This is a genomic window from Paenibacillus wenxiniae (assembly GCF_039822605.1).
GTDB classification, from domain to species: Bacteria; Bacillota; Bacilli; order Paenibacillales; family Paenibacillaceae; genus Saccharibacillus; species Saccharibacillus wenxiniae.
In genome coordinates, this window is sequence record NZ_JBCGUH010000001.1 from 574210 (window position 1) to 631880 (window position 57671).

General features: G+C 45.6%; 37 protein-coding genes and 2 tRNA genes (1 of these 39 running past the window's edge). 5 read left to right on the plus strand and 34 right to left on the minus strand.

Annotated elements, in window-relative coordinates; translation table 11 throughout:
* Positions 1-633 precede the first annotated feature (633 nt).
* The 6 genes from AAHF22_RS02450 to AAHF22_RS02475 form a co-directional block, all read right to left on the minus strand.
* Positions 634-2796 (minus strand): ATP-dependent Clp protease ATP-binding subunit, encoded by a 2163-nt coding sequence (locus AAHF22_RS02450; protein WP_347323374.1) that lies wholly within the window; start codon positions 2794-2796, stop codon positions 634-636.
* A gap of 634 nt (positions 2797-3430) precedes the next feature.
* Entirely contained in the window at positions 3431-3796 is a 366-nt protein-coding gene (locus tag AAHF22_RS02455) for a hypothetical protein (RefSeq protein ID WP_347323375.1), read from the minus strand.
* Between the two features lie 689 nt (positions 3797-4485).
* Complete coding sequence (locus AAHF22_RS02460; RefSeq protein WP_347323376.1) at positions 4486-6264, minus strand: acid phosphatase; 1779 nt, start codon at positions 6262-6264, stop codon at positions 4486-4488.
* Between the two features lie 490 nt (positions 6265-6754).
* A complete protein-coding gene (locus AAHF22_RS02465; protein WP_347323377.1) occupies positions 6755-8656 on the minus strand; it encodes a beta-glucoside-specific PTS transporter subunit IIABC in 1902 nt (633 codons plus the stop codon).
* 123 nt (positions 8657-8779) lie between these two features.
* On the minus strand, positions 8780-9616 hold the full coding sequence (gene licT, locus AAHF22_RS02470) for a BglG family transcription antiterminator LicT (protein ID WP_347323378.1): 837 nt from the start codon (positions 9614-9616) through the stop codon (positions 8780-8782).
* Positions 9617-10543: 927 nt separating this feature from the next.
* Positions 10544-11353, minus strand: a complete 810-nt coding sequence (locus tag AAHF22_RS02475; RefSeq protein WP_347323379.1) for a copper amine oxidase N-terminal domain-containing protein — start codon at positions 11351-11353, stop codon at positions 10544-10546.
* A gap of 261 nt (positions 11354-11614) precedes the next feature.
* On the opposite strand from AAHF22_RS02475, the gene AAHF22_RS02480 reads away from it, so the two are divergent.
* Entirely contained in the window at positions 11615-13015 is a 1401-nt protein-coding gene (locus AAHF22_RS02480) for a hypothetical protein (protein WP_347323380.1), read from the plus strand.
* 466 nt (positions 13016-13481) lie between these two features.
* Here the strand turns inward: AAHF22_RS02480 and AAHF22_RS02485 are convergent, their stop codons facing one another.
* From AAHF22_RS02485 to AAHF22_RS02495, 3 genes are all read right to left on the minus strand, one after another.
* Complete coding sequence (locus AAHF22_RS02485; protein WP_347323381.1) at positions 13482-14003, minus strand: MarR family winged helix-turn-helix transcriptional regulator; 522 nt, start codon at positions 14001-14003, stop codon at positions 13482-13484.
* Between the two features lie 207 nt (positions 14004-14210).
* Entirely contained in the window at positions 14211-15020 is an 810-nt protein-coding gene (locus tag AAHF22_RS02490; protein ID WP_347323382.1) for an alpha/beta hydrolase, read from the minus strand.
* Between the two features lie 419 nt (positions 15021-15439).
* Positions 15440-15512, minus strand: a tRNA-Ala gene (locus AAHF22_RS02495).
* Positions 15513-16109: 597 nt separating this feature from the next.
* Here AAHF22_RS02495 and AAHF22_RS02500 point away from each other — a divergent pair.
* Positions 16110-17087: an ABC transporter substrate-binding protein gene (locus AAHF22_RS02500; protein WP_347323383.1), complete on the plus strand. Its 978-nt coding sequence runs from the start codon at positions 16110-16112 to the stop codon at positions 17085-17087.
* A gap of 553 nt (positions 17088-17640) precedes the next feature.
* Positions 17641-17727 (plus strand) — tRNA-Leu (locus tag AAHF22_RS02505).
* 735 nt (positions 17728-18462) lie between these two features.
* Here AAHF22_RS02505 and xynC read toward each other — a convergent pair.
* The 18 genes from xynC to AAHF22_RS02595 form a co-directional block, all read right to left on the minus strand.
* Positions 18463-19704 (minus strand): glucuronoarabinoxylan endo-1,4-beta-xylanase XynC, encoded by a 1242-nt coding sequence (gene xynC, locus AAHF22_RS02510; RefSeq protein ID WP_347323549.1) that lies wholly within the window; start codon positions 19702-19704, stop codon positions 18463-18465.
* 591 nt (positions 19705-20295) lie between these two features.
* Entirely contained in the window at positions 20296-20844 is a 549-nt protein-coding gene (nrdR, locus tag AAHF22_RS02515; protein WP_347323384.1) for a transcriptional regulator NrdR, read from the minus strand.
* A 146-nt stretch (positions 20845-20990) separates the two neighbouring features.
* Positions 20991-21566, minus strand: coding sequence for a lytic transglycosylase domain-containing protein (locus tag AAHF22_RS02520; protein ID WP_347323385.1), 576 nt, complete (start codon positions 21564-21566; stop codon positions 20991-20993).
* The gene (gene coaE, locus AAHF22_RS02525) at positions 21563-22159 is read right to left on the minus strand and encodes a dephospho-CoA kinase (RefSeq protein WP_347323386.1); all 597 of its coding nucleotides are present in this window, start codon (positions 22157-22159) and stop codon (positions 21563-21565) included. The genes AAHF22_RS02520 and coaE overlap by 4 nt, the downstream gene beginning before the upstream one ends.
* A 4-nt stretch (positions 22160-22163) precedes the next feature.
* A complete protein-coding gene (mutM, locus tag AAHF22_RS02530; RefSeq protein WP_347323387.1) occupies positions 22164-23015 on the minus strand; it encodes a DNA-formamidopyrimidine glycosylase in 852 nt (283 codons plus the stop codon).
* A 330-nt stretch (positions 23016-23345) separates the two neighbouring features.
* Positions 23346-26039, minus strand: a complete 2694-nt coding sequence (gene polA / locus AAHF22_RS02535) for a DNA polymerase I (RefSeq protein WP_347323388.1) — start codon at positions 26037-26039, stop codon at positions 23346-23348.
* Positions 26040-26460: 421 nt separating this feature from the next.
* On the minus strand, positions 26461-27120 hold the full coding sequence (gene phoU, locus AAHF22_RS02540; RefSeq protein ID WP_347323389.1) for a phosphate signaling complex protein PhoU: 660 nt from the start codon (positions 27118-27120) through the stop codon (positions 26461-26463).
* Between the two features lie 73 nt (positions 27121-27193).
* Positions 27194-27949 (minus strand): phosphate ABC transporter ATP-binding protein PstB, encoded by a 756-nt coding sequence (pstB, locus tag AAHF22_RS02545; RefSeq protein WP_371834000.1) that lies wholly within the window; start codon positions 27947-27949, stop codon positions 27194-27196.
* A gap of 159 nt (positions 27950-28108) precedes the next feature.
* A complete protein-coding gene (locus AAHF22_RS02550; protein ID WP_347323391.1) occupies positions 28109-30829 on the minus strand; it encodes a methyl-accepting chemotaxis protein in 2721 nt (906 codons plus the stop codon).
* 158 nt (positions 30830-30987) lie between these two features.
* Positions 30988-31719 carry a response regulator transcription factor gene (locus tag AAHF22_RS02555; RefSeq protein WP_347323392.1) on the minus strand — a complete coding sequence of 244 codons (732 nt, stop codon included), beginning with the start codon at positions 31717-31719 and terminating at the stop codon, positions 30988-30990.
* Positions 31720-31840: 121 nt separating this feature from the next.
* Positions 31841-33658: a two-component system histidine kinase PnpS gene (gene pnpS / locus AAHF22_RS02560; RefSeq protein ID WP_347323393.1), complete on the minus strand. Its 1818-nt coding sequence runs from the start codon at positions 33656-33658 to the stop codon at positions 31841-31843.
* Positions 33659-33667: 9 nt separating this feature from the next.
* On the minus strand, positions 33668-34663 hold the full coding sequence (locus tag AAHF22_RS02565; RefSeq protein WP_347323394.1) for a bile acid:sodium symporter family protein: 996 nt from the start codon (positions 34661-34663) through the stop codon (positions 33668-33670).
* A gap of 671 nt (positions 34664-35334) precedes the next feature.
* Positions 35335-36192, minus strand: coding sequence for an SDR family oxidoreductase (locus AAHF22_RS02570; protein WP_347323395.1), 858 nt, complete (start codon positions 36190-36192; stop codon positions 35335-35337).
* 380 nt (positions 36193-36572) lie between these two features.
* Complete coding sequence (locus AAHF22_RS02575) at positions 36573-36998, minus strand: hypothetical protein (RefSeq protein ID WP_347323396.1); 426 nt, start codon at positions 36996-36998, stop codon at positions 36573-36575.
* Positions 36999-37616: 618 nt separating this feature from the next.
* Positions 37617-38561: a malate dehydrogenase gene (gene mdh, locus AAHF22_RS02580; protein ID WP_347323397.1), complete on the minus strand. Its 945-nt coding sequence runs from the start codon at positions 38559-38561 to the stop codon at positions 37617-37619.
* 11 nt (positions 38562-38572) lie between these two features.
* Positions 38573-39868 carry an NADP-dependent isocitrate dehydrogenase gene (icd, locus tag AAHF22_RS02585; protein ID WP_347323398.1) on the minus strand — a complete coding sequence of 432 codons (1296 nt, stop codon included), beginning with the start codon at positions 39866-39868 and terminating at the stop codon, positions 38573-38575.
* Positions 39869-40251: 383 nt separating this feature from the next.
* On the minus strand, positions 40252-41364 hold the full coding sequence (citZ, locus tag AAHF22_RS02590) for a citrate synthase (RefSeq protein WP_347323399.1): 1113 nt from the start codon (positions 41362-41364) through the stop codon (positions 40252-40254).
* Between the two features lie 768 nt (positions 41365-42132).
* A complete protein-coding gene (locus tag AAHF22_RS02595; RefSeq protein WP_347323400.1) occupies positions 42133-43182 on the minus strand; it encodes a hypothetical protein in 1050 nt (349 codons plus the stop codon).
* A gap of 456 nt (positions 43183-43638) precedes the next feature.
* On the opposite strand from AAHF22_RS02595, the gene ytvI reads away from it, so the two are divergent.
* Complete coding sequence (gene ytvI, locus AAHF22_RS02600; RefSeq protein ID WP_347323401.1) at positions 43639-44754, plus strand: sporulation integral membrane protein YtvI; 1116 nt, start codon at positions 43639-43641, stop codon at positions 44752-44754.
* A gap of 467 nt (positions 44755-45221) precedes the next feature.
* On the opposite strand, the gene AAHF22_RS02605 is transcribed toward ytvI, so the two are convergent.
* From AAHF22_RS02605 to AAHF22_RS02630, 6 genes are all read right to left on the minus strand, one after another.
* Complete coding sequence (locus tag AAHF22_RS02605; RefSeq protein ID WP_347323402.1) at positions 45222-45614, minus strand: FxsA family protein; 393 nt, start codon at positions 45612-45614, stop codon at positions 45222-45224.
* Between the two features lie 16 nt (positions 45615-45630).
* Positions 45631-46149: an acyl-CoA thioesterase gene (locus AAHF22_RS02610; protein ID WP_347323403.1), complete on the minus strand. Its 519-nt coding sequence runs from the start codon at positions 46147-46149 to the stop codon at positions 45631-45633.
* Between the two features lie 1028 nt (positions 46150-47177).
* Entirely contained in the window at positions 47178-48602 is a 1425-nt protein-coding gene (pyk, locus tag AAHF22_RS02615) for a pyruvate kinase (RefSeq protein WP_347323404.1), read from the minus strand.
* 251 nt (positions 48603-48853) lie between these two features.
* Positions 48854-49960, minus strand: a complete 1107-nt coding sequence (locus tag AAHF22_RS02620; protein WP_347323405.1) for an acetyl-CoA carboxylase carboxyltransferase subunit alpha — start codon at positions 49958-49960, stop codon at positions 48854-48856.
* Positions 49961-50863, minus strand: a complete 903-nt coding sequence (gene accD, locus AAHF22_RS02625) for an acetyl-CoA carboxylase, carboxyltransferase subunit beta (protein ID WP_347323406.1) — start codon at positions 50861-50863, stop codon at positions 49961-49963.
* Between the two features lie 410 nt (positions 50864-51273).
* On the minus strand, positions 51274-55029 hold the full coding sequence (locus AAHF22_RS02630) for a DNA polymerase III subunit alpha (RefSeq protein WP_347323407.1): 3756 nt from the start codon (positions 55027-55029) through the stop codon (positions 51274-51276).
* Positions 55030-55287: 258 nt separating this feature from the next.
* On the opposite strand from AAHF22_RS02630, the gene AAHF22_RS02635 reads away from it, so the two are divergent.
* Positions 55288-57240 carry a methyl-accepting chemotaxis protein gene (locus tag AAHF22_RS02635; protein WP_347323408.1) on the plus strand — a complete coding sequence of 651 codons (1953 nt, stop codon included), beginning with the start codon at positions 55288-55290 and terminating at the stop codon, positions 57238-57240.
* A gap of 322 nt (positions 57241-57562) precedes the next feature.
* Here the strand turns inward: AAHF22_RS02635 and AAHF22_RS02640 are convergent, their stop codons facing one another.
* Positions 57563-57671: the 3' portion of a DRTGG domain-containing protein gene (locus AAHF22_RS02640; RefSeq protein ID WP_347323409.1), read on the minus strand. 1232 nt of this gene lie beyond the right edge of the window; the window shows 109 of its 1341 coding nt (coding positions 1233-1341); its start codon lies off the right edge, out of view; its stop codon occupies positions 57563-57565.

The window sequence follows — 57671 nt, forward strand, 5'->3', positions numbered from 1 at the left end:
AACACTAGAAGAGGTAAGATATTTTGCTTTGCAAAAATCACTTTCGATTGAACCTCGTGTTAGGAAATCACTAACACGGTAAGTCGTCCTCACCCCTTATTTCCTTCCCGCAGTGAAGTGCTTGTCGCATCATACGAATTTTCATACACACCCTGGATAATAGTATGTAGAATATATATTGAAATCTAACCAAAGTATACAAACACCATAAAAAAGCACCGCTCCGTATATCATGTATGTGAACAACAGCTGACTGCCTTCTGGCGTAACTGTTGTTGCACGCATCGATAACGAGCGGTGCTTTTTGTTTTTAGATAGATGTAGTTTAGCTGTATTGATGACTGTCATTGATCTTAACCATCGTTGTCGATGCTAACGATGATTGTAGATATTAACGATTATGATCGATGTTAATAAGTACAATCTATATTAATCTGTGCAAGCTGGCTTAATCTAACTAGAGAGCACAGAGTTTGCCTATATGAATAGGGAACAGACTCCAGACTATTTAACAACTCCATAGGAAAATTCAATCACTACTATATTCAAGTCATAAATATTCAAATCATAATACTTTGCACAATAATACGTTCCATCATGTCTATCGCTCGTGACTTCCAGCGTTGCTGCCTATTAACCGGCTTTGACCACTTGCAGTGCATCATCCTGTACTTCGACGCTAATCTGTTGCACATTTTCATCATCCAGCACCAGATCGGTAATGCCATCTTCTACATATTGCTGAATGACACGACGCAATGGGCGTGCGCCAAATGCAGGGTTATAACCGAGCTGGGACAGCTTTTTCTTTGCGTCATCGGATACGTGCAGTGTAATGCCCTGTTCGCTCAATGTCGCTTCAATATCATGTAACATATGATCAACGATCTGTACCAGATCATCTTCTTTAAGCGAAGCAAACGGAATGATTGCATCAAAGCGGTTCAGGAACTCTGGACGGAAGTACGCACCCAACGAATCGAGCAGCGAACGTGTCTGATCTGCTTTTGGTGCAGAGAAGCCGACCGTAATCTTTTTATCTACGATACCGGCATTCGAAGTCATAATAATTACCGTATCTTTGAAACTAACGGTACGACCCTGGCTATCTGTCAGGCGTCCATCATCAAGTACCTGTAAAAACATATGCTGTACATCAGGATGTGCCTTCTCAATCTCATCCAGCAAAATGATGCTGTACGGATTGCGACGTACACGCTCGGTCAATTGCCCTGCTTCTTCATGACCGACATAACCTGGTGGCGAACCGATCAGTTTGGAAACGGAATGTTTCTCCATATATTCACTCATGTCCAGACGAATCATTGCATCTTTTTGTCCGAATAACTCCTCTGCAAGTGATTTGGACAATTCGGTTTTACCTACCCCGGTTGGGCCGACAAACAGGAACGAAGCGATTGGTTTATTTTGCTGTTTCAATCCGGCACGACTACGACGAATCGCTTTAGCTACCTTTTCGACAGCTTCATGCTGACCGATCACTTTACCTTCCAGACGAGCAGCGAGATGTTTCATTTTGTTTTGCTCATCCTGTTGCAGCTTACCTACCGGAATACCGGTTTTGCGTTCAACGATGCTTTGAATATGCTCGGTACGTACTTCGGACGGGCTGCTAGCACTAATGCCTTTGCTCAAGCTTTCCAGCAAAATCGCTTCTTCATCGCGAAGTTCGGCAGCACGCTCATATTGCTCGGCTGCGGTAGCCTGTTCTTTTGCTAGACGCACCTGTTCCAGACGAGTACGAAGCCCGGTATCATCGTTAGCCGAAGCAGCTAGATTTAGCTTGGCACCTGCTTCATCAAGCAGATCGATTGCTTTATCCGGCAGGAAACGATCTTGAATATACCGATGAGATAGCTGTACGCAGGCAGCAATCGCCTCATCACTGTAACGTACACCGTGATACTCTTCATATTTGGGACGCAATCCATTCAAAATCGCTACGGTTTCTTCCACGGTTGGCTCATCGACGATGACTGGCTGAAAGCGGCGTTCCAGTGCAGCATCTTTTTCAATCTGACGGTATTCTTTCAATGTCGTCGCACCGATCACTTGCAGATCGCCACGTGCGAGTACTGGTTTGAGAATATTACCTGCATCCATCGAACCTTCAGCCGAGCCTGCACCGACAAGCAGATGAATCTCATCGATAAACAGCAGGATGTTATCACGCTGTTCTAATTCAGCGATCAGTTGTTTTACTTTTTCCTCAAACTGTCCGCGAATTCCCGTTCCGGCAACGAGTGAAGCGACATCAAGCGAATACACTTCTTTATTCAGCAACTTGGACGGTACGTTGCCTTCGATAATACGCAGTGCCAGTCCTTCTGCGATCGCTGTTTTACCAACGCCAGGTTCACCGATCAGCACCGGATTGTTTTTGTTACGACGATTGAGAATTTCGATCACACGTTCAATCTCTTCGTCACGTCCGATTACAGTATCGATGCGACCTTCACGGGCTGCATCATTCAAATTACGACCGAGCTGATCGAGAATACCACCACCGCCGCGACGTGTCTGGGTACGAGCACCAGCAGCTGGTTGACCTGCTGCACCATTGGAACGATTAGACTGAGATTGCATAAACCCTTTAAAAAATTCATCCAGTGGCGACATACCCTGACCGGATGATCCAAAGCCTGCATTAAAAGGTACACCGCTATTCATTTTGGCATAGCAGTCCTGACAAAGAAACATTTTCTCCGATTTATGATTAACGGTAAATTGAACACCTACCGTTGCTTCGTGTTGATTACAATGTTGACAACGCATGAGTCATTGCCCCTTTCAGAAATATTATTCGATACGGGTCCAAACATGGCTTAACGATCAGATAAGCATGCTGGCAAACGAATAAATAAACATATACCACTGTCCATTGTGCTTTCACGACTAGCTCTCGCTTACGTACTCAACTTCTCAAAGCCTGTACAAGCAGGATCAGCGGGCACAGCCCATTCATCACTGTGACTTTCTAATCTGTGTGTTCACGATCTCAGTGTTCATCGTAAGTAAGAACAATACATTACGAAATACACGCAATAATGTAAAAATAAAAATGTAAAAAATCGGTGAAAACGATAGGTTACATCAAAAAAAGTGTAATAGATCAGAAAAGGTCAGTTTGACATTTGATCAATTTCTTCTGACTTTGACTTTCTTTGACTATTATAACTCATCTATATATAAAGTCAATACATTACAGATAGTTTCTATAAATATTTTTGTATTCAACTTATTAATAGTAACAAAAAGCAGATGGATCTTTAACCCCTATCTGCCTTTATCCTTATACTTTTGTACCTGATTCGATTGTAAAATCTTCTATTACTACATGTATCATACGATTTATTACATGCATCAAACGATTTACTACATGCATCACACGATCGATCCCATTCGTCTTCTACTGAAATTGTTCACTCATATCTTCCCAGTTCGTCAAATCCGGCAAACGCTGCTCTCCCCAATAATTTAAAAATAGCCGCAAAATCTCATCATGATCTGCGGTAAACAGGCGATAATGTTTGAACTGTTTCTTGCTCAGCTGTAAACGAATTTCTACTACCATGGGTCCCTGCTCTGCTGGTGGTTCCAGAGACGCTGCCTGCAAATATATACTATTTTCTAACGGAACCGAAGGCTCCAGCACTACAAAATCATACAGCTCCAGTTCACCGATTAACTCTCGAAATAATGAAGCGTTCAGACTTTCATTGAAATATGTCGTATTGCCACTAATTAGCTTGTATTGCACATATTCATAAGACATGATGATCCTCCTTTTGTGTAGTTCGTTTTGTGTAGTTCGTTTACTGTAGTCCGTTTCGCAGATTGGGTTTAGTTTGCTTATTAGCGTCTGCTTGGTAGAATAATGTCTGCCTTAACATTAGCAAAAACAATTTACGTACACCGTCCTAATACATATCATTCAGTATAGTGATTTTATATCGCTTTATGATCGGAGTTGCTTCGTGTTTAATGGATGCTTTTACGTTTATCTACGATTCAGAGGCAGATGGTTTCGTTTCTATCGCCTGCTCGCTCGAATCATACTGATCATGAACAATTCAATCTTGCTCTCCATTCTCTTCCATACTCATCCAGTCTATCAAAGTCGATAAACAAATCAAAATCCCCCTGACTGCATGGTGAACATACGATCAGGGAGATTTTGATTTTTACAAGGAAATATAGAGTCTTAATAAGGATGGATACCCTCATAGGAGCAGCATTACATTCTTACCAATAAATCAAAGCTCATACGTGGATGAAGCCAATACATCTGTATAAAGAGAAATCTGTTCACATGTGGAGTCACTACATCCTTATGAAGAGAAATACGTCCAGATGGCGAGCATTCCATCATTATAAGAAGTAATATCCTCCTATATGCCTTATTTTATTTTTATAAAACCTAACTATATGCCAGTCACACGCAAGCCTTCACAACACTTCAACTTACTTCGCCACCACTTGCAGCTTTACACTGGTGCTGCTATAGATCGGCTTCACACTATAGCCTTTTGGCAGACCTGTTACCGCTACCGAAGTGAATTGACCGTGTTTAACAGTAGATGCGCTAATGATGATTTTGCTACCATTAGCAGGAATATAACCGTTCGTAAAGTTCAGCTTCAACTTACCACCATACATCGCAGTACCCTGGATATGGAGCAAATCATTTTTGCTACCGATATTCAGCTCCAACGTACCTTTGGAAGACTGCTTGTAGTCGCCACCGATTACGAGCCAGCCATTCACGTTCTCTGACAATACGCCGCCTTCATTAGACACATTACCACGTCCAAATGCATAACCGTTTTGACCGTCCAGTGTGCCTGCTTGCAGATGTGTGTTGCCTGTGAAGCTATTTTTGCCTGCCAGATGAAGCGTACCGCTCCCTTTCTTAGTCAGACCGCCTTGACCGGAAATAGGGTTGCGCCATGTATCGTTGCTATTAAAGCCGCCTTTTGCCGCATCCATCGTTACGGTTACATCATTCGGAAAAGCACCAAATCCATCTGCGGCGGCAAACAAATTCAGACGTCCCCAGCCTTCTGGATCATTTAACACTGGATAACCGGAAGCCAGACCTGTTGTTGCCAGCACCCAGCGGCGCTGTGCATCATTCAAATACGGCAAACGGGTTTCCAGCAGCACCTCAGCCCCTTTGGGAACAGAAACCGCTTCGTTCGTTGCAGTTACCTGTGGAAAACCGTAGGTCAGACGCTCGGTGTAGGCTTGCTTGTTCGATGAATAGTTGCTAAAACGATCGGTTGCTGTACCCTGTTGACCTTTTAATACTTGCTGCGCCTGTGCATAGGCCTGCTGCTTCAGTTCTTTATTGTCGGGATCATTCAAAATTGCCGCCGACAGCGCTGTTGCCATGACACGTCCACCCATCACATCAAATGGAGAATGCATACCAGCGATAATACGATCATTGCCTAGCTCCGAAGCACGAGTGAGCAGTTCCTGATAACGTTCTGGATACGCATATGCCATCGCGATGGCAGACAGATACGCTGCATTTGTATGACCGCTTGGATATCCGCCATCTGTGCTTGGATCGGACTTGATCTGTGGCACCAGTGTCGGGATGACCGAAGCTTCCGGACTCCAACGGAATGGACGTTTATAGTTAAAATAAGCTTTCGACGGATTGCTGGACGAATAATCGCCACGCAGCTTTTTCACCAGACTGACGACACTGCCAAGCTTGGAATTCGGATCACCTGCGTCATTACCGCCATCATCGTATTTTTGCGTTGTCGCATCGGCAGGCACTTCGGTAATCGTTGTTGTCGCTCCTGCATCTTTACGATACACATCGGTCAGCTTACCCATACCTTCCATAATGCTATAACTCTGATTGCGACGATCGTCCAGATAGGCGCGCTCTTCCTGTTCCGCTGTACGCTTCTGCGCGATATTGATCACCTTTTGAATATTTTGCTGGAGCAGCTTTTGATTTAGCATCGTACCGGAATCCCATGTTTGTCCGGGTGTCCATAGCTTGTTGAAGCCAGACAGCGTACCGATGATCGAATTGGAAGCCGGAGTCGAATGATCTTTCGTATTCGTTTTATATGTATCTACAACGTAGCCCCATTCCGGCTTCACCGGGGTGATGGATGATGGAATAGCAGCTGCGTTTGCATAGCTACCTCCGATCGAACCTGTAAATACGGATAAGGTGATGGAAAGTCCAATCACGCTTGATTTGGATAATTTCATGTCAAACATGTCCTCCTCGATCTCGATTAATTGCACCTTGAACATCATAAGGTAACTGTATTAACGCAATACGAGGAAAAGATTCATGTAATGTTAACTGTCACTTTTAAAAATATATATTTCCCTATTAAACAAGGTGAGATTTGAACATGGGCACACTTCATGACATACACCTATATACATATCAAGCTTAAGTATTTACTATAGATCAGCATAATCGGAAAATGGATAAATCAAACAAGCTTCACCGTATCATCTGCGGTTACAGATGGCTAACGGCGAAGCTTGTTTTCGATTACTCGATTATTCGGTTATTCAGTTATTGGATAAAATAAGATCATCTTCATATAACGTATTGATCCGCATGTTTGCTGTGTATCCTGGACGCATGATGATCATGTATTCACTTACCGCCTACAATTTTCAAATCCTTTATAAGCAAATGATGATGATGACAATTATCGTTTCTACACTATGCTTTCATCTTGTTTTAGATCACGACCGTTAACAGATCTTCCTGGTAACCGACGGACTTTTTGCCCGTTTCGATGACGTCCAGATAGTTACCGGAGTTGGAGATAATAACTGGTGTGGTGAGCACGTAGCCTGCTGCTTTGATCGCTTCGACATCAAATTCCATCAGCAGATCGCCTTTTTTGACCGTATCGCCCTGTTTGACTTGTGGCGTGAAATATTTACCTTTCAGTTTGACTGTATCCTGACCAACGTGGATCAGAATGTCGACACCGTTATTGCTTGTAATGCCAATCGCATGGCCGGAAGAGAACAGTGAAGTGAGTACACCATTTACCGGTGAGTACACTTTACCTTCGATCGGTTCGATGGCGATTCCTTTGCCGAGTGCGCCTGTCGAGAACGCTTCATCTTTCACCTGAGATAGAGCGATAACTTCGCCCTTCATCGGACTGAATACTGTTTCTTGTTTAACGAGTACATCGGTGTTGGATGGTTCTGTTTTGCCTGTTTCCGGCTCGTCGTCTGTCAATTTGGTGAAGAACATGAGTACAAAACCGAGAATGAAGCTGACAATCATACCGATGATTGCGCCATAGAAGCCTGTGTTAAAGCCGTCTGGACCGATGTAAGAAGGAATACCGAAAATGCCCAGACCGCCGATAATATATGCTTTTGTACCCATTGCACCGATGATCGCGCCACCGACTGCACCACCAATACAGCTAAGAATAAATGGTTTTTTACGTGGCAGTGTAATACCGTAAATCGCTGGCTCGGTAACACCGAAAATACCAGAGATGAATGCTGGGATCGACAGTGATTTGAGCTTTTTGCTTTTAGCTTTGATCATAATCGCAAGGACGACACCGGTTTGTGCGAACGATGCCCCGAACATCCCTGCCAGAATTGGATCGGAACCCATATTTGTCAGGTTGTTGATGGCGATTGGCACGAAGCCCCAGTGCAGACCGAAAATAACGAATACTTGCCAGAACGCACCTAGCAACAGACCCGCTACGATTGGGCTTAAGTTGTATACAGCCAGAATACCAGCACCTACCAATTGACCTGCCCATGTTGCGATAGGGCCAATGATCAGAAACGCCAGCGGAATCGTAATTAACAATGTACAAAATGGAACCATAAATGTTCTGACGACACTTGGAATGACACGTTTGAAAAATCCTTCAATTTTGGAGCCGACATAAGCAGATAGGATGATTGGAATAACACTGGATGAATACGTCATCAGAATGACGGGAATACCCAGGAATGTAATGTGTACTGGAGACTGGAATGGTGTGCCTGCAAACAAAGTATACAGTGGCTCACCCGCCGATACAGCGGTTAGTGTTGGATAGACAAGCGCTGCACCAATGGCCATACCGATAAATATATTCATATTAAATTTCTTCGCCGCTGTGTAACCGAGGAAGACCGGGAAGAAGTAGAACAGACAGTCACCAACGGCATTTAAAATGATATACGTACCGGAAGTGTTTGTCAGCAAGCCAATCGATACGAACAGAGCAGTTAAACCTTTAATCATACCTGTTGCTGCCAGCACGCCGAGGATCGGAGCGAATACGCCAGAGATCAGGTCAATAAAGCGACTAAACAGACTCATTTTCTCACCGGAAGTGTCGGCTGCGGCAGAGGAATCGCCACCCAGACCGGCTACGGTGTTCACATCAGCATATACTTCAGGTACATGGTTACCGATGACGACCTGATACTGACCGCCACTTTGAATAACGGTGACTACACCGTCCATATTTTTCAATACATCGGTATTCGCTTTGCCTTCGTCTTTCAATTTGAAACGCAGACGTGTAATACAGTGTGTCAGACTATTTACATTTTCTTTGCCGCCAACGTTTTGAATAATGTCTTTTGCTAATTGTTCGTACTTCATCGTTCTTCCTCCTTTATGAATACCATATAAAAAGGCGAAACCAAACAGAACGTCCACACGGGCAGGACCCGTGACGATTCTGAACTTGGTTTCGCCTGCACGACCAGTAACGATCCGATGATTTTATTCGGTGGTATCGCTTGTAATGCGCTGGATATGAATCGTCAGATACAGCTTTTCTTCATCTGTCAGTTCGGTATCCAGATACTTCTCAATTTTGAGCATACAGTTATAAGCTCGTCTGTATTTACTTTTCACCTGCTGAAGTAAGAAATCATCTTCCAGCCAGCGCTTCTGCGCCTGCAATAGACGCTGAAAGAAAAACTTAAGATGCGTAATGAATCGTTCGTAGCTGATCGATTGCTCATCCAGCTCAATATTGTACGTATACTTGATGATATTCAAAATATCCTGAATCTTCTCTGCCTGTACGGCTACATTGTGAAACTTGCTGCTGGAACCGTTCAGCTCGGCGTTGACCAGATGAAGCGCAATATTCGCGGCTTCGTCCTCCGGTAGCTTTTTACCTAGCATCGATTCGATAAACTCCAGCGCCTTAACCCCAACCCTGTACTCCTTTGGATAAAAGCGACGAATTTCCCAGCTTAGCGGATTCGTATTAAAAATGCCGTCTTCATACATTTTCATCGCATTGTTCAAATGATCGGTAAGTGTGACATAGATGTAATCGCTAAGCGTGACTTCCAGATTGTTCTTTCCGTACTCGATAATATCGTAGCAGACGGAAATGTATTCCGGCGGCACATCTTCAAGCAGCAGCTTGAACTTCTCGGACGCCTCCTTTTGCTGGAGCACAAAAATCTTCTCGATCAAACTTTTGTCGACCGGTTCGCCAGCACTTTTTTTGAAAGCGATTCCACGACCCATAACGACAAATTCACGTTTACCTGGATCACTGGCAATGATCGCATTGTTGTTAAATATCTTTTGGATAATCATCCAAGCTGCCCTCCTTATCCTGTATAATTTTGCACGAGGACTCAGATGCCGGACAAAAGTTCAGTTACAGCTTGAAGTATCACATCAGCAGGGTCCTTTAGCTCGTGTTTGATTGTGTTCTTTGATTCATTCGCAATCTTCCAAGAACCTGAGGGCGAACAGTGAGAACAGCGACTTCTCCCCTGTCTTGCTTTGACAACCTACTGTACGTTGCATCACTCTTTCCTTATATGGAATAGGCAGTGACCAAGCCGTACCTGCCAGGACTGGAAAACAAAAAGGCAAAACCCAACACATGTAGACAAGCTTCAACAAAGCTATACATGTACTGGGTTTTGCCTTTTCAGTAACAATCCCAAAGTTAGAATAACACCTATTTTATCATTTGGCAAGCGCTTTCTTTTTATTTTAACTTCTATTTTTTAAACTCAAAATTCATTCCGTATTCTTATACAGAATGATATGAATTTTTTTACATTTGGAGGTGTTCCTCTAATCACACAGAGGTCGATTACACTATTCGTGATAACCTATTGCGGAACAATCAAAAAGCGATGGAACCGTATGCCGTACAAGCATATGACAGATTCCATCGCTTTATTATTTCTTGAATGTGAGATTACTATAACGCAGCCTCCAAATCATAACTGCAAGGCATCCTCAAGATCGTAACTGCAAACACGCCCTGTACAATAGACTCCCTTTACGCGCAACCGGGTCAGCAGACTATGCCTGCTAGTGATTACACATCGTTCTATATCAGGCAGAATGAGAATTTGCAGATCGTATCGCTCAACATATCCATTTATTTGCATAGATTTGTTCACATGCTATGAAGACCCGCCTTATGTGCAATATGTCAGCAGACTATGCGAACGAGTATGACGTATAATTCTGTTCACTTGCTACACAGCATACAGATGAGCTTTACGCATAATTACGCAACAATATATATTGCGGTGTCTTCGTACCTTCCAGCGTCCATGTCACATTCACGAGCGTACCTGCTGGTACAGAGATCGGCGTGTGCACCGAATCAAATCCGATCTGTGTACTGCCATCTTCATACTGTACAATCGGCTGAAAATAATTCAACTCACTGTTCATCGTATTCCGACTAATATTACGAGCAGTCACCTGCAATTTGCCTGTCCAACGACCACCCTGAGCGGTATCTGCATTCCAGTTCAAATGATACGAGCGCACATCCAGCGCACGCGCAGTCTGGTAAGACGCCAAACGACCACTCCAATCAGATAATAGCGGCGGAATGCTGCGCATATAACGACGATCCTGCAATTCAATAATACCATTGCGATATGTACCATTTACCTGCAAACGGTCGATCAGCACACGAATCGGGATATAAACGGAATTGTTACGCAGCACCGGCACGGTATCCATCGTATAGACACGACCATCTGCGCGAATCTGCTTCGAATCGAGCGTTAATGTCAACAAATGACTGTTCAGTGCAATAGTAGCCGAGCGACCCTGTGGAAAATAAGTTACCTGTGCGCCAAGTAAATCGCCCACCGAGCGCAGCGGAACCTGTGCTCGTCCAGCCGAATCAATAAAAGGGGATACCGGCGCTGTGAACAGCACCGCATATTCATTTATTTTCAACAGCGGTGACGAAGAAAAGGACTGCTCCGCTTCTACTCGCCCTCCTATCGGAACAAACGTCATCAGCATTAAGGCGGTGAGACAGACAATGAACGGCTTTCGTTTCAACATAAATAGCTACCTCCTATCGTCTATCTCCATATTAAACGTTATTAGCCATTAGCACAAAAAGAGAACCAGATATAGAGCAGCTGTATCAGGTGAGCGGGCGAGCATTTTGGAGGATAAGAACATCGATGATTATCGGCACATACAGTGCTGCGATATGATACAATCAGAACACAATCTGACAATACGATTAAGAATAATGATCAAACCTACGATGTACTAACGGATACGATAGGCATTTTAAAATGAGGAGGAACCCCAGGTATGTATACTGAACGATCTCCCAAAAAAGATCATTCTTCCAAACGATCATCCTATCTCCAAACTCCTAGATCCGTTCCTACTACGTCTATCCCCGTCCAATTACAAGCAGTGACACGACAGATGTTGACGCAAGACCTTACAAATCCTGTGCTTATGCCAACTTCTCCGTTAGTTCTTCCTCATTTACAAAAGCAAATCGGTAATCAAGCCATAGCCCAAATGTTGTCCAAATCGATCCCCTCTGCTGCTGCTCCACTTCAATTCGTTCCTATTCAGCGCAAATTAATTATAGATGACCAAACCGCAACAACCGAGCACCTGCTTACCATTTTTGAACAACTAGATGTTAAAAAAACAATATTGCATGTTTGTGCTCAGTATAACGTAGATCATCTATTATTTACTGCTATATTACAACAAGAAATTGATGAGCATAATCTAACTGTCTCTTTTGTTAAAAATAAAGAGCTAGCCAGACAACAAATCGGCCACATCGTAAGTAATATATTACAAAAGCTAGCGTTAAACCCTGTTATAGATACAGAAGAGGAAGAAACAACTATTTTTTATGACAGTGTGAGTGAACATGTGATGAAAGACGATGTAATGCCACGTTTAGCAGAGTTTAGAAATCATTTAAAATTTTTCCCACCCTCTATGAAAAACAAATGGGTATCCTATTATCAAATCATTTCGTTAGCTAACCCTTCCCAACCGATTGCTTTAGAGCGGGCTGCTGTAGATGCAACTTTAGACGAAATGGAAAACTATCTAAATGATTATATACATCAAACTAAAAAACAATTAGACACTGTCATACTGAGGGTTGAAAGTGATCCTATGTTAGCCATAGTCGCACCGCAAGTATCCGATTATCTCAATGGATTTAAATATCTAAATAAAAAACTGCTCCGTCAGCCTCAACTTTTAAAAGAGATCAATGATAACCTTGCCTTTTTAACTCGCCGTTTGGATGGTTTGTATGCCGATATAAGAGAAACAAATCCTGAACCAGTAGTCTATTTGCATGCAACAGCTGGTGCTATAGATGATGGTTATATTTCAATGGTGCATAACAATTGGAATGCAGGTCGAACAAGTCCAAAAGCAACGGCGGCCAAACATATTCATGTTAACGGCCATAGTGAAAATGTGATCTATACGATGCAAAATAGCAATAAACATTTATATATTCATGGTTATGTAGATTGGCATTTGGATAGCAAGATGTCTGGTTCTGAACAAACGCAAACTTCAGCGATTGAGGCGTATGATCAGAATTTGAATTTATTTTCAGTTTATATGAAATACGAAGGGGCATGGATTCCGCAACAAGAATGGTATGAACAAGCAGCAGCTAAATTCCTGGCTACCTTCCCACTTGCGACTGAGGAGCGCTAATGTAAATACAAGTTACAGATGAAAAGCGATCCCATATTATGGTTTACGATATAAGTCTTGCTAAAGCCATACACCACAATCTAAAATAATATACCAAAATGGAATCCAGTGGCCATCAGTACGTTCAAGCACCCACCAAATAAGTGTTAGCCCTGTCCAATAGATACTAAAAAAGTACGGTTTCTCAAGCGACGGTTTTTTCCAAAAACTCTTTTGGGGAAAGGCCGTTTTGTTTGTGCGCTATTTTGTGCGCTGTATTAATGGAAGGGTTGTCCTTTTAGCTATAAAAAATCCCCTCCAGTTTCTAGTGTTGATCTCATTGTACTATGAGGTCTTTTCTCACTGTCTACCTTGAGGGGATACTACTATTGACCACATGGTAGCATGCGGTCTTTTCACTATAGATCTGGAAGGGATCATACAAATTGCAGTAAACATAACGATGGTTTATTAATTGTTCGAAACGCTACTCTTTAACCTGCTCAATCTTGACCAACTTGCGCGCAGGCGGCTCTTTCTCACCATACCAGACTAGCACATCGGCAAGCAAATCCAGAATGCGTATAAAACTTGCTTTATCCGCTTCCGTAATCTTATCGGCATGCTTGAACAGCTCATCAAAGCATAGCTCTTGTACGAATCGTGTATACTCCGTGTACACCTCTCGCCCTTTATCGGATGGCTTTACATAGATGTCCTTCCGGTTGCCGCTCAAGTGATACTTTTCCAGTAGTCCCTTTTCGGTGAGATTTTTGACGTTTTTGGAAAACGTACTTGGACTCACACCAAGACGGGCTGCCATCTCCGACATTTTCTCGTCCTGATCCTCAGCTTCCAAAATATATTCTAGCGTCTGAATCTGTGCTGCGGAGAACAGCACATCCGTACCATAGCTGCGCTGTAGCTTGTACGTGTTCGAATACGCATTGCCGTACCTGATAATCTTCTCAATCAATGTTCGATGGTTACCCATCCAATCGAGTTTCATGGGGAACCCCTTTCATGTTCAGCATGATCGTCTCCAGTAATATTCTATCTAGCTTTTAGCTCTGGCTCTGGCTCTGGCTCTGGCTCTGGCTCTGGCTCTGGCTCTGGCTCTGGCTCTGGCTCTGGCTCTGGCTCTAAAAGTATGACTCAAACCGCACTTGAAGCATACTATTTTTTGTAGAATTTACTTTTTCCGAGTGTATCGAAATTAGACGCGCTTTTCAATCCAGCTAATCGTATCTTCAATCACTTCATCACGAATCGTTTCATTAAAAATTTCATGCATAAGGTGGGCATAAATTTTTAGCGTCTTATCGGTTGAACCGATTTCCCCGTAGAATTGGCGTGAATCGAGTTCGCTGACGAGTCCATCATTTGCTCCATGCAGGACAAGCACTGGCTCCACAAACGCAGTCGCATGTGCTTTGAGCCAGCCTACCCCTTCGCCTAAACTGTTAAATAGCTCGACGGATATTTCCTTTTCAACAAGCATATCATTCGCGTAAGCGATTACAACTTCAGGCACACTGCATACGCCATCGCCAAGTTCGTTTGGCATATAGGTGCCTGCGGGAAACTCCATCGGCAGTCTACCTGCTACCTGTGTATTGTAACGAGTGAGTGCACCGGATAGGACGATACCTTTTACTTTACCCGGATATTTGGTGCCAAAGGAAGAAGTTGCAAAGCCGCCCATACTATGTCCGATTACGAATACTGGCAGTTCTCCACTTTGCTGCAAAGCTAATTCTACGACCGCATTCACATCGTCGATCAGATGATGAAAATCGCTATAGTAAACACGCTTCCCTTCCGACCGCGCATGACCGCGATGATCGAAACGATAAACGTTAAAGCCGCGAGTATTGAGCTTTTCGGTCAAGTAATCATAGCGGCTAGCATGCTCGCATAAACCGTGAACGATGACGACTGATGCTTTGGCATTCGGGACGATGTTCGTACTGAAATACAGTTTGGTGCCGTCGAAGGATGGGATCGTTGTTTCAGTGAAGTTCATACGGTTGACAGTCCTCTCGTGGTGCTCAAGTGTTGGGGAAGGTTAAGATTCAAGGTGAGATGGCTTGAGCAGGTAGTTTATTGGGTGGAGATTAGGGTGGAGATCGGTTTGTATACTTTGACAATAAAATTGTTTCTAGCAGAAATAATATACCGTTTGAGTCGTAATTGTCTATAGAAATTTAAAGCGCTTACAAAAAAAGAAAGAAAAATTATTTTCTTTTGAATAAACATAGGCTTTTATACTTTTACTTTTATACTTTTCATTAAACTCAAGTAAATCTGATCTCATTCTGATAAAACCTAGAAATTTAGATCTTGCTTTCGTATAGATTCCCATTCGCATAATAAATCTTAATCCACTAACTGCTCAAATAGGCAAAAAAAAACAATCCCTGTTACACAAGGATTGTTTAAATATGGAGCCTAGGGGGATCGAACCCCTGACCTCATCGCTGCCAGCGATGCGCTCTCCCAGCTGAGCTAAGGCCCCACGCGGTATAATTATGTATGACTCCAATGAATCAACTCCTTTAATATATCATGCTGAAATTTGCGAGTCAATATTTTAACCATTCGATAGAAAATTCCAATTCTGTTGAGCTTTTTCTTGCATCCAATTGCTCCATCACATGCCTGCTTTGTGTTCTATTTCCTTTATAGTTCAACAAGCCACTCCATCATATTTCTGCAAAACTACTGCTCTTATTTCTCTCATTGCTCTTACTGCTCTTACTGCTCTTACTGCTCTTACTGCTCTTACTGCTCTTACTGCTCTTACTGCTCTTACTGCTTCAATTATCTTACTTTATAAACCAAATCCATTTTACCACCCTCACGTATTCCCCACTCTCACCCTTACATTCAATTCCAATCCTCACTCCCACAACCCCACTCTGTGACAACCCCGTGACAGTTCGCTTGCTGCGTTGACTTCCATTCCTATACAACTGGTATAATAATGTTATCGAATATTTTAAGATAACGAGCCGGATAAAGGGATGTGCGACTTCTTGACGACGCATTTCTATGATGCGTCGTCACTTTCCTTGCCGGATCTATCGATACACACGAAAAGAGGCGAATATCGTTGAAGTATTCAGCTTTAGCAAAGGCAGGACTGGGTCTTGCCTTATTACTTGTTTTTTTGACAGCCTGTGGACAGCCGAAAGAGACGCGAGCCGATATTTTTAATCCGAATGGGATTAAGGTGATGCCGGTACGAGATTCATTCGGACAGATGGTCAATGTGCCAATCTCACCCAAACGGATCGCTGTGACTGACCAGCTGGCGATGGATTACTTGAACGCACTCGATGCGAATGTGTCGCTGGCAGCCAAACCAGCCGGTGGAAGCTATGTATTCCCACCTTACACTAACCAGGAACAGCGCGACAGCCTGACACTGATTGAGACATCGAATGGTTCACTTGATCCGTCTGCACTCGCCGGGCAAAAACCCGATCTGATCTTTACCGACAGTAGCGATCGCACGGCCTATGATGCCCTGTCCAAAATCGCTCCAACTGTCTATATCGATCCAACACTCGATTGGCGTAGTGAACTGTATATGTACAGCACATTCCTTGACCGCGATACGATCGCACGTCAATATATGAATGCTTACCAGAAAGACTCCAATAGTGCGAAGAGCACCATTGCCGCAGCAAATCCAGGCACAACCGCAGCGGTGATGATGAAGGGCAATACACTGCAAGTATACGGTAGCTCGCAGCAAGGCACAGGTGCGGTACTGTATCAGGATCTGGCACTGAAAGCGCCAGAAAGTATTCCAGCAGGTGCAGCATCGACTACTATTACGATGGCACAGCTCCAACAAATGAATCCCGACACCCTGTTTATTGCAACAAGCGAAAAGGAAGATACCGTAGCAGCTCTGAGCAAGCGTATGGAATCATCAGCAGACAGTGCAGCATGGAGTGGACTGAAAGCCGTACAAAATGGACATGTGTATATCGTTGATCCGGGCTTCTTCAATGACACCCCGCTTGCCAAATCATACGTCATCCAAACGATTGCAGATAAACTGTCTGGCCAAACATCTTAACGCCAAGTACACGATTTATGCACAATGTGCAGTCCTTTTAAAGCAAGGTGTTTACGCAAACTGATGTGCAGAGCGTACATGTTGTAACAGCAGCCTTCTTGCATTCCATCGTGTTGTACGGAGTCTACATCTGAAACAGTGATATTCGTCTATTCCATCACCTGTATGGAGTATACATCCTGAAGCAGTAACATTCTTGTATTCTATCAATTGTACGGAGCGTACATGCTAGAGCAGTAACATTCTTGTATTCTATCAATTGTACGGAGCGTACATGCTGGAGCAATAACATTCTTGTATTCCATCACCTGTATGGAGCGTACATGCTGAAACAATAACATTCTTGTATTCCATCACCTGTATGGAGCGTACATGCTGAAACAATAACATTCGTACAGTCCATCAATTGTACAGAGCCTATGTCGCGAAGCAATAAAATTGTTGCACTTCATCTCGATATGTAGTAGTATCTTAAATACGGTGATTCTTTCACCACTTCCTGTCTCACATCATGAACCACACACCAAGAGGAACGGGAAGTTACATATTGCTTGCGGTCGTGGCGGAATTGGCAGACGCGCACGGTTCAGGTCCGTGTGGGCTTACCCCCGTGGAGGTTCGAGTCCTCTCGACCGCACCATATGCTTATAACCAGCACGTAATCGATTCGTCGTTTACGTGCTTTTTTGTATGCTTTGGCACATTTATCTTAATCGTATAAAATATTATGTGTATATAGTTCATCGTGATATTAACTTGGTTACCTGTGTTTAACTTTACAGCTCTTTGATTTTACTGCCTGTCACTATTCAGCATCACTCCATCAAGACTAACTACTCAAATTCATATCGTATTTCGGGTACGTTGACTACGATACAATGGCTTTAGATGTTACATGCGAATTAGGATATTGTACAGCAGAGATGAATTGATTATGTGTTACAGTTATGTTTTGATAAGATACAGTAAACCAGATTTTAAATGGGGGTTAGGCAAGGTACTGGAGGGTTACATTACATATTTCTATATGCTCCGTATAGGTTCAGAAATAGAACTTTATCCAATCTACTCCGCTCCCATTTATTTAATAAAGCCGCCGAACGCATACAAAGTGCGAATCGACGGCTTTCCATTATTTTTCAACTTATACCTAATACCTATGCCTTCAAGTTCAAATGGGTCCATACCTCTTGATCCCATTCCCCGTCTCTGCCTGTTGATTCTAAGCGTACACAGTAAATTACATGTTCACTTTCCAATTGACTTTCATTTCCCACTTTAACTTCAAGCTCAGTCTCATGCTGCAATTTGCTGTAAATAGTTTCTTCATTACTTGGATAAATTACCCGGGTGAACTCGACTGCCAGGTAACGTCTTATTTCAAATCAGCAACAAACGTAGTTACACTTTGTGCAGGCAAGCTTACACTAAACGACGAACCCGACGTGTTCACAGAATCTGGTGCCAGATTACGGCTCGCATCGGTTGTCCAGGAGGACACTTTGGATACGCTACCGTTTTGCAGGGCGAAGTTCTGATTGGTTGCCGAATTGTTTTTGTTGATCGCTACGATAACGACTTTACCGTCGCCTTTGTACGCAGATACGAATACGTTATTGTTTGGACTTTCTGTTGCATCAACGCGAGTGTAGCCTGGGCGCACGAATTTGGAGAAGTGTGCCATACTGTAGCCGCGTTTACTGATCGTACCGTCTTCTTTCATCGGTCCGTATTGTCTACGGATGTACCACCATACATAGGTTTGGAAGTTGCCGACGGCCATCGCTTTGTGCATATGGTAAGCTACGTCGACACCTTCTGGCCAACGATCGGCAGAATTGTTATCGCTGTTAGGGTAATACACTTCGGTCATCCACAATTCTTTTCCGGCTCCCTTTTGCTGGAACAATGGGTACGAGAAGTTGTTGAACGATGTCCCGTATGTATGCGTTCCGAGAATATCCATGTTCGCCAGTGCCTGCGGATCGTTTAGAATCGGATCAGACATATTTTTCAAATACGAAAACGATTCGGGCGCGATCACGCGCGCATTGATCGAACCTGCATTTTCTTTCATAAAACGCAGCATTTCCTGTGGTGTCCACCATGTCCATGTATGCGCATAATCCGGTTCATTTTGTACAGAGATCGCATACAGATTCACACCGTTGCTTTTCATGTATGCTACAAACTCGTTCAGAAATTTGGCATAGTCTGCATATTTGTCATAACGCAGTCGCTTGGCGGATGGATCACCATCGTGATTAAACGTCTCAACCATTTCAGCGGGTGGATTCCACGGAGAAGCAAATACAATCGCACCGCGTGCTGCGGCTGCTTGAGCGGTTGGTAACTCTTTTGCCCAGTTGCTTTTGTTAGAGTCAATATACACACGCAGTACCGAGAAGCCTAACTGATTGTTACCATTACCAAATGCAGTATCACGCTGTGCAGATGTCAGATCGCCTGCCCACAGTGCATGGTTAATACCGCCAAAACCACGAATCAACTGCTTGGTGGATGACAAATTGACAACTGCATCGCCTGCGGCAGATACCGGGGTTGGTGAAACGACAGGGGTCAGTAGCGAAAACAGAGTTGCGACGACGAGCATCATATTGATCGATTTCTTGGTCAAATCAAACAAAATATCATCTCCTTGGCTGTTTTTAAATGAAACAGTGATTCATGTTACTATCTCTATTATGTATTTTTATACATTTATTGGGCAATATTATAATGACGTAGTGCTTTTGAAAATGATCACCAACAATATAGAAATGTATATCAATGTATAAGCTGTGCTTAATTCAAGCGTGATTTAAATATGGACAATAGGAACACAATGATAAGGAAATAATTATATCTTTTCTAAACGCGACGTATTAATATTTGGATGTTAGGCGACTTGTATAGAGCAGACACATATGAGACAGTTATCATCCTTTCCCCAACCTTTTACTCCTATCTTCACTACAAACGGTCATCAAGAACATCCTATGCGAAAACAGCGTAAAAAACATCATCGCTCCAGAGTAGATTCCTTACTCCAGAGCGATGATGTTATCTTGTCTTGTTCATATGCAGATGGAGAACGTAAACAGTACAAGCGGTTTGATCATCGTGTAAGCTTTGAGATGTGTTTACTCATTATCCATTCAGTATCAAATGAACTAAACTAGGTACAAATTAATAAATGTGCCCTATCCTACTCTTGCTGCGCATTGTCCCGATCTTGATCATCCGAACGTGAATCAGATGAGCTAGTATGAGCTTCACGCTTGGACTTTTTATCATGCTTCGGATCGTCGCTCAGTAGTCCTTGCAGCTCTTTCATAAACATATTAATATCTTTGAATTGACGATAGACCGAAGCAAAGCGTACATATGCCACCTCATCGACCGGATACAATTGTTCCATGACAAGCTCTCCAACAGCACGACTTTCCACTTCAGCCAGTGCGGTGGCGTATAGGCTCTTTTCCACTTCGGACACGATCGCATCAAGCTGATCTACCGATACCGGACGCTTCTCACATGCTCTGATCAAACCACGCAGCAATTTGTCCCGGCTAAATTCTTCCCGGCTTCCATCCTTTTTGATCACGATCAGCGGGGTCACTTCGACCATTTCAAACGTTGTAAAACGACGGCTGCAACTTTCACATTCCCGTCTTCGGCGAATCGATTTGTTATCGTTAGCTGGCCTCGAGTCCAGCACCTTCGTTCCATTGTGACCGCAGTAGGGGCATTTCACCGCTGTGTCACCTTCCTTTCATTGCTAATGCTTGTGCATTCATCTGGTGTGTCTGTTTGTTGTTTTAAATCACATTTATTGTTCGTCTATAAGTGCGTTATACATGCTGCATGATTCAGAAAAGGTAACAAGGCAGCTGTGCCTTGTCAAAATCGGTCATACAATTTGGTATATTGCTTATAATAATATAATACACGTTGCACATAATGTCTCGTTTCGCCATAAGGAATATCTTTGGCATCCTCTAGCGTACCGTCCCATTGGCCGTTTTTGATCCAATTTTTCACTTTGCCTGGACCTGCATTGTAAGCCGCGATCACAGCAACTTCGTTGCCGCCGAATTGCTGCATCAGATTGTTAATATACCAGCTACCCAGCTCAATATTCGGCTCCACATCATGCTTGACTGAATCCAGCGTCACATCTTTCAGATGCGCTTTTTCCATTGCCCAGGTTGCGGTATCTGGCATAAGCTGCATCAGTCCAAGTGCGCCCTTTTTCGATTCCATACTTGGCTGGTAATTCGTCTCCACTCTAATAATAGACGCGATCAGATATGGGTCTACCGCGTAATTCGAAGCATGGCTCCGAATTTCATCACGATATTGAATTGGATAAATAAGCGATAGCCAGCGTGTATTAAATAAGATCAATACGAGTACAATCGCGAACAGCGGAAGCAAAATTCGTTTACGTAGAAAGGTTTGTTTAAGCTTATTCATCGTAATCCCTTTCCTGTCCAATAACGCTCCAGTTGCTCCTCTGTCTGCTCCCATGTTCCGCTATTGTCGATCACAATATCTGCGCGCTCTTTCTTCTCCTCGATATCCATCTGTGCAGCCAGACGTTGTAACGCCTGCTGTTCGTCCAGACCATCGCGCTCCATTAGTCGCCGTAGCTGAATATTACGCGGTACATAGACGACCATCGTTTCGCTAAATGTATATGCACCTTTTGATTCATACAGTAACGGAATATCCGCAACGACCAGACGCTGAGGATCCGCCTGCTCCAGCTCTGCGACCCGTGCATGAATAAGCTGACGGATCGCCGGATGTGTAATCTCCTCTAGCGCTTTACGTTCTTCTGGACGTCCGAAAATATGAGCGCCCAGTCGCTTGCGATCCAGTGTCCCATCCGCCAACAACATCTCGGCACCAAAACGCTCGCTGACCTGCTGTAGCACCGGATATTCGGGCAACATAATCTCGCGTGCAATCTGATCCGCGTCTACCAGTGCTGCTCCACGCTTTACTAGCCATGCAGCGACCGAGCTTTTGCCTGTAGCGATTCCTCCGGTTAATCCTATATTCATGTTGTCACCTCATTGCTTTTTGACGCGCTGGCAAAGGCTGGCATACCGGGCAATAATGCGTGCCCCTGCCGCCGACTACGGTTTTCTCGATCAATGTACCACATTCCTGACACGGTTCTGCTTTGCGTCCATAAATGCGCAGGCTATGCTGAAACATACCCATTTCCCCTTGACCGTTCACATACGATTTGATCGACGAGCCACCTGCGGCAACCGCATCGCTAAGCGTCGACACGATCGCTTCATGCAGACGAATCAGCTGCTCACGGCTCAAGTCCGATGCAATCGTCTCTGGATGAATACCGGCACGGAATAGCGCTTCATCCACATAAATATTCCCGATTCCGACTACATAAGCTTGATTGAGCAGTACTGGCTTGATCATCGTTCTACGCTTGCTGATCACTGCGATAAACTGCTCATCCGTAAATTGCGGATCAAGCGGCTCTAAGCCGAGTTGCATCAATGGTTTGGATTGCATCTCTTCACCTGTTGCGAACAGATGCATCGTGCCAAATTGACGCACATCCTTATATCGTAGCTCTGTACCATCGGTAAAATGGAAAATCACATGGGTATGCTTCTCCACTGGCTCATCCTGATGATACACGCCATAACGTCCTTCCATTCGTAGATGCGATACCATGACCAATCCATCTAAAATAAAGCGCAGGAATTTCCCGCGTCGTTCAACCGTTTCAAATGTATGTCCTTGCAGTTCCAGGGCAAACTGCGCCGGGTCATCCGGTCGCTGAATAATACGTGGCAGCGATACGGTTACCCGTTCGATCTGTTTGCCGGGAATCAAGGTGTTCAGCGTGCGTCTGACTGTTTCTACTTCTGGCAATTCCGGCATTGTTGTTCACCTTTCCTTTGAGTGTGCACGAATGAGTTTGTGCAATTAGCAGCAGCCACTCCGGGAAGGAATAAGGGGACGGACTCAGGTGGAGCCGCGGGAATCTTTTAGATTAGGAATACATGAAGATTCCCGCCCCTCCAAAATCGTCCTTTCCCCTTATTTCCTTCCCTCCGTTACGTGATGCTTGCATCATACTCATTTGTGTACAGATGTAATATCGCAGTTTTATAAAATAGTGGTTCGTATATAGGCATCTATATGCACGTTCTAGCGTTTCTGAACGTGATGTAGGCATCTTAGCTTACTAAATGACAAGACATAATCATATTACTTTGCTTCGTACCAGTTGGCACCGTAGCTTACGTCTGCTTTGAGTGGGACGGACAGTTCTAGTGCGTCTTGCATGACTTGTGGTACTAGTGTCTTCATTTGTTCCAGCTCATCTGCGGGTACTTCGAATACTAATTCATCATGTACCTGGAGTAGCATACGGCTTTTGAGTCCATGTTCATTCAAGGCACGATCCATATGCACCATCGCTAGCTTGATAATATCGGCGGCTGTGCCCTGAATCGGTGTATTCATTGCTGTACGCTCGGCAAAGGAGCGTAGGTTGAAGTTCGAAGAACGGATCTCTGGCAAATAGCGGCGACGCTCCAGCATTGTTTTGACATAGCCATGCTGCTTCGCTTCATCGACAATATCATCCATATAGCGACGCACGCCCTGGAAGACGTCGAAGTACTGGTTAATAAAGTCGCCTGCTTCTTTTCTTGTGATACCTAGATTCTGGGACAGTCCGTAATCGCTAATACCGTATACGATCCCAAAGTTAACGGCTTTTGCGGAACGACGCATATTGCTATCGACCTGCTCCTGAGCAACGCCGAATACGTCCATCGCTGTCTTCGTATGGATATCCATATCATGGACAAAGGCATCTTTTAAGCCGGCATCATCGGAAATATGTGCCAGTACACGCAGCTCGATTTGTGAATAGTCGGCAGACAGCATCGACCAGCCTTGCTGAGATGGTACGAATACTTTACGCAGCTTGCGGCCTTCTTCCAGACGGATCGGGATATTTTGTAGGTTTGGGAACTGACTGGATAGACGTCCGGTTGCGGTAATCGTCTGACGGAAGTACGTATGCACTTTGCCTGATTTTGGATGAATCTCCTTCAGTAGACCTTCTACATAAGTCGATTGCAGCTTCGCTAGCTGACGATACGTTAAAATGTACTGTACCACATCGTGATAAGGTGCCAGTTCTTCTAGCACATCCGCACTGGTCGAATAGCCTGTCTTTGTTTTCTTTTTCACTGGCAAACCAAGCCGATCAAATAAAATCTCACCGAGCTGCTTTGGCGAATTCAAATTAAATTCCGTGCCTGCCAGCTCATAAATGTGCGCGACCAGCTTACTGATCTGCTGTTCAAATTCTTTACCGAGCGCACGCAGTTCATCTGTATTGACGGCTACGCCCTGCTTTTCCATATCTGCGAGAATACGAGATAATGGCATCTCCAGATCGCTGAACAGCGGTGTCATCTCATTTTGCTCCAGTTGATCACGTTGTAGTGGTACGAGCTGGCGAATCGTTGCCGCTTTGCGTGCTAGATGCTGGCTCAATACGTCTTGCTCCGGTACTTTGTACTTGGCACCTTTACCAAATACACTATCGTCTTCTGACAATACAGGCAGCCCATATTTGGAAGCAAGTGCGCTTAAACTTTGACCGGATTCAGTCGGATCAAGCAAATAAGCGGCAATCTGGATATCGAAAGCAGCTCCGGCAAAAGCAATATCATCCCAGAATAGCACCAGATCGGCGCGATGCAGATCATGTCCTTGCTTCGGAATCGAGTCATCGGCGAGCCATGATCGAATCGCCGTCGCCGCATCGCTTTTTAATACATCTGGTGTAAGGAAATAATATTCCTCCGGTGTACCGAACAGAACGCCGACTAGCTCCGCATGATGCGGATTATCGCCATGACTTTCCACATGCACAACGTCCACTGTATTCAGCACCGCTTCCAGCTCGGATACATGCTGTTCATCGAGCATCGTCACTTTCAGATCCTCCATCGGTGCTACATGACTCTCCGCATCGGCATTCAGTTCATCCAGTGTTGCATCGGGATGGGCGGCTACATCGCTCAGATTCAAGCGCTGCAAAATGGACTTAAACTCTAGCTTTTGCAATGCGGTTACCGCTGTTGCTGCCTGGATACCTTCATATTTCATGCTATCCCAGCTTGCATCGAAAGGAACTTCGCGGAAGATCGTTGCCAGCTCCTTGCTCAGACGCGCATCATCCGCATGTGTTTCGATCTTTTCCTTCATTTTGCCTTTCAGCTGATCGGTATTTTCCAATACGGATTCAACCGTTCCAAACTGATGCAATAGCTTGAGCGCCGTCTTTTCCCCGACACCCGGAATGCCCGGGATATTATCAGATGCATCACCCATTAAGCCTTTAAGGTCAATAATTTGCGCGGGTGTCAGTCCATAACGTTCTTCCACTTCAGCAGGGCCATATTGCTCGATTTCACTAACACCTTTGCGTGTTAAGGCGATCCGTACATGCTCGGAGGCGAGCTGAAGCATATCTTTGTCGCCGCTTAATACGAGCACTTCACAACCCTTTTGCTCTGCTTGCAGGGACAATGTACCGATAATGTCATCTGCTTCATAGCCTTCCAGCTGATAATGGGAAATGCCGAACGCGGTCAGCAAGTCTTTGAGTAACGGGAATTGCTCGGATAGCTCAGGCGGTGTCTTCTGACGTCCACCTTTGTATTCCTCATAACTGCTATGCCGAAAAGTGATTTTACCCGCATCAAATGCGACCATTACATGAGTCGGCTTGTGCTCTTCCAATACGCGCAATAGCATATTCGTAAAACCATATACCGCATTCGTATGCAAGCCTGCCGACGTAGTCATCGGCTGCTGCATCGCAAAAAATGCGCGATAAATAATACTGTTTCCATCTATTAACATGAATTTGTCCATAGTTCCTCCTGTGATTGGCGCCTGCGGACAAGTACCGTCTGCACCGTTGCGATAAGCAGGTCATTGTGGATGTCTCTTGTTGCCTGCGATTCCTGCTTCCGTACGCTATAACTGTGTTAAAAGCGGACCGATATCCTATAAAAACAGGACGTTTTCTTCCTTCTTCTATGATACCACAAGCCCTTGCGTTCCAAAACAAAAGGCACCGGAGAAGTTTCCGGTGCCTGCTGTTCTGCAACATGCAAAAGGGATATAGGATCTTTTCAGTTATCGACGTAGCCTATGGCGTAGCAACCAGCAACATCGCCTGCAATCATGAAGCCAGACGCCATTTGTACCGCGCCATGTATGGCGCATATACGCCTAAAAAATTCCGTTCAGCTACTCAGTGTTTAGTTATTCAGCGTTTATCTATTCAGTGTTAACTATTCAGATCAGGGCGTGTACCTGTAACGAGGTAGACAACGCTCTCCGCAATATTGGTTGCGTGATCGGCAATCCGCTCGATATAACGACCGGTCAGATTGAGCAGCATCACCTGCGGGCCATCCGATCCATTTTCTTTAATATATTCGTGCAATTCGCGAATCATACCGCTGTACAGATGATCGACCTGATCATCATCCGTACCGACTTTATGCGCAAGATCGGTATTTTCGTCCAAATACGAACGAAGCGAATCATCGATCATCTGCACGACGATTTCAGACATTTGGGGAATGTCTTTCAGCGGCTTGATCAGCTCTGTACCTTGCAAACGCAACGTAACTTTGGCTATATCAAGCGCCAGATCACCCATCCGCTCCAGATCGCTGGAGATTTTGAACGCGACGATAATACGACGTAGATCTTTTGCTACCGGCTGCTGGGTAATAATGAGGCGCGAGCCGATATCCATAATCTTTTCTTCCATTTCGTTCAGGCGATAATCGTTATCGACGACGCTTTTCGCCAGTGTGATATTTTTAGTTTGCAGCGATTGTACTGCTTCTTGCAGTGCTTCAATGACATGGTCTCCCATGGAAGTGAGCAACTCGCGAAGCTCGTACAGACTTTCATCGAACCCTTTCCGGTTAGGCATACATGATCCTCCTATGGCTGATAACTTGTTTGGAAAAGCTGGATATTCGTGAGCAGAAGTCAAGCATGACCTGTCAGCCGAAACGTCCAGAAATATAATCTTCTGTACGGGAATCGGACGGATTGGAAAATATCTCCGTTGTATCGGTAGCTTCTACAATTTCTCCATTCAAGAAAAAGGCAGTCTGATCGGAAATACGTGCCGCCTGGTGCATATTGTGCGTCACCATCACGATCGTGTATTCCTTTTTCAGATCCTGGGTCAATTCCTCAATCTTGAGTGTAGAGATCGGATCAAGCGCTGACGTTGCTTCGTCCATCAGCAAAATATCGGGCTGTCCAGCAATCGCACGCGCAATGCATAGACGCTGCTGCTGACCGCCTGACAGACTGAAAGCGGACTTTTTCAGATGGTCTTTGACTTCTTCCCACAGCGCAGCTTGCTTCAAGCTACGCTCTACAATAGTGTCCAGCTCCGATTTGGATTTGACGCCATGCAAGCGTGGGCCATAGGCGACATTTTCAAAGATCGATTTCGGAAATGGATTCGGTTGTTGGAATACCATCCCCACCTGTTGACGCAAGCCTTCAACTTCCACGTCATCACCATAAATGTCTGCGCCAGCAATTTCCACCTTGCCTTCGATGCGCGTGCCGGGGATCATGTCATTCATCCGGTTTAATGTACGCAGCAATGTCGATTTGCCACAACCGGATGGTCCGATAAATGCAGTTACTGCTTTTTCTTTAATGCCAAGTCCGATATTTTTAAGAGCATGATGCTTCTCATAGTATAAGTTTAATTGCTCGATACGAATAATGTCTGACACAAGGTCACACTCCCCTGATTTCTCTATATTCATAACGCTATGCCGCCTTCTACAGCGGCTGACATCTATACATAATACGGGATATTTGTAAAGCGTGAGCTTCCGAATTGTAAAGGGAGTGTAAAACTTAACCAGACGTATTCGTTAGACTTAAATACGCTATTGCAGCACCGATTTACTTTGCGCCTGCTGCTGCAATGTATCCATCACCAGCATCGTTAAGCGGCTCGCTTCGCCGGCTGTTCCATGCAAATGCTTCGCCTGCGCTGAGGCATGATCGGCAGCAGATGCCATCTCCGCGAATAGCTGATCTGCCTGCGTAATGCGCAGCATACTGGCATCCATCGTCTGCTCTGCCGTTTGACTCGATTCAGCAGATTGTCCGATCATTTCATTCAAGCTTCCCAGCAGACGGGCAATATCCGAGGACATGCCTGCGATACGCTCTGCCAGCAAACGCATCTCGGATGCGACAACCGCGAAACCGCGTCCAGCTTGCTGAGCGCGAGCGGCTTCAATCGAGGCATTCAGTGCCAGCATGCTACTCTGACCGGCAAGTTGAGCGACATCATCTACAACTTTACGTGCCTGTACGGTATGCTCCAGCATATGTTCGGCCTGCACGCGCTGACTGTTTACTAGCTGCTGGGCCTGACGGAATTGTTGATTCGCTTCCGCTAGCTGATGATGACCGGCAACGGTACGCTCCTTAATCTCGACTAGCTGGCGCGATGTTTCATCCGCAGCACCGCTAACGGTGCGAACAGCCTGGCCGATCTGCTCCACATACGTGTAGGAAGCTTGCAACGATTGCACACGTTGCTGCTCCGCCTGTGCTTGTAAATGACGGGACAGCTCCATCAGATCACGAATCGTAATCACACCGGCAAGCTTACTTCCATCCGTCAACAATACACATTCATAAAAGGCTTCGCCCTGACGTGCCAGCGCAGCATCGACTACAGCAGCCGGTGGGTCGGTCAGTTTCATCATCAGCGGTTCGTTCTGGCTAAATCGGCTTGTACTGCGTCCATAATACAGCTCGGTTGCAAACCGACTGGCCATCCGCCGATAAAATTGCTCCCGCATAATCAGACCAGTCGGCTCATTATGCTCGTTACAGATCGTGACGCAAGGCAGTTCTGGCTGCTCGCGGAACCGTTGCAGCGTATCTCCACATGTTTCCTTATCACGAATTTGCGGCACAGCGATCACATAATGATGCAGTTCGCATTCCGATGGCGATACGCGTTGCTCTGCCAGCCATGATGTGGAAGTAGAATTAACGTTTGATTGAGACGACATAGGCATCGATTGGGCTGCTGGTGACGGCGATGTTGATTTGGATAAAAGGGCGTTGGGCATTGGCACCTGACTTGAAGCGCTTGGCGCTTGGGCTTGCGCCACAGTGCTTGACGTTTGGACTACAGTTAAAGCCGAAGATGGGATCGCATTTGTACGGCTAGATGCTGGACGGATACGATCAGCGACTGAGCTGGTTGGTGTCAAAGCTGTACGACTCGTTGCTGTAGCTGGAACGTTAGGCTGGATTGTACTTTTAGGTACGGAATTTATCTGGTTGGCGTTCGCTGGTAGAATGCTAGTTGGTGTAGGACTGCTAGCTTTGGTGTTGATTATCGGCGAAATTGTTCGTTTAGCCTCTGATGTGGGTGCTGGTTTTGACATTGGATTCGTTTGGACACTTGTAAGGCGTGCTTGATCTTTAGCTGTGGCTGTTGAATTGCTTATTTTGCTAGTTGCGTTACTGTTCGTTGTACTCGGCGTTGGATTGGTAGGGGAACTTTTGCTCATATTAGCGGTTGTGCTTGTCGCTCTGCTCGTATGGGTAGCACTGCTCACATTGGTGGTTGTACTCGTTCCTTTGCTCACATGGGTAGCACTGTTCACATTGGTGGTTGTACTCGCCCCTTTGCTCACATGGGCAGCACTGCTCATATTCGCGGCTGTACTCGCCCCTTTGCTCGCCTGCGTAGTATTGCTCACATTCATAGTTGTATTCGGCGTCTTGCTCATAGCGCCAATGTGTTTCGTATGGGTAGTTTTACTCGAATCAGTCGTATTGTTTGTGCTTGTACGGATAGTTCGCTTTGGCTCTGTCATTCCATTTGGAGTTGCCGGCTTTGCAAACGTGTTGGATTGGGTAGCTGACTGAGCTGCTGTTGCAGGTACATTTTTGGTAGATGCTGTAGATGGAATAGTTGAACTTGTTAAGCGTACTGTGTCTGTTTTGAGAGTTGGACTATTTTGGGCTATCGTGCTGGCTGTTATTTGATTTTTTTCTACTGTGTTGGTTTGTGCTAAATTCGTTTGTGCGGTTGGTACCGGGTTCGTTTTTGCTTGGTTTGTTGAAACAGTGGTGCTTGTCTTCGCAATTGTCGATGCTGGCAAAGACCGAGACGACGAGACTTCGATCGTCGATGTCGATTGCACCGACGTAAGCGCAGATGTAGACATCATCGGCTTCGTTACAATGGCATGGCTATCAGGTTGAGTCCCCTCTGTTTGTGCTTTTGTTAGCTTTTCGTCTACTGTTTCCACATTCTGCAAAAGTGCAGGTTCGTTCGTAATAGGAGCAATTTGTTCATTCGTGGCAAGAGGGCGCTCATTGCTCACCAGCTGTCGCTCTGGCTCGTTGTCGGTAGCTATTGTCAAATGGTTGGCTGCATCGATTGGCAATACATCGGTCGATCCATCTGTATACTGCATGTCTGTTTGCTCTGATACAGATAGATGCGATGAAGTATCGTTAGGCTGTGTATAGGTAGGAGTGGAGGCTACTGGTTGTCGATCAGTTACCGTCGGTTCCGAAGTTTCAGCGATAGGCGTTTGTTTCCGTTCTTTTAAGGCTTGAGTAGTCAATGATATCGACTCCTTAGTTCTTTAGTATCACTCACCCCTAAAGACTACTCGATTATTGTAAAATAAACTGCATTATTTCTGCATACATATGTAATATAAACATTTATCCCAGTTTAATTTCGTCAAATAGAACTAGAAAAAAAGTGCTCATCACTCCGTTAACCGGAATGAGGAGCACTTGCTTTCTTACGTACAACTAATTTATAACCGACACCGCGGATCGAATCGATATGCACGGAGTCAGGATCTAATTCAAGCTTTTTACGTAATGAGCTAACATGTACGTCTACGGTACGCTGTCCACCGATATAATCAAAACCCCAGACCGCGTTCATCAGATCGTCCCGTGTCATCACGACACCTGGTTTGCGTGCAAGATACAGCAGCACTTCAAATTCCTTTGGACGCAGTGTAATCTGCTGACTGCCCAGTGCGACTTCGTACTTGTCTGGATAGATCATCAGATCACCAAGCTCGATTCGGCTTTCCTGCACATCTTCATCCGCAGGCTGATCTTCACGTCCGGTTGCACGGCGTAATACAGCAGCAACGCGTGCAAGCAACTCGGATACGCCAAATGGCTTCGTAATATAATCATCTGCGCCTGCCTTCAGTCCTTCTACTACTTCTTCTTCCGCATTTTTCGCGGTCAAAATAACAACCGGTGTGCGAATGCCGGAGCTTCTCAGCTTGCGTAAAATATCCAATCCCGACATTCCCGGCAACATCAGATCAAGCAGGATCAATTCGAACGACTCGTTTTGAGCACGCTCCAATCCAGCACTACCGTGATCTTCTACCGTCACCTCGTATCCTTCCTGGGTCAGGTTGTAGGAAAGCAGTCGGGACAACGTTGATTCATCTTCAATGACCAGCAATCGTTTAGTCATGATAACCTCCACTCGGGTTTACATTTCTTTCACCGTGACCAGCATATCACTATTTTGTTAACACAGTGTAAAAATATCAAATTTGATTATCCAGCAGTTATCGCGCCATTAAAATTGCTTCTTATTCAGCCTCGTCTGCCTGTAATAGCGGCAGATTTACGGTAAAGGTAGAACCGATATTAACCTCGCTCTCTACCGTGACCGCACCATGATGTAGCTCTACCAGATGCTTTACAATCGAAAGTCCTAAGCCCGTACCGCCTGAACTGCGTGAACGCGCCTTATCCACTCGATAAAACCGCTCAAAAATACGCGGCAGGTCTTTACGTGGGATGCCCATCCCAGTATCGGTCACATCGAAGATGATGCGTTCCTCGCCCTGCTCAGACACTATTTCGTGCACATTCAGACGTACCTGACCGCCATCCTGTGTATAGTTTATCGCATTGGATATCAGATTGACAAAAATCTGGCGCAACCGATCCTCATCTGCTTCCATGAACAATTCTTCCGGCACCTGCATATCCAGCGTAATATTTTTTTGCGCTGCCGAAGCGTTCAGCATCTCCCGAATCGTCTCGAAAAACGGCTGTAAATGAATCGGTGAAAAATTAAGCGGCGAGCGCTTCGATTCGATTTTGGACAGCTCCAAAATGTCACCGATCAGACGATTGAGCCGTTCACTTTCATCATAAATAATTTGTAAAAAGGAGCGTGCTGTCTGTTCATCATTCACACCGCCGCTGAGTAGCGTCTCAGCAAAGCCTTTTACCGCTGCAATGGGTGTCTTCAATTCGTGCGAAACGTTAGCGACAAATTCGCTGCGCATTCGCTCCAGACGACGAATATTCGATACGTCCTGAATGAGGAACAGCATACCACGGTACGTATCATCATCTTCAAACATCGGCACCCCATCAATTTCGATCAGACGTGGCTCTGGATTGTACAATGTCTGCTCATCATGAATACGTTCTTTGCGGCGTAATCCATCACCAAGCAGCTTGCTTAGCTCATAATGCTGCTTGAGTTCTTGATAGGATTTACCGATCATACGCTTGGAATTGATACTGAGCATTTCCTCGGCAAATCGGTTAATAAGGGCAATTTTACCGCTATCATCAACCATCACCATGCCGCCTGTCATATTGGCAAGGACACTTTGCAGTAAATCCTCGTTATCACGAATGACTTTAAGCTGCATTTCCAAACTATCCGCCATATTATCGATCGCTTTACCGAGATCACCGATCTCGTCCTTACGCTCCAGTCGCACCCGCGCCCCATAATCCAGACGTGAAATGCGATTTGCTACACGTGTAATATGCTCCAGCGGACGTGTCAGGCTGGCGGCGACACTATAACTGACCAGAGCCGCAATGACAAACAACACAAGCAGGCTGATGCCCATAATCGTCCATGTGCTACGTACGCCATCTTCGACGGCGACCAGACTCATCGACAGACGAATATACCCGTCAAACTCGCCTGGCTTTTGCACAGGTGCAGCTACATACAGCATATTTTCCTTAAGTGTGTTGCTATACCGTACCGCGCTACCTACACCATCACGTGCCGCAGCCACAATCTCTTCTCGGCTGGCATGATTGTTCATCGTACGCGGATCACTTTCAGAATCGCCAATGACCGTTCCATCTTTTTCAATAAAAGTAACACGTGAATCGGTCAGTTTGCCGATTTGTAATGCTTCGCGAGAATAATAGCTGAATACGTCATTCGAAGGCGCTCCATTCTCATTGCCTACAGGCTGGAATGCAAATGTCGTCTCCAACAGTCGAATTTCTCGCAGCATATTGTCTTCTAACGTCTGCTCATGCGAATTTCTGTAAATATGCGCCATCGTAAAAGCTGCCGCCAGGCCGAGCACAGCCAGCAAAAGCATAATGATGATGGTCAGACGAATGCGAAACGGTTTCATGCGGTTGCGTCAATCTCCTTTGATATAATTTGCTTCCTTCAGCCGTTGTCTGCTCCGGTATGCCTCTACACGTTGAAATATAGAATATTGTAACGTTGCCATCGGCTGCTGTAACATAATGCCCAGCACGACCGGCACTGCGGTTTGTGGACTAAAATAGCCCATCGCAATAACCATGCCCACCGATATGTTACGCATTCCAGAGGTGTACGCCAGCGTGACCGGCAATTCACGACCTTTCGCGCGAAGTATACCAGAACAGACGTAACCGAGTCCATAGCAAAACGCAACTGTAATGAGTACCGAAGGAATGACGAGCAGCAAATCGCCCTTGAGTGCACTGAGCTGCGGTGCAATGGCCGCGGCATTTAGCAATACAACTCCAGCAAAGCACAGCTTGGATAGCGGCTGTGTGATCGGAGCTGACCACGGCTTGAATTTGCCGCCAGATAGCTCATATACGACCATACCGAGTAGCGTTGGCAATACGATAATAAGCATCAGATCAAGAATCATGCCCGGTGTGTCAAACTGAATGCTGGCGCCAAATAGCCATTCAATCAGACCAGGTACGACAAAAGGACTGATCGCTGAATCGACAATAACGAGCGCAAGCGCAAGTGCCACATTGCCTGACGACATGCCGACCCATAGCACAGACGATACACCGAGTGGAATCGCTGTGAATAACACTAGTCCAATCGTATAGGGCGAGCCTGCGCCGAACAATAATAAACCGAGTTCATACGCAAGTAGCGGTGCCACCAGATGGGCTAGCACGAGTGTGAGCACAACAGGAAGGGGCTTTTTCAGCACGTCCTGCACATGTTTTCTGCCGCAGCCAATGCCCATTACAAATGTAACAAACGCAAACAAATACGGAATCCAATCGGTATAAGCAATTAACGGTCTGGACAATATAAAACCGAGCAGCAGCGTGCACGGAATAATCGCAAACATGTATTTTTCAAACATTCGTGTCCACATATCCATCGTTTCTCTCATCGTTGTTCCTTTCTCTGTCGGTGTGCCGTCTGGGATTGATTATCTTCCATCATAGCATAGTGAACTACAGATTCGACTTCCAATCGGGATATTCACCAAAAAAGTTTAACGTGTGCATAAATGAACGTGGTGAAAGAAATTCACCACCTCACTGATGGTGGGCTGATATAGCATATGAAGTTATAGTAAAGGAGGCTTGATTTGAATGATGTTGGAGTAGTTATCCTTGTGCGGAACATGGATATAGGACAGATGTAAAATTGGGTTGGGGTTGGGGTTGGGGTTGGGGTTGGGTCATAATCAAAATAGGTTTACGGCTAGTAGCTTGACGGAGTTTAATTTAAGTATTTAAAATGGTTTACGTCTTGAATATAGAAATTTCAACATACCCTCCAAACTAATATTTAATTTGATCACTATACTAGGGTGTGTCTTCAAAACTAATGAAGCTAGTATAGTTCTAAATGATTGCTGAAAGTTTGTAAAATCATTGTAGCGTGTTTCATTCGCTGATCAGAGCGAGATCATTTTATGTATACAAAAAGGAGCCTCGCAAGGCTCCTTTACTTTGTATCTATGCTTGTATGCATCTATGCTTCGATTCATGTATTTACATACAACTACTCTATTTCATCATACAGATCATTTCATCATAGAGATCGTAGTGTTCATTAACCGTTCACGACTTCGCCGCCATTAACGTGAATGATCTGACCGCTCACATACGAAGAATCGGTGCTTGCCAGATATACATAGGCTGGAGCGACTTCGTCTGGTTGTCCAGGGCGTCCCAATGGCTGGGATTGGCCAAATTCGCCGACACGTTCCGGGTCAAATGTTGCTGGAATGAGCGGTGTCCAGATTGGGCCTGGTGCAACGCCATTCACACGGATTCCCTTCTCCGCCAGATTCATCGACAGTGAGCGTGTAAAGGCAACAATTGCGCCTTTCGTCGAGGAATAATCAAGCAATGTTGGGCTACCCCGATAAGCCGTGATCGACGTCGTATTGATGATCGTTGAGCCTTCTTTCAGATGCGGCATCGCTGCTTTCGTAATGAAGAACATGCCGAAAATATTCGAGCGGAACGTACGCTCCAGCTGTTCTGCTGAAATATCTTCGATCGATTCCTGCACATGCTGTTCCGCAGCGTTATTGACGACAATATCAAGTCCGCCCAAACTTTGTACGGCTTGCTCCACAGCAGAGCGTGCAAAGCTTTCGTCGCCAATATCACCTGCAATAGCTACGCATTTGCGTCCTTCGGCTTCAACATAACGTTTGGTTTCTTCTGCGTCATGATCCTCTTCACGATAGATGATCGCAACGTCAGCACCTTCTTTGGCAAAATGCACGGCAACCGATCGACCGATTCCGCTATCGCCTCCGGTGATGATTGCTCTTTTGCCTTGTAGCTTGCCTGCCGCCTTATATTCCGTAGCTTGAGACTGCGGACGCGGTGTCATTTCAGACTCATGACCTGGCAACGATTGATCCTGTTCGGGTACACTTTGTGGTTTACTGGACATGTTCAGTTCTCCTCTCATTCAGTGCATGATGGTCTAACTTATGCAAGTCATTCTAAATGCGCTGAACTGGAAAATGCCTCCCAGTTCACTACGTTGCGTTATTACCACCCAGCTTGTACGATTAAACAAAATCAGCTAAATTCGCAATTGATGTTCAACAAACAACGATACAAATACATCGCTAATTGAAGGAAAATGAATATGTTCTATGTAGCGCCTGATTGTAACAGCTACTTTTAACATCATCTATGCCTATCTCATAATGGATTTAAAATCATTTCAATAAAACAATAAACAAGCCGATCTAGGCTGGGTAGCATGTGATCGGCTTGTTGTTCATCCGGTAGGCAGCAAACGCTGAAACCGGAATGGGAATTCGTTTAAATAATGTGACGGTATACCATAAAAAATGTCATGATGAGCAGGCATACAGCCAGGCCCATACTAAACGCACGAATTTTGCCCGTATAGACAGCAATATCTTGCTTTTGCTGGATGTTCGACAGTGCCAGACGAAGTGGCTTACCCATAATACCGCCCAGTGCAGCAATCGCCAGCAGTAACACGATAACGATAACCATCCATGCAATCGAATATGTACCCTTTGTCATCAAATAACCGCCCGTGAGTAGCTGTACGATCAGCCCAAACTGAGCGATACGGTTCAGCACCCGAATGATAGCAATCGCACCGGATTGCGATGATCCATCCAGAGCAGGCAGCTTGGCAGCAATAAACGGCAGCAAAATATAAAAGCCTGTCGATAGAGCGCCTAAAATGTGCAAAAACACGAGAAATCGTTCCAAAGCTTTTCTCTCCCATCAGATTAGATTTTGATCTTCCCTATGGTAGATGTCGGTTCAACAGTCAGGTCGAATACGGCTTCAACCTGAATTGATCAACATGTAGGCAAGATCCTTTGCAATCTTATTTTAACTAAACTGGTATTAAAAATATAGCTTGTTCCGAAATCCACTATTGGTTGAAATATGTATGTGGCGTGCTGATTTTGTATACAGCTTTTTATACTGCCTATAACAATCAGTTTCATTACGCTGTAAAAATGAATCGGGGATCGTGTATGGAGTTGTGTGCGTAGACCTATCTGGCAAGGCATAAGGGGACAGATTCTGGTAGAGCCACAGGAATCTTAAATACGGTTAAAGAAATATAACGTCATTAGAGCAATAACATCATTAGAGCAATAAAAGTAATAAAATCAATAAAAGCGATAAGAGCGCTAAAAATATTCAAAGCAATCACAGTAACAAACACGCCCAAAAAAGCCCTTAACCTGACCGCAGTAGCGGACGATTAAGGGCTTTTAGGCTATAGAAACAACTTGATTGCTTTATCGATACATCGTCAATATTGAACCTCTTATCAGCAGCAACGCAGCCAATGCGGTGTTGCCTACGGTTCTTTTAACGGGTAACGATCTGCAATACGTTGCGAACGGATTCAGCCGATTGGTTAAGAGCAGCTTGCTCATCTTCGGTCAGTTCCAGTTCGAAAATACGTTCAATTCCGTCGCCGCCGAGAATGGTGGGCACGCCGAGGAACAATCCATCATAGCCATATTCGCCTTCAAGATAGGCGATGACAGGTATGATGCGTTTTTTGTCCTTCAGGATCGCTTCGGTCATCTGGGTTAGTGCCGCGGCTGGTGCATAGTAGGCGCTACCGTTGCCTAGCAGATTGACGATCTCACCGCCACCGACGCGGGTACGCTGAACGATTTCTTCCAAGCGCTCTGGTGAAATGAGTGTGTCGACCGGAATACCACCGACACTGGAATAACGAACCAATGGCACCATATCGTCGCCGTGGCCGCCTAGCACGAAGCCTCGTACATCTTCGACCGATACGTTTAACTCCTCGGCGATGAACGTACAGTAGCGTGCTGTATCCAGTACACCGGATTGTCCGATAACACGGTTTTTCGGAAAACCGAGTGTTTCGTAAGCGACATAGGTCATGGCATCGACCGGATTACTCAAAATAATGACGATCGATTCTGGCGAGTGCTGCTTGATCTGTTCACATACGGCACGGACAATCCCTGCATTTGTGTTCACTAGATCGTCGCGGCTCATGCCCGGCTTGCGGGCTACTCCTGCCGTAATGATGACGATATCTGAGCTTGCGGTATCCGCATAATCAGCTGTACCGCGAATCCGGCTATCGAAACCTTGAACCGGACTTGCTTCCAGCATATCAAGCGCTTTTCCCTTGGTTGGGTTTTCGAGCTGCGGAATATCTACCAGCACTACATCGCCAAGTTCCTTCTGGGCTATCATCAAAGCAGTGGTTGCACCGGTAAAACCGGCGCCCACGATCGTGATCTTTTTGCGCTTAATCGCTGTCATGAAGCATCCTCCTACATGTTTTCGATTACTTTATCGGCAAACTCGGAGCATTTCACTTCAGTTGCTCCATCCATCAGACGAGCAAAGTCATACGTTACGGTTTTGTTGTTGATCGACGTTTCCAGACCTTTGTAGATCAGGTCAGCCGCTTCTTGCCAGCCCAGATGCTCCAGCATCATAACGCCGGACAGAATAACAGAACCAGGGTTTACTACGTCTTTGTCTGCATACTTCGGTGCAGTACCGTGCGTTGCTTCGAAGATCGCGTGTCCTGTTACATAGTTGATGTTTGCGCCCGGTGCGATACCGATACCGCCAACCTGTGCAGCCAGTGCATCGGACAGATAGTCACCGTTCAGGTTCAGCGTTGCGATCACATCAAATTCAGCTGGACGAGTCAGCACTTGTTGCAGCGCGATATCAGCAATCGCATCTTTGATGATGATTTTGCCAGCATCTTCAGCTTCTTTTTGTGCAGCGTTGGCTGCGTCTGTACCTTGCTCGTCTTTAATTTTATCGTATTGCGCCCATGTGAATACTTTGTCGCCGAATTCAGCTTCAGCTACTTCGTAACCCCAGTTTTTGAACGCGCCTTCTGTAAATTTCATGATGTTGCCTTTGTGTACCAGTGTAACGCTCTTACGGCTGTGATCAATCGCGTATTGTACCGCTGCACGAACGAGGCGCTTGGAGCCTTCTTCGGATACAGGCTTAATACCGATACCGGATGTTTCTGGGAAACGAATTTTGTTAACGCCCATTTCGTTTTTCAGGAATTCCAGCACTTTTTTCACTTCTTCTGTACCTTCTTGGTACTCGATACCTGCATAGATATCCTCTGTGTTTTCACGGAAAATAACCATGTCCACCAGCTCAGGACGTTTTACAGGGGAAGGTACGCCGTCAAAGTAACGTACTGGACGCAGGCACACGTACAGATCCAGCTCTTGACGCAGTGCAACGTTCAGGGAACGAATACCGCCACCGATCGGCGTAGTCAGAGGACCTTTGATCGCAACGATGTACTCACGGATCGCTTCCAGCGTATCAGCTGGCAGCCATTCGCCGTATGTATTAAACGCTTTCTCGCCGGCGAATACTTCGTACCATGCAATCTTTTTGGAGCCGCCGTAAGCTTTGTCTACAGCTGCATCCAGAACGCGAACGGAAGCTTTCCAAATGTCGCGACCTGTTCCGTCACCCTCGATGTAAGGGATAATCGGGTTGTTAGGCACCTGAAGTGTTCCATTGTTAATGGTGATTTGCTCACCAGCAGTTGGCAATTCGTACTTTTCAAAGTTCGGCATGATTGAAGTTCCTCCTCAGATTCATTCTATAATCGATCGTGTCCCGGTATCTTCTCCAAGTCGCAGTGTCGCCGGGGGAAAACAACCCGTTTATGATAGATAGCGCATACGTATGAACACGGTTCACGCAAGCAAACACTAGCGCAATGATGGAAGCATCCGCTCCAATCGTCAAGCACACATGCGCACGCGAAGCCGATACGCTCGGATGACCTCCAGCGTTCCGGCTCCATGTAGGCTGCTTGCTCTTCACGATACGGTGTGAACAACATCACTGACATGCGCTTCCAACAACGGTTGTATTCATTTTAGCAGACACTGGAAGTTATTGAAAAGCGGGATTTGTTTGCTATGCCATTCATCGTAAATGAAGACACGCCAAATTAGCGTGCTTCAACCGGACTATACTGTTGATCGGTTGGACCAACATACTCCGCGCGCGGACGGATAATGCGGTTATTTTCATACTGCTCCAAAATGTGAGCCGACCATCCAGATACACGGCTAATCGCAAAAATCGGCGTAAACAGGCTACGCGGAATGCCCAGCATCGTGTACATGGAAGCGGAATAGAAATCGACATTCGGCTTCAAACCTTTGCGCTCGGTGATGATTTCTTCGATACGCACGCTCATCTCATACAGCGTCAGATCGTTGTTCAGCTCACCCAGCTCGCGGGACATCTGTTGCAGATGCTTGGCACGTGGATCGCCGTTTTTGTAGACGCGGTGACCGAAGCCCATAATCTTTTCTTTGTTATCTAGCTTGGATTGGATGTAACTCTCCAGCTTGTCCGGGGAACCGATCTCTTCCAGCATTTTCATTACCGCTTCATTCGCACCACCATGCAGTGGGCCTTTGAGTGCGCCGATTGCTGACGTTACGCCGGAATAAATATCCGACAGCGTCGCTACCGTAACGCGAGCAGCAAATGTCGATGCGTTCAACTCGTGATCCGCATGCAAAACGAGCGCCTGATCGAGTGCTTTAACCGCAACTTGATCCGGCTCTTTGCCAGTCAGCATATAGAGGAAATTATGTGCAATCGATACACCTTGTAACGGTGCAAGCGGTTCCTGACCCTCGGCAATGCGTCCGATCGCAGCAACGATCGCTGGCAATTGTGCTTGCAGCTTAATCGCCTTTTGCTGATTCGCTTCCAGACTCATGTCGTCAGCATCCTCATCATACAGTGCCAGTGCAGACACCGCACTACGTAGAGCAGCCATACGGTTCATATGTGTAGGGTACAGTTTGATTTGTTCGATAAGTGCATCCGGCAATACTGCATATTTATCCAGATCCTTTTGTAACTGGTCAAGCTCGTTCTGATTTGGCAGCTTACCAAACCAGAGCAAATACGCGACTTCCTCAAAGCTAGCGTTTACAGCCAGGTCATCAATATCGTACCCACGGTACGTTAAAACTCCATCAACAATGGAGCTAATGGATGAGCTTGCAGCGACAACGCCTTCTAAACCTTTGGTAGCTGTCATATTCTTCTCTCCTTTGCAGAACGATTCTTGAAGTTTGTCCAATTTGTAAATGTAAACCGTTACATTTTTAAAAATGTAAAAAATGAAGATTACTGTATGCAGGAATCGGGGTAAATCGTCATCGCCGGACCTTACACCTGCCACTAACCTTCCAAGAACCTTATATCATCATACTTTATTTTGACGGACTTGTGAACAAAAGTAGATATCGTTAGTATATCAAATTGTTTTATCACAAGGATAACTTTTTTTTGTAAACCTTTGCATAGCTCGTTTTTTACTATGAAATTTACCATTTTATTAATAATTTTTTATTTATTTTAGCATTTAAAAAACGAGCCGATGGGATCGTTATAGGATCATCGACTCGCTTTAGAGTGTTGCTGGGTGGCTGTGCAGACGTTATTTTTTATAAAATTATACGATGTGATACTTGGAACAGGTAAATCCTTTCGCCGATAAAACGATTATATATTCATTTTATAGTATAAATAATCAAATGGGTTTATCGTCGTTGATTTGTTTAGCATACGTTTTTATTTCGATTTTCGATTACAGTTTCTTATGCTATTACGTTTCGCAGTGCAAACTTAGCGATCTGGGCGTAAGCGTTCATACTCAGATGTTAATGATTAGCATTTCATGCTTCATTCACGCTTCATTCACGCTTCGCTCTTACTTCGTTCGTTCTTACTTAGATAAAATTATTACTTCAGCAAGTATCAGCAATGATTTGGGATCATCATTTACTGTGCTAATGGTGTAAACTTAATAGCCCATCATGCCCATCTCGCTGATGCACACCAGATTACCGCCGTTGTTTTCCAGGAAGCGGATACGGTATTTGTTGTACGCCTGCTTTTTATCGATCGTATACACGTTGGCTTTGCTAGTTGTCCACCCTGTAATACCGCTGCGCGTATCCAGTGTAGTCCATGTTTTACCATCATACGCTTCAAAAATCCATGCTTTTGGCGATTGAGCAAACGCATGCTGACTATCATTTTGCTTCATTTGTAGCGAATACGAAGTCACCGTTTTGGCGTCTTTGAATTCATAAGCTAGCCAGCCTTTAATCTCCCCATTTTGCGTAGAGAATGGATAGCAGCTATTATCAAAAGCACGAAACGGCTGTGTATTCCAGCCAGCATCGATACTGCTTGAAGTCGCAATCCCATACACATCCTGATTGGCTGACATCGCATGAATGAGCGAGTTCGTCTGTGTTACACTACATCCGTCTACCGGCTGGTTAATCGGAACAGGTGCAGGCGTAGGCGGTGTTGTGTCATTAGAAGATCCAACTGCATTCCATACCATACCGCCATTAATAATAACAGGCACACTGTATAACGAGCTGCTTACAAAGCCTGAAGCAACCAGCCCTGCTTCACCTGTACCTGTTATCGACCATGTACCGACAAACGGACGATCGTCGCAATTGCTCGTCTGTCCGCCAAATGTAAAATGATATGTACCTGTATGCCCCGCTGCGACCTTCACACTTGATCCCGGCACCAGATCAGATGTTATACCATTGTACGAAGTTCCAGCCATAGCGAAGGCCGTTCCATCCGCTTTCAAAAACTCCAGCTTGATGCCTTGCTCGCTTTTACTCAAATTTGTAATATTCAGCGATAGGTCTACCATATGCGACTGATCGCAAAACGTATTGGCAGGGATTGAAAATACCATGTTCTGTACTGCTACCGTTTCTGCTGCTCTTGCATGCAGGGGGAATACAGAAAATACAGAACCTGTGAACAATAAAACAACCATCACAAACATCAGACTGGTTTTACATGTTGAACTACTCATAAATCGATCACAATTCCTCTCCAGATTGAATTGCTGCTACAACCACCACTGTATAATATCGGTAATTCATCAAAATAATGAATATTGACTGCATAGGAATGCTATTGAAATTCTGCTGGTGCTGGTGCTGGTGCTGGTGCTGGTGCTGGTGCTGGTGCTGGTGCTGGTGCTGGTGCTGGTGCTGGTGCTGGTGCTGGTGCTGGTGCTGGTGCTGGAATAAGCTAACTGTAAATGATAAGAAAATGAAACAAAAATATTTATACCCAACTACTCAGTCACTGGAGCAACTTCTTTTTATGATGTCTACAGCGATATCGCAAGTCGACATTCGTTTCAAACGGCTGCTTGCTCGTTTAACTCATACTATGAACGGTATTACATAATCTTGCTGTTTCTGCTAGTGGGTAGGATCTTGCCGCCTGGCATGATGGATAGATCGAAAGGAGCACAAACGAATTGAATCCTATTATCCGTGGACGGATTGTGCGGGGAGTATGGGTGCTGGTCGTGATTCTATTAACGGCGATCGGCATACGCTATCTGTTTCCATTACTGTATCCGTTACTGCTAGCATGGCTATTTGCGTATGCGATGAATCCGCTTGTACGTTTACTGCAAAAACGCCTTCGCTTTCCGCGCTGGCTTGCCGTCTCACTTTCTTTACTTGTGTACTTTGGCGGTGTGCTTACGATTTTGTCGCTACTCATTACACGGCTTGTGCAGGAAACGATCTCATTAATGGATTCGTTTAACGATCATATCGATAGCTGGCGTGAAATGTTTATCGGTTGGACGAAAAATGATCGTATTCAGTCTATCATCGATCAGATCAATGGTTTTTTGCAGCAAGGACAGGCACAGGGAGCGTTGAATGACAATTTGACACAAACAACGCAAAGCTTAACCGGTATGGTAAGCGGAATCGTCACCAGCATTTTAAATTATGTACTCGATTTCCTAACGGCGCTACCGAACTTTGCATGGATTATCGTTGTCGTCGTCCTGTCTGCTTTCTTCATTAGTAATAGCTGGGAACGACATACTCGTATGGTATCCGGCTGGTTCCCTGCTACAGTGCGTCAGCCAGCGACAGCGATCTGGAATGATCTGCAAAAAGCTCTATTTGGCTATATTAAAGCTCAGGTAATTTTAATCTCGATTACAGGCTTGATTGTCATCGTCGGTTTGTTCATTTTACAAGTGCCTTCTGCACTGCTTATCGGTTTACTGATCGGTCTAGTCGATCTGCTGCCGTATCTCGGTGTGGGGATTGTGATGGTACCGTGGGCAATTTACAGCTTTATGAGCGATAATGTAGGGCTTGGTATCGGGCTTGGCATATTGTATGTGATCGTGCTGATCGTGCGTCAAATGATGGAGCCGAAAATCCTCGCCAGCAATGTCGGTCTCGATCCACTGGCAACGCTCATTAGTATGTTTGTCGGATTGAAGCTATTTGGTGCACTTGGACTGATCATCGGGCCGGTGACGCTTGTACTAGTAGCGGCGCTGAACCGTGCTAATGTATTCCGCGATCTGCGCAATTATATTGTGAATGGTAAAGTGCGCTGAGAAGTACAACGTTATTAGCTCCTATGCTGATTTATAGCGCGTTGTCTACTACTTTTTATACAATGTTGAATACAAATAGGATAACAATTTCCAAAAAAATGTAACTTAAGCTAGCTACGGTGCCTGATCAACTGTTTTACTGTTATAGACACCACTCCAGCCAAGAACAAAGGGGCGGACTCCAGTCTCGCACAGGGATCTACGAAATAGAAGAGCATATAGATTCCCATACTCAAAAGTCATCCTCCCCTTAATTCCTTCACGCAGTGAAATGCTGCTCACCTGCATACAAGTTTGCATATATGCCTAATCAACACATTTTAACAACATATGCACAAATAAAGCCTTTCCTCGTCTGGCAAGTGGACTGCTCCACATCCGTGACGAGGAAAGGCTTCTATTTTGATCACCATGAACAGGGTGGTCATTATCAAATTCAAAGTTCGCATAAGCTCTATCGCTTATATTTATGGACGATAAATCGTAATCGAACCCTTCTTCATCCGCTTTTCGATCCATTTTAGCAGTATATTACGATAAAGTGGGCGTGTGAGTGGGAATACGAGCGTAAATCCAACGACATCAAGCACAAACCCAGGCAGGAGGAGCATGATACCACCGATAAATACACACAGTCCATCTAACATTTTACGACCTGGTGGCTGATTCGCTTCAATGAGTGCACGCGTATCTTCCAGCACTTTACGACCTTCAAAACGCATCATGACCACACCGATCAACGATGTCACAATGAGCAAAAACAGCGTATTCCAACCGCCGATCCAGTCAATCATTTGTAAAAACACATACCACTCCAATAGCGGTACAATAATAATGCATGCAGCAATCCATTTTTTCAAACGATAGCTCTCCTCTCTAGTCCTGCAAGGACCGTACAAGTGCATCATACAGCGATGGCAATACTTTATCAAGCCGGATTGGGGCGAAGTCACGATTCACCCATACATGTCGTGTCGCCCCGCTCGTAAGCGGCTCGCCAGGAAGTGAATCGTCCGCTGCAAATATCGGGCGTACTCCTGCTGCTGAGGCATCGCCTACCGACAAATCATCATCCGCTAGCAAATGAATACGGTATTCGTAGTCGATCCGAAGACGAGAAAAGTTCACGATACGCGTATATACTGCCACTCGATCATCATATCGTGCTGGACGACCATACGCTAATGAAGCATCAATTAGCGGCAGTAACACGCCTGCCTGCTCCATATCGCGATAACGGAACCCCAGATCACGAATCATTTCGGTACGCCCCAATTCAAACCAGTTCAAATAGTTCGTATGATACACAACCCCCATCGGGTCATTTTCCTGATAACGGACACGAAACGCAATCCCGTGCCAGCTACTAGGTAGATTCAGTTGCTGTTTGCTCATACTTCACTCTCCCAATCATCATTACAGTTTGTTCACGGCTATATGGTAGAGAAATGTATGGATATTTTGCTTTGCAAAAATCCCTTTCTCATTTCACCTCGTGTTAGGAGATCGCTAACACTAGAGCAGTATGGATATTTTGCTTTGCAAAAATCCCTTTCTCATTTCACCTCGTGTTAGGAGATCGCTAACACTTTGGTATGGATATTTTGCTTTGCAAAAATCCTTTTTTCATTTCACCCCGTGTTAGAAGATCGCTAACACTAGAGCAGTATGGATATTTTGCTTTGCAAAAATCCTTTTCTCATTTCACCCCGTGTTAGGAGATCGCTAACACTTTGGTATGGATATTTTGCTTTGCAAAAATCCTTTTCTTATTTCACCTCGTGTTAGGAGATCGCTAACACTAGAGTAGTATGGATATTTTGCTTTGCAAAAATCCTTTTTTCATTTCACCCCGTGTTAGAAGATCGCTAACACTAGAGCAGTATGGATATTTTGCTTTGCAAAAATCCTTTTTTCATTTCACCCCGTGTTAGAAGATCGCTAACACTATAGTATGGATATTTTGCTTTGCAAAAATCCTTTTTTCATTTCACCTCGTGTTAGGAGATCGCTAACACTATAGTATGGATATTTTGCTTTGCAAAAATCCTTTTTTCATTTCACCTCGTGTTAGGAGATCGCTAACACTATAGTATGGATATTTTGCTTTGCAAAAATCCTTTTTTCATTTCACCTCGTGTTAGGAGATCGCTAACACTATAGTATGGATATTTTGCTTTGCAAAAATCCTTTTTTCATTTCACCTCGTGTTAGGAGATCGCTAACACTATAGCAGTATGGATATTTTGCTTTGCAAAAATCCTTTTCTTATTTCACCCCGTGTTAGGAGATCGCTAACACTATAGCAGTACGTATTAGCATATATTTCGTTTCTATCATCTATAATCCACAAAAAATCAGCAAAAAAAGCAATGGACAATGCCACTGCTTTTTTGCTTATGCTATAAAGCACACACCTGCGATTAGTTCGAGGACATTTGTGCTACTTTGATCAGGTTCGTGGAACCGGATTTGCCCAGTGGGATACCCGCTGTGATCACAACGAGATCGCCGTCTTTAAGCAGACCGGAATCTTTACCACCTTGCAGAGCGACAGCGAACAGCTCGTCTGTGGAGTGAGCTTGTGAACCTTTAACCGGGTGCACGCCCCATGCCAGAGACAGACGACGCATCGTTTGCTCATTTGTTGTTACTGCGATAATTGGTGCTTGTGGACGATATTTCGCTACTACACGAGCAGTATGACCGGACTCGGTAGAGGAAATGATCGCTGTTGCATTCAGATCCATTGCACAGCTTGCTACGGATTGGCTGATTGCTTCCGTTACCGTTGTTTGCTGTGCATGGCTTTGTTTCAGGAAGATTTCACGATAGTTCAGTGCCGATTCCGCTTTTTCAGCGATACGAGCCATCGTCAGTACGGATTCTACTGGATATTTACCAGCAGCGGTTTCACCGGACAGCATGATTGCATCGGTACCGTCGAAGATCGCATTTGCTACGTCACTTGCTTCCGCACGAGTCGGACGCGGGTTACGTTGCATGGAATCCAGCATTTGTGTAGCCGTGATAACCGGTTTACCGGCACGGTTACATTTTTCGATCATTTGTTTTTGTACCAGTGGTACTTGCTCAGCTGGGATTTCTACGCCGAGGTCACCACGAGCGACCATCAGACCGTCAGACACTTCCAGAATTTCTTCCAGATTGTCTACACCTTGTTGGTTCTCGATTTTGGAGATGATTTGAACGTGTTTTGCACCTTTTTGCTCCAGCAGTTCACGAATTTCCAGTACGTCACTAGCTTTACGCACGAAGGAGGCAGCGATGAAGTCAACACCCTGCTCAATACCGAAAATAATGTCGTTTGCATCTTTTTCTGTGATGCCTGGCAGGGAGATGTTTACGCCTGGTACGTTTACGCCTTTACGGCCTTTAATTTGTCCACCGTTTACGATACGGCACTTGATTTCTGTACCTTGTACCTGTACAACGCTCAGTCCAATCAGACCGTCGTCGATGAGGATCGTAGAGCCGACTTCAACGTCACTTGGCAGATCCTGGTAGGATACAGTCAGACGATGCTGGTCGCCCAGAATCTCTTCGGTAGTCAGCGTGATGTACTCATCTTGCACCAGATCGATTGGCTCTTCTTTCAGCTTGCCGATACGGATCTCAGGACCTTTTGTATCCAGCAGAATCGCTACAGTTTTGCCCAGCTCCTGGCTTGCCTGTTTAATGTTTTTAATACGGTTGCCATGCTCTTCGAAATCACCGTGAGAGAAGTTCAGACGGGCTACGTTCATACCTGCCATAATCAGCTTCTTTGTGTTCTCCAGGGACTCACTTGCAGGTCCAATCGTACATACAATCTTCGTTTTACGCATAATTGATTTCCTCCGTTTTCAAGGTCTCTCTATTGTTTGTTTTCCAACATAACCTGTCACTTCACAGCAAACAGGTCCCAACAATTAAATTTACTACAAATTCGCGCGTTTGTATACAGAAGATGGACAATATTTATCCCGCTTTCGCTTCATTATCCACATCCTCCCAAACGCACCAATACCGCCCATGACCTTCCCTGCCGGGAGGCATGGACGGCATCGATGATTACACGCTGTGACCAACGATGCACTCAGTGAGGCAATGCATCTGTGGAACCACTGTTATGGAAAGCGTTCGTAACCGAAGACAGATGCTCGCTGTCTTCATCGGCGACCGCGGTTTGCGCTGTCGCCTCCGTGCCTTGTTCTTGTTGATCTGGCGTTCCGAAGCTAGTCGGAATTTCCTTTTCCACAAATTCACCGATTTTGCGGAATTTGTTGTAACGATCTTCGACAAGTGCTTCTGCATTCATTCCAGCCAGCTCTTGCAAATGGTGAAGCAGTTCCTGTTTGATTGCAGTCGCTGTTTGTTCATAGTCTTTATGCGCTCCGCCTTGCGGCTCCGGCACGATGCCTTCGATGATTTCCATTTCCAGCAGATCATTCGCTGTAATCTTCATCGCCTCGGCTGCCTGATCTGCTTTGGACGCATCCTTCCACAGGATCGAGGCGGCACCATTGGGCGAAATAGCCGAATAGATCGCATGCTCTAGCATCAGTACCCGGTTACCGACAGCAATCGCCAGCGCGCCGCCACTACCGCCTTCACCGATCACGACACAGACAACCGGCACGCGTAGCTTCGCCATCTCCCACAAATTGCGGGCGATCGCTTCAGACTGACCGCGCTCCTCTGCTGTATTACCCGGATACGCGCCTTTGGTATCAATAAATGTAACAATAGGACGGCCGAATTTCTCCGCTTGCTTCATCAGACGAATCGACTTGCGGAATCCTTCCGGGTGTGGACTGCCGAAGAAACGAGCGATATTATCCTTCGTATCTTTACCACGCTGATGACCGATAATCGTTACCGGTTTGCCATCCAGACGTGCCAGACCTCCCACAATCGCCAGATCGTCACCGAACATGCGGTCGCCATGCAGCTCGATAAAGTCGGTGAAGATTAGCGGGATCAGATCCAGCGTCGTTGGACGCTGCTGATTACGCGCCAGATGCATTTTCTGGGCAGCGCTAATATTCGTATAAATTTCACCTTCCATCTGGCGATAACGCTCTTCCAGACGATTAATTTCATCGGTGAAATCGATTTCTTTCTCCTGACTAAACTGCTTCAGCTCGTCGATTTTTTTGCGCAATTCAACGAGAGGCATTTCAAAAGGCATCTCTCCTGCCACTTAAAATCCCCCTTTTCCCGTATGATAGTCCAGCAAATTGCCCAGCATGGACTTCATATCTTTACGATGTGTGACCATATCCAGCTGTCCATGCTCAAGGTTGAACTCAGCCGTCTGGAAGTTATCCGGCAGCTTTTGACGGATCGTCTGTTCAATAACGATGCGTCCGGCAAAACCGAACAGCGCGCCCGGCTCAGCGATAATAATGTCGCCCAGCATCGCAAAGCTGGCGGATACGCCACCCATCGTTGGATCGGTAATGACGGATATGTACAGTCCGCCGTTTTCCTGATAGCGTGCAAGCGCAGCGCTTGTTTTCGCCATTTGCATCAGACTGATGATACTTTCCTGCATCCGTGCTCCACCGGAAGTAGAGAACATAATCAGTGGCAAGCCACGTTCGTCAGCTGCTTCGATCGCACGGGTAATTTTCTCCCCGACTACCGAACCCATGCTGCCGCTAAAAAAGTCAAAGCTCATCACGGCAAGCATGACCGGATGACCATCGATCTCGCCCTGACCGGTAATGACCGCATCACGCAAACCAGAGTTCATTTTTTGCTGCTCTAGCTTTTGCGCATAGCCTGGAAAATTCAGCGGATCGACGGATTCCATACCTGCATCCATCTCGGTGAATTGACCTTCATCGACAGTCATAATGATTCGTTCGATCGCATTCAGGCGCATGTGATAGCCACAATTGCTGCATACCTTCAGGTTTTTCTCAAGCTCTTTGCTGTAATGAATCGTGCCACATTTGCTGCACTTGTTCATCAGGCCTTCGGGAATTTCACGTTTTGGGCGTTCCTGCGGCTGCTCATCATCTGATGCGGTCTCATTGCTCCAGCGTTGTGAAGGAATGGTCGCATATTTTTTTTTCTTCTGGAATAAATCTCTAAACACAACTACACCTCTTCAGACGTATACTTATTCCCCGGTTTATCAATGTGCGTTTGTTGCATAATTAGCGTGTGATTCTGGTAGCGTCATTCGCCTTACGGCACGTATAGGCTACCAGATAGATAACGTGTATAATCGGACTTCATCCGGACCTGTCTGCTGGCAGATCATCAGGGATATTTAAACCGGACATCGTAAGCCCGCATAATGGGATAATGATACCATACCACACTTTTTTGCCGCAACAAAGAGACAACACAATAAATCGATCCACCTGTACCATATAACAGATGGATCGATTCCAGAGAGAATAGATGAAAAAACGAGTTTGACGCAAAGTAAAGCGATCGTAAAGCCAGCACTGCTGCTTTATTAAACGTCTCCTGAAACTGTTTTCCAGCAAAGGTAGCCATTTATTTTACACGTACCGTTCCTTCACCTAACATTCCCTCAATCGCGCTAAATAAGGCCGGTGATGGCTTGATCCGATAGCTTTCACTTAAGTCGAGCAACTTCTGACCTTCCTCGTAAAAGAGCATCGTACCGAGCTGTCCGGGATGGTGGGCTAACAACTGCTTGAGCTGCTCTAACTGCCCGGCTTGCTGCGCTTCGCGTGTAATTTTAATATACACATGCTGTTTGGGCGTACCTTCTGCCGCTGGCGCCGTTTCGGTCTTCACGCTGGTATCGGTGCCTGTTGAAACGATCTTTGTTTCACTGCCAGCTAGTTTGCTGCGCGTGGTGCGTGTACCGGTCGTTTTTGTCGCTGTACCTGTAGAACGCGGCGCTGCCGAGGAAGCAGTCTTTTCACTACGTTCCGGCTTCTTACTGCGCGCTGCCTGTACACGCTGCTTAACCTTTTCCGCCATTTCAGTCGCAGCGGATGACGTTAAAGGGACCACTTCCTCAGCCAACAGCTTGAAGCTCTCATCCTCCTGCTGTAAGCGTCCACGCACGATCAGCAATACACCTTTATCGACTACATCACGGCATTTACGCCAGATTTCCGGGAACATGACCACTTCGCATTTCTCGATCTGGTCTTCCATTTCCATAAATGCCATCGACTTGCCTTGCTTAGTCGTAATCGCTTTGAGTGAGACGACCATACCAGCCACTGCTACCAGCGAATCATCCGCTGCTTCATGCAAATTCATTAGCCGTGACAGACCGGATTGCTCGATCGTTCCCTCATAATCGTCCAGTGGATGCCCAGATAAATATAACCCTAGTAACTCTCGTTCAAACTCCAGTTGCTCACCTGCTGTAAAAGGCGGTACATCGGGGTATGACACGTCCCAGTTCGGCTTCTCCCCCAGATCGAAGTCGAACATTTCAATCTGTAGTTCTTCGCGCTCTTTGCGCCATTTGGCCGCTTCCTTGATCGTTTCGTCAAGCATTTGCAATAGCTGAGCACGATGTCCAGGTAAACGATCAAATGCGCCAGCTTGAATGAGCGATTCGATCACACGCTTATTGCACGCTTTTGGATCAACACGGCGGCAAAAGTCGATCAGACTATCAAATGGTCGTTCCTGACGCTCCTTAATAATGCTGTTAATCGCCTGTGTACCGACATTTTTAACAGCGCCCAGACCGAAGCGGATATGTCCACTCGTTCCATACAGCCGCAGTTCCTCGCCATCCGCAGTCGCTGCCGCTTCATCCGCTTGTGCCGTATTTAACACAGCTGTGTCTGTCGGTGCTTTTTCCAGCACCGGTGTAAAATTCACACCGCTCAAATGAATATCTGGCGGCAGCACTTCGACTCCGATCCGTTGACATTCCAGCACGTATTCAGCCACTTTACGGTGCGTCCCCATCACAGCCGTTAGCATGGACGCAATAAACTGCACCGGATAATGTGCTTTCAAATAAGCGGTCTGGAACGCCAATACGCCATACGCGGTCGCATGCGCACGTGGGAAGCCATAATCGGCAAAACGAACGATCATATCATACACGGTATTCGCATCCTGCTCGGTATAGCCCAGCTTGAGACTGCCGCTGACAAAATGCTCTCGCTCCTGATCCAGCACTTCGCGCTTTTTCTTCGAAACGGCGCGGCGCAGCAAATCTGCTTCACCTAGCGAGAAGCCTGCCATTAATGAAGCGATCTGCATAATTTGTTCCTGGTACACGATAATGCCATACGTATCTTCCAAAATCGGCTTCAAATCTGGATGCGGATATTCGACGACAATTCGTCCATGCTTGCCCTCAATATAACGCGGAATGAAATCCATCGGGCCTGGACGATACAATGCGTTAACCGAAACGATATCTTCAAATTCACTCGGCTTCAGATCACGCAGTACGCGGCGGATACCGGCAGACTCCAATTGGAATACGCCCATCGTATCGCCCTGACTGAGCATATGATACGTTAGCTTATCCTCTACAGACACTTTGTTAAAATCAATCGTTTCGCCGGTCTGTTCCTGAATCCATTCCAGACAGCGCTCAATGATCGATAGAGTGCGCAGACCGAGAAAGTCCATTTTCAGCATGCCGATCGCTTCCAGATTTTCCATAGCATACTGTGTTAAAACGGCATGCTCGCTACCTTCTTGCAATGGCACGACATCCGTCAATGGTCCGCTGGAAATCACAACACCAGCAGCATGCGTAGAAGCGTGCCGCGGCATTCCTTCCACCTTGATCGCGGTATCGATCAGCTCGCGCACAGGGGCAGACTTCTCATACCGCTCACGCAGCTCAGGCACCTGCTCCAATGCACGGCGAATCGTGACACCGATCTGAGCAGGGATAAGCTTGGCGGCACGGTCTGTATCGGCATAAGGAACCGCCAGCGCACGTCCTACATCGCGTACAGCTGCTCGTGCCGCCAGCGTACCGAACGTAATAATTTGAGCGACACGATCGCGTCCATATTTGGATACTACATAATCGATCATTTCATCACGACGCAGATCGCTAAAGTCGATATCAATATCCGGCATCGATACTCGATCTGGATTAAGGAAACGCTCAAACAACAGTTTGTAACGAATCGGATCGACATTCGTGATCTCCAGCACATACGCAACCAAACTGCCTGCGGATGAACCCCGACCTGGGCCGGTTGCAATACCTGTACGATGCGCAAAACTCATAAAGTCCCATACAATCAGGAAATAATCAGCAAAACCCATGCTGCCAATAACGGACAATTCATAAGCAAGCCGTTCTTCCAGCTTGCCTCGTTCCTCGGTATCGTTCCACAGCTCGCCGTCGCTATAACGGCGTTCCAATCCTTCACGGCAGAGCTGCTCCAAATAACGCTCGGCACTCATATCATCAGGTAAAGGATGATACGAAGGCAGCAGCGATTGACCGAGCGGAATCGTTAGCTCACATTTCTCCGCAATTTGCTCTGTGTTCGCAATCGCTTCTGGCACATGACGGAACAACGTCGCCATCTGCTCCCCATCTTTTAAATACAACTGATTGGTCGGAATGCGCAGGCGACTTTCATCATCGACCGTTTTCCCTGTACCGATACAGATCAGTACATCTTGCGTTTTCGCATCATCTTCCGTCAAATAATGCACATCATTTGTAGCGACGAGCGGTATATTCAGTTCACGCGCCAGCGCAATCAGTTGAGGGGTAACCTTTTTCTGCTCAGCCAACCCGTGATCTTGCAGCTCGATATAAAAGTCCTCACCGAAAATATCCAGATAGCGCTGAGCCGCTTGCTTTGCCAGCTCTGGTTCGCCATGCAGCAAATGCTGCGGAATCTCACCGCCGAGACACGCACTCAGACAAATAATACCCTCATGATATTGGCGTAATGCTTCCCCGTCGATCCGGGGCTTATAATGAAAGCCTTCCAGGTGCCCGATCGAGCACAGCTTCATCAAGTTTTGATAGCCTGTTTCATTTTTGGCAAGCAACAATAAATGATGGATCGGTTGATCTTTACGCGCTGCCTTTTCCCGCCGTGAACCAGCTGTATAATACGCCTCACAGCCAATAATCGGCTTAATGCCGTGCTGTAGGCATGCTTTATAAAAAGGAATAGCTCCATACATAACACCGTGATCTGTGAGTGCGAGCGAGGTCATCCCCTTTTCTGCCGCCTGACTGACCAGATCATGAATACGCGCAGCCCCGTCGAGCAGACTGTATTCACTGTGCACATGCAAATGGACAAACGGGTTCATACGCTTCCCTGCTTTCTGTTAGCAAAATAGTTATTCTACCGTTCTTCGCCTAACTACAGCGATAGCGGGCGTTCCAACCCAAGCCCGGCTACTATATTTTATCACATTCGGTCAATGGAACTGTACGCGTTTGCAGATTTATTCGTCCACCTCGACAAATGCTGACAATAATAGCTAAAGTTAATAAATAAATTGCCGATAAATAGCTCATCAGATGTTCAAACAACATTCTCATTATGAGGGCAGGGGATAACCACGATGAAAAAACAGCTCATTATGATCGTATCGATGATTACGATTGTGCCGCTTCTTGTATTCGGCGCTTTTAGTATGATTAGTACGACTACTAAAATTCAGAAAGATGCTTACAGCATGAATGAGCAAAATGTTGAGCTTGTATTGCAAAAAGCGCAAACACTCGTCAACACCGAATTAGCGATGCTTCAGCAGATTTCCACCAGCCCAGAATTCAAGCAATATACCCCTGAACAGCTACCTCAGGTCAAAAACCTGCTTGCTCAAACGGCAACCATTCATCCTGAACTGCAAACGATCGTATTTAGCGGTGTAGATGGTCAGCAAATCGCCAAAAATACAGATGCGGAGCTGGACAATGTGAGTGATCGCGATTATTTTAAACAGCTAGTGTCCACTCAAAAGCCTGTCATCTCTAATGTGATCGTCAGTAAATCAAGTGGAAAAAAGATTATAAATATCGTTTACCCGATCTTTGACAATAATAATAAACTGAGCGGACTTGTGCAGTGCTCGTTACCACTCGATACGATGAGTGATTATGCAAAACAGTTTTCTACCAATGGACAAACAGCCTATATCGCAGACCGTGCTGGTATTATTTTGGCGCATCCTGATTCCAAACAATTGGATGCGGATATCCATACAACGGCTGCTTTTCAACAAGGCTCCGCCGGTAACCAGGGCACGCTGGAATCCGGAGATGGTAATGCGAAAAAGCTGATTTCTTACGTGTATGATCCAGCTACAGGCTGGACTGTTTTTAGCGAGCAATCGTACAACGTTATGATGCAGGATTACTTCAAGCTGCTATATAGCAGTATTATTATTATGGTCGTCTCGCTTATTGCTGCAATCACGGCGGGCTATATGTTCTCCAGCCGAATTACGCGTCCATTGCTGCAACTAGTAAAAGTAACGGAAGCTGTCGCTCAGGGTGATCTGACGACGACTTGGGATATTAAAGCCAAACATGAAGTCGGTGCACTATCCAATGCTTTAGCTCAGATGACGACCAATCTGCGTCAAATTGTCGCTCATTTGAAAGATACATCACTGCATCTGGCTTCGTCCTCTGAGCAACTAAATTCTAGCGCCAACGAGACATCTGAAGCCTCGCAGCATATCGCCGAATCGATTCAGCAGGTCGCGACCGGGTCTGAACGTCAATCCCAGCAGGTCGGACAGACATCGGCAACGGTATATCAGATGGCAGACGGTATCGGGCATATTGCGAGCAGTGCTCAGCAGGTAGCTGCTACAGCGTCGCTCACTTCGACTAAAGTTAATGAAGGCGATGAAGCGCTACAATCCGCCAGTCGCGAAATTAATAAGCTGCAAACCATTTTTGGTGAATTATCCGGTTCGGTCGGCAGTTTGAGTGAACATTCTCAGACCATCGGTGAAATTGTCGTAGCTATCGCACAGATCGCCAAGCAAACGAATCTGCTCTCTCTGAATGCCGGTATCGAAGCCGCTCGCGCTGGCGAGCATGGTAAAGGTTTCAGTGTCGTCGCGAAGGAAATTCGCAATCTCGCAGACGAAGCTTCTTCATCTGCAAGTCAGATCAGCTCATTAATCGATCGCATTCAAGCGGAGATCGAAATGGTTGTGAACAAAACCAATTCCGGCTCGAATGAAGTTGTTCACAGTATTCAAGCTGTACAAACCGCAGGCGCTTCCTTCCAGCTTATCCGCAGCTATGTGGATGAAGTTGTAACGAGCATTGAAGATGTGTCCGAGGCTTCCTCCACGCTCTCTCAAGGTACAGCACAGGTGATCGAATCGGTGAATCATATGTCCGGTATTACAAGCGAAGCTGTAGGCGAGATTGAATCCGTGTCGGCAGCTACGGAAGAGCAGCTTGCAACGATGCAGGAAATCTCGGCTTCCTCCGCGATTTTATCCAGTGTAGCGAATGAACTAAAAACGATGGTGGAACGCTTCAAGGTGTAAACGATCTACACCGCTATCGATTATGTTGAACTATGAGCTAAAGCTGTCTTGCACTTATCGAGCTGAACGCTAGTACGGTGGCATCCGTGCTTCTACGCTGCATGCTAGTTAGCCAGTCGCTCATTTGCTAATAAAAGTCGCTCACTTGCCAATAAACAAACATCATTTACATTCGTCACATATTCGTCAAAAAAAAGGATGACCTCAGCTTGAGGTGATCCTTTTTGGCGTTTACCTTTATAAAATCTTATTCATTCGTGCTAACGATGAAATATCACTACGTTATCCCTTTATCTAACCTTCTTGCATCTTCTTACATCGTTCAACCGTGATCGATCGATTGTAGCGTTAAAATCGCTTTTGAGACAGGCGCATTGTCGTACACAATCTCAATTTCCAGCTTGTATGTACGACGGCTTGCTTCCAATACC

Coding starts and splice junctions, on each gene's coding strand:
- AAHF22_RS02450 (WP_347323374.1), bottom strand. CDS start 2,796: ATGCGTTGTCAACATTGTAATCAACACGAAGCAACGGTAGGTGTTCAA.
- AAHF22_RS02455 (WP_347323375.1), bottom strand. CDS start 3,796: ATGTCTTATGAATATGTGCAATACAAGCTAATTAGTGGCAATACGACA.
- AAHF22_RS02460 (WP_347323376.1), bottom strand. CDS start 6,264: ATGAAATTATCCAAATCAAGCGTGATTGGACTTTCCATCACCTTATCC.
- AAHF22_RS02465 (WP_347323377.1), bottom strand. CDS start 8,656: ATGAAGTACGAACAATTAGCAAAAGACATTATTCAAAACGTTGGCGGC.
- licT (WP_347323378.1), bottom strand. CDS start 9,616: ATGATTATCCAAAAGATATTTAACAACAATGCGATCATTGCCAGTGAT.
- AAHF22_RS02475 (WP_347323379.1), bottom strand. CDS start 11,353: ATGTTGAAACGAAAGCCGTTCATTGTCTGTCTCACCGCCTTAATGCTG.
- AAHF22_RS02480 (WP_347323380.1), top strand. CDS start 11,615: ATGTATACTGAACGATCTCCCAAAAAAGATCATTCTTCCAAACGATCA.
- AAHF22_RS02485 (WP_347323381.1), bottom strand. CDS start 14,003: ATGAAACTCGATTGGATGGGTAACCATCGAACATTGATTGAGAAGATT.
- AAHF22_RS02490 (WP_347323382.1), bottom strand. CDS start 15,020: ATGAACTTCACTGAAACAACGATCCCATCCTTCGACGGCACCAAACTG.
- xynC (WP_347323549.1), bottom strand. CDS start 19,704: ATGATGCTCGTCGTCGCAACTCTGTTTTCGCTACTGACCCCTGTCGTT.
- AAHF22_RS02520 (WP_347323385.1), bottom strand. CDS start 21,566: ATGAATAAGCTTAAACAAACCTTTCTACGTAAACGAATTTTGCTTCCG.
- coaE (WP_347323386.1), bottom strand. CDS start 22,159: ATGAATATAGGATTAACCGGAGGAATCGCTACAGGCAAAAGCTCGGTC.
- mutM (WP_347323387.1), bottom strand. CDS start 23,015: ATGCCGGAATTGCCAGAAGTAGAAACAGTCAGACGCACGCTGAACACC.
- polA (WP_347323388.1), bottom strand. CDS start 26,039: ATGGACAAATTCATGTTAATAGATGGAAACAGTATTATTTATCGCGCA.
- phoU (WP_347323389.1), bottom strand. CDS start 27,120: ATGCCTAACCGGAAAGGGTTCGATGAAAGTCTGTACGAGCTTCGCGAG.
- AAHF22_RS02555 (WP_347323392.1), bottom strand. CDS start 31,719: ATGACTAAACGATTGCTGGTCATTGAAGATGAATCAACGTTGTCCCGA.
- pnpS (WP_347323393.1), bottom strand. CDS start 33,658: ATGAAACCGTTTCGCATTCGTCTGACCATCATCATTATGCTTTTGCTG.
- AAHF22_RS02565 (WP_347323394.1), bottom strand. CDS start 34,663: ATGAGAGAAACGATGGATATGTGGACACGAATGTTTGAAAAATACATG.
- AAHF22_RS02570 (WP_347323395.1), bottom strand. CDS start 36,192: ATGTCCAGTAAACCACAAAGTGTACCCGAACAGGATCAATCGTTGCCA.
- mdh (WP_347323397.1), bottom strand. CDS start 38,561: ATGACAGCGATTAAGCGCAAAAAGATCACGATCGTGGGCGCCGGTTTT.
- icd (WP_347323398.1), bottom strand. CDS start 39,868: ATGCCGAACTTTGAAAAGTACGAATTGCCAACTGCTGGTGAGCAAATC.
- citZ (WP_347323399.1), bottom strand. CDS start 41,364: ATGACAGCTACCAAAGGTTTAGAAGGCGTTGTCGCTGCAAGCTCATCC.
- AAHF22_RS02595 (WP_347323400.1), bottom strand. CDS start 43,182: ATGAGTAGTTCAACATGTAAAACCAGTCTGATGTTTGTGATGGTTGTT.
- AAHF22_RS02610 (WP_347323403.1), bottom strand. CDS start 46,149: ATGAGCAAACAGCAACTGAATCTACCTAGTAGCTGGCACGGGATTGCG.
- pyk (WP_347323404.1), bottom strand. CDS start 48,602: ATGCGTAAAACGAAGATTGTATGTACGATTGGACCTGCAAGTGAGTCC.
- AAHF22_RS02630 (WP_347323407.1), bottom strand. CDS start 55,029: ATGAACCCGTTTGTCCATTTGCATGTGCACAGTGAATACAGTCTGCTC.
- AAHF22_RS02635 (WP_347323408.1), top strand. CDS start 55,288: ATGAAAAAACAGCTCATTATGATCGTATCGATGATTACGATTGTGCCG.